The following is a 57671-nucleotide window of genomic DNA, read 5'->3' as shown; positions in this document are numbered from 1 at the left end:
TCTTTACCTATTTTACTATTCTTTGGCGAAGAAGAATTACTCCTTCTCTTTCAACAGTTATATAGTATATCCCTTGCGATAGGCTATTGACCTGAATGGTCTCTGTGCCTTGTATTGTTTTACACAGCTGAACTCTGCCGGTAACATCTGTAATGCTAACCATTGTCGCCTCATCCATATCGGGAATATCAACCACCAATATATCGCCACCAATATATCGTTTACGGGGTTGGGGTAAATTGAAACTTGAGTTGAATGAGGGGTAGTAACTCCCATTGACAGGCAAACCTTAATGCTATCACAAGCAGTATCTGCACATATTTGATTATTGCCGTAAATGTTAAAAACAACTAAACAGACATTATATGTACCTGCTGAATCATAAGTGTGTTTTGTAACTTGCACAGCACTATCCACATCTCCATCACCATAAAACCAATAATAATAATGTCCGATTGAGTTAGTAGCAAAAGAGATTTTATAACAGCTATCTGGGTCAACAGCACGAATAATATCTGCAACCGGAGTTACACAGGAGTCAAACCGCACAGTAATCTGTTTGCAAGTGGTATCCCTGCAAGTGGTATCGCCGTTCTGTTTTAGGTTATAGGCCAATAAACATACGTTATAAGTACCTTGCTTAAAGTAACTGTGATTGGGAACCTTGGTGTACACAGTGTCCCCGTCTCCAAAACTCCAACGGTATTGTGTAGTACTGTCCGTCCATGTAGAAGTATTAGTAAATAACGTTTTTCCAAATAAATCGGCGGTATCATCCCCAAACTCAAAATCAGCAGCAAAACCAATACAGCCCGGCTGGGCAAAGGCGTTGAAAGAAATCAGCAATAGCAATAGTGTTACACAAGCATATTGTGCTTTTTGTATCATAGTGTTGTTTTGTTATCACAAATATAAGTAAACTAAGTATTTACTTATATTTTATTCAACAATTGCAGTAGTAATATAAAAGTCAGGGTCAACCTCAATTACGTCTGAAACTGTTTTATCAGTAGTCCATTTTGTGGTTGGGTATATCCACTTCTCAACCCCGCCAATACTCACTTTCAGTGGCATATCAAATGTTTCAATACAGTTTGCCCAACGGTATTTAAATGAGTTCCCTTCTACCTTATATTCAAATGCGGGCACCCTTTTATCCCTTAAATATTGGTTAAAAAATGCTGTAAGATTTTTACCGGTTTTTTCAGCTATAAATCCTTCAATCTGCTGGGTAGTAACCGTTTGATGGTAAAATGTGGTATTAATATCTCGCAGTAAATTTATCCATACTTTGTCGTCATTAACCCACTGGCGCAGTGTGTGCAGCATATTTGCACCTTTAAAATACATATCGCTTGAGCCTTGGTTATTCACTCCGTAAGCGCCAATAATAGGACGGTCGTTAGCGATATTACCGCGCAATCCGCGCAGGTATTCATAAGCCGCTTCCAAACCGTGATGGTATTCAAGGTACACCGATTCTGAATAACAGGTAAACCCTTCGTGTATCCACATATCAGCAATATCCTTGCAGGTAATGCTGTTTGCAAACCACTCGTGTCCCGATTCGTGTATGATAATAAAATCAAACAAATCCCCCTGCCCCGTGCCGCTCAAATCCTTGCCCAAATAACCGTTTTGATAGCCGTTTCCATAGGTAACACTGCTTTGGTGTTCCATACCTAAATAAGGCACTTCAACCAATTTATAACCATCCGCATAAAACGGATAAGGGCCAAAGCGGTCTTCAAAAGCATCCAGCATCAGTTTCACCTGGGCAAACTGCTTTTTGGCTTTGGCTAGGTTATAAGGCAATACATAATAATCACAATCCAATGTTCCGTTTTTGCCTGCATACTTTTCTGAAATATGAACATAGCTGGCAATGTTCATATTTACCCCGTAGTTATTTATCGGGTTCGATACAAACCAAGTATAAGTGGCTGTTGTATCCGTTTTGGTTGTAGCCCTCAATCTGCCGTTTGCAACCGCCGTTAATGCTTTTGATGTAGTAATACTTATTTGCATACTGTCGGGTTCGTCGTAAGCGTGGTCTTTACAAGGCCACCAAAGACTGGCTCCATCGCCCTGACAACTGGTAGCTACAAAGGGTAAGCCGTTAGCGTCTTTTTTCCAAGTAAGCCCTCCACTCCACGGTGGGTTAGGGCTAACCCGAGGTTTTCCGCTAAAGTAAACGGTAACGGCGTTTGTGCTTTTAGAACTATTGGTTACTGTGATTAAATACACATTTCCATCGCGGGTAAAAGATAGCTCCTTACCTTCCTGTAACACCTTATCCACCTGCATGGGCGGTTGCAAGTCTATCTGCATCACATTCCCGTCAGCTATGGGTTTGTACACAATGGTGTTTTGCCCTTTTAATGTTTTCTCACGTATATCGGGTATCAATTGCAAATCGTAATACACCAAGTCCCACCAAGCCCTCTCGGCTGTGATAGTACCGCGCAATGTATCTTGCCTTGAAAAGAATTTCTTTTGCGACCACGCAGGTTGTGATGCCACTACAATAGCCAACAAGGCAATATATTTTGTCAGGTTACTTTTCATTTTTATGAGCAATGTATAATTATGAACCCACACGCAAAATAACGGTTTATTTGGAAGGCTTTGCATGAAGCCGACGAACGGCTGCATGATACCTGATAAAATGAAAAAGGCTTCCCAATGGGAAGCCTTTTGTATAAAGTTAAACGGAGGATTAACCACCGAAATCGTCAAACGAAACATTTTCTTTAGGCACACCCCACTCGTCGCACATTTTTAATACGGCGGCGTTCATCATCGGAGGTCCGCAGAAATAGTATTCAATATCTTCGGGTGAGCTATGTTTGCTCAAGTATTGGTCTATCAATGCTTGGTGCACAAAACCAACAAATCCGTCACCTTCACGGTCGTCTACACCTTTCTTCACCACCCAGTTATCTTCGGGCAATGGTTCAGAAAGAACTACGTAAAAACGGAAGTTTGGAAACTCTTTTTCTATTTGTTTGAAATCGTCCATGTAGAACAATTCACGTTTTGAGCGACCCCCGTACCAAAAAGTAACTTTACGGTTAGTATTGCGAAGGGTATGGAATAAATGGAATAAGTGTGAACGCAAAGGCGCCATACCTGCACCACCACCGATATAAATCATTTCGGCACCTGTTTCTTTGATGAAGAACTCACCGTAAGGACCTGAAATGGTTACTTTATCACCGGGTTTACAGTTAAACACATACGAAGAACAAATACCGGGATTTACATCCATCCATTTATTTGCAGCCCTGTCCCAAGGTGGGGTAGCTATACGTATGTTCAACATAATGATGTTTCCTTCGGCAGGATGGTTAGCCATCGAGTATGCGCGGAAAATCGGCTCAGGGTTCTTCATTTTCAAATCCCACAGCTTAAATTTATCCCACTCGCCTTGGAACTCATTGGCGGGTTTACCCATACGCGGATGCGAAGTAATATCAATGTTTTTGAAATCTACTTCACACTCGGGTACATCCACCTGTATATAACCGCCTGCCTCAAAGTGCATGTTCTCACCTTCGGGCAGTTTTACTACAAACTCTTTAATAAACGAGGCTACGTTGTAGTTACTCACCACTTCGCACTCCCATTTTTTGATACCAAATACCTCTTCGGGTACTTTTATCTTCATGTCGCTTTTCACCTTCACCTGGCAAGCCAAACGCCAGTGCTCTTTTTGCATACGGCGGTTTAGGTGACCGGTTTCGGTGGGCAACACATCTCCCCCGCCTTCAAACACCTGGCATTTGCACATGGCACAAGTACCACCGCCGCCACAAGCTGAAGGAAGGAATAATTTCTCGTTTGATAAGGCAGATAACAACGAACCTCCCGCAGGAATGTTTATGGTTTTTTCGCCATTAATTTCAATTTTTACATCGCCTTGTTGTACCAGCTTTTTAGCTGCTACCTGTAGCACTACTACCAATAGTATAATTACCAAAGTAAATACTACTGCACTTGCAACTATTACAGTGGGGTCAATAGCTAATAACATAACTAAACTCTTTTTGCATTAAAGTGAAAAACCCATAAAACTTAGGAAACCAAACGACATTAACCCTACAATAATAAAGGTGATACCCAACCCTTTTAGCGGTTTGGGAACGTCTGAATATTTTAGTTTCTCTCTAACGGCAGCAAGCGCTACAATAGCAAGAAGCCAGCCTAAACCTGAGCCAAACCCGAAGGTGGTGGCTTCAATAAAGTTATAAGGGCGTTGTAGCATAAATAGCGCACCTCCTAATATTGAACAGTTTACCGCAATCAAAGGAAGGAAAATACCCAATGAGTTGTAAAGTGAGGGGGAGAGCTTTTCAACTGCCATCTCAGTAAGCTGTACAAAGGCCGCAATTACTGATATAAACACGATAAAACTCAAAAAGCTAAGGTCTACCGTTGCAAATTTGGGGCTTATCCAAGCCATGGCTCCTTCGTTCAAAAAGTAGTTCTGAACCAGCCAGTTAATTGGAATAGTGAAACCCAATACAAATATTACGGCCATTCCCAAACCAAAAGCGGTTGTTACTTTTTTAGATACGGCCAAGTAAGAGCACATACCCAAAAAGTAGGCAAAAATCATATTGTCAATAAATACTGACTTTACAAACAGGTTTGCTAAATCCATTTCTTTTTCTTTTTAATTTGGGTGATTAATCAGCTTCTGAATATCCGTTACGTGCGCGTTGTGCCCATATAAGCACCCCGATTAATATACAAGCTCCGGCGGGCATCATCAATACACCGTTTCCGATGAAAGGAATACCTGCGGTTTCAAATATTTTGTAGCCCCATAGCGAACCTGAGCCTAAAAGTTCCCTTACAAACGCCAATGTTAATAATATGGCCGAGTATCCGATACCGTTACCAATACCATCTAAAAACGAAGGCCAAGGCTTATTAGCCATTGCATACGCTTCTAGGCGACCCATTACAATACAGTTGGTAATTATCAGCCCCACAAACACAGAAAGTTTTTGTGAAATGCTGAATACGTACGCTTTTAAGGTTTCATCTACCAAAATAACAAACAGCGATACTACTGCTAATTGAACGATGATACGGATACGAGAAGGTATTGTGTTACGCAGCAACGATATGAACAGGTTTGAAAACGCAGTTACAAACATCAAACCCAAGCACATAAAAAATGCGGGCTCCATTTGTACGGTTACTGCAAGTGATGAACATATACCTAACACCTGCACGGTTACAGGGTTATTATTATCCAACGGGTCTGTAAGTAGTTTTCGGTTTTTCTTAGAGAAAAGCCCTTCTTTTTTCTCAGCAGGCTTTTGTACGGTTAGTGTTTCAGTACTCATACAATTATTTGGTTGCTGTGGATTGTTGTTGTTTACTTAATAAGAATTTAGAATATGCTTCAGTATATTCTTTAACCATAGCATTCACGCCTTTTCCGGTAAGGGTTGCACCATACCGTCAATTTTGTGAGGTTGGTCATCATATTTATTGCCTTCGCCTTTTTGCATCTCAACGCCTACAGGCTTATCACCCTCAAAAAGTGATTTTCCTTTGTAACGGCTATAAACAGCCTCATCGTCCTTGATACGGGCACCCAAACCGGGCGTTTCAGCTTTGTGGTTAAAACTAACCCCGTTAATGGTTTTACCGTCACTTTTTATTGAGATGTAAGATGATATCACATCCCACAAGCCTTTACCAAATGTGGGTATTACATAGTATTCCACTTTAGTTGGGTCTCCTTCGGCTGATATTTCATACACAGGTAACTTTCTTTCAGCAACCGGTTTCTTGCTTTCTTTCTCAATGCTAATGGTGGCAGCACTTTCATTCTCAAGCTTATTACCATTAATATCAATTACGAATGCTTTTACCCTTGCTTCATATATTTTTTCAGGGTTATCCCCTTCTTTCAAAGTCATAAAGGTTGAAAGAATGTTTCTTTTCCTTTCAAGCTCAATTTGGGTTTCCTGTGCAGGCTTTAATGCCATTTTTGCAAGTGCCAAGGCAACACCGCACACAACGGTTAGTGCAATGGTATATAACAGGATGTAAGTATTAGATCGTTGCACGGGCTAATCTCCTTTTTTTGTTTGCGTTTACTACAAAATAATCAATAAGCGGGGCAAAAATGTTCATTAGCAATATTGCCAACATCATGCCCTCGGGGTATGCAGGGTTAAACACCCTGATAAGTACACAGAATACACCTATTAAGAAACCGTATATCAGTTTTCCGCGGTCGGTTTGTGCTGCCGATACAGGGTCGGTAGCCATATAAATAGCACCAAAAGCAAACCCGCCTATTAATAAATGGTAATAGAATGGCATAGCCATAAAGTGAGTTGGTGATGGAGTCAACTCATTTAGTAACAAGCCCATTGCAGCACCGCCAGCAAAGGTTGCAAGCATAATACGCCAGCTGCCTACACCGGTAATGATAAGTATAGCTGCTCCTATTAAACACGCTAATGTAGAGGTTTCGCCCACTGAACCGGGTATTGCGCCGATAAAGGCTTCCCAAGCACTGTAGCCATACGCTTTACCTTCGGCAGCGCGTGCTAATATGGTAGCACCGCTAAAACCATCGGCAACTTCGGCACGGTTGGCCGTAAACCAAATATATTCTTGGTCGGCACGGTATTCACCGGCCATGTATGCAGGGTAAGCAAAAAACAAAAACACACGGGCAGTTAAGGCTGGGTTCAACAAGTTCATCCCTGTACCGCCAAATACTTCTTTACCAATTATTACGGCAAATGCAGTGCCTACGGCCACCATCCACAAGGGTATTGTGGGAGGAAGGCATAAAGGTATCAACATACCCGTAACCAAAAAGCCCTCGTTTACTTTGTGACCTTTTATCTGGCAAAAGAAAAACTCTATACCCAAACCCACTCCGTATGAAACGATAACAATGGGTAGTACCTGTATCAAGCCAAAACCAAAGCAGTCAAGTAAAGATGCCGTATCTGCTTTGCCTAATGCCACAAAGTGCTGATAGCCGGTGTTCCACAAACCAAACAGCAATACTGGTAACATAGCTATTACCACGGTAAACATGGTACGTTTCAAATCAACGCCATCGCGTATGTGTGCCCCATTGTGGGTAGTTTCGCCGGGTACAAAAAGGAAGGTTTCGGTAGCATCAAAGGTTGAGTGCAACCAATAAAACTTACCCCCTTTTTGAAAATTGGGCCTTATTTTATCTAATTGTTTTTGAAGAAACTTCATTGCGTGATATAACTTACTTCAAACTAATAATTAACCTTCTTTTTCTAATACTGCTAACCCTTCGCGGATTAACTTTTGAATGGGCATTTTTGAGGTGCAAACAAATTCGCACAATGCCATATCTTCCTCATCCAACTCAAGCAAACCAAGAGCTTCCATTGCCTCAAGGTCGTTTGCTAAAATAGCTTTCAGCAAGTACTGGGGCAAAATATCCATTGGCAATACTTTTTCGTATTCACCGGTAACAACCAATGCGCGTTCTTCGCCGTGCATGTTGGTGTTTACTTTAAATTTCTTGTTGGGAGTAAGGTATGAAAGGAAGGTTTTTGAAATACTTGGGCGTGAATACGTAGGTATCAACCAACCTAAAAACTCAGGGTTTTCACCTTCAGGTATTACGGTAATTTGGTGGTCGTAAAAACCTAAATATCCGTTAGCGGCTATTTTTGTACCTGTAAGCACATTACCACTAATAATACGGTTTTTGCCTGCGCTTAAATTGTTATTTAACAACGTTTCAACACAAGCACCGGCTTTAACTTTATAGTATTTACGGGCACTTTCGTTCGCTTCTGAGCCTGTAAGAGCTACAGTGCGGTCGGCCTCGTATTTACCTTCTTTGAAAAGCTTACCTATGTTAGCCACATCTTCGGGGTTCACCGTCCAAACAATATCTCCTTTGCTTATGGGTGAAATGTGATGTATTTGCACGCCTACGTTACCAGCTGGGTGAGGGCCGCTAAAGCTGTTGATTTCAACACCTTTGGCGTTTGCAAAAGCACTGCATGCCTTTACTCCGTCCTTCAGGTTAAGATATATTTTTTTGCCTGAAGTTAGCATTATAAGTGCATTAATACCCCATTGAAAATCTTCATCCCTTCCGTTAAGAATGTAGTTATAATCAGGCGCTAACGGACTACTGTCGAACCCTGAAATAAAGATACTTTTCGGGGTTTCGGCAGGATTTGCAATTTTGGTAAACGGACGCTGTTTGATGGTTGCCCAAGCACCGCTGTTTAGCAATGTTTGTTTAACAATTGCTGCATCCATGTGACCGGGGTTACCCATAGCAAATTGCTCGTAAGCCATTTTGCTGTCGGCTAGGATTTTTATCTCCAAAATAGCCCTTTTTGCACCGCGGTTGATTTCAATTACTTCACCACTAACAGGTGATGTAATCATAATTTCAGGCATTTCTTTGATAAAAAACAAGGGAGTACCTGCTTTTACTTCAGCGCCGATTTCAACTTTAAGTTTAGGGGATAGACCAACAAAATCAGTTGGTTTAACTGAATAGGTTTTGGGTGTATCAAAACTGCCCGTGTTGGCGGATACGTCACCAACCAGTTTAATGTCGTACCCTTTTTTGAGTTTTATTGTTTTACTCATGAGCGTATTACCAAGTGATTGCCTTTGAGGCTAACCGATGATAAAATAAATGTTTGCGGTTAGTTTAAACCGAGACAAATCTAATAAAATTTTAATACGAACAACTTTTTTTGCTACTAAACATTGAAGGTTTTTAGCATATTTTGAGCAATTAATTTCAAGTTGTTAAAAAAGAGAAAGTTATGATTTGCTATTAGTGTTCTATCACCACTTTGGTGCCCACTTTTACCAAGCTGTAAATCTCATTTATATCAGCTGTTTTAAGCGATACGCAGCCCAACGTCCAGTTAATTTTTTGGTCTATAATTCGGTCATCCTTATCAGGCACACCATGTATCCCTACTTCCCCACCAATACGGGCATCCTTAGGTATTTCGCCCTTCTTTTTGCGGGCTTCAAATTTTTTTCTGCTCTCGTCATTCGGATAATCAAACCAAATGAACTTGCTCCAGCTTTTGTGCGGGTATTTGCTTTGAATTTTAAACGTTCCTTCGGGTGTACAACCATCTCCCTCTTGTCTCTTGTCGTTTATCGGGTCAAAGCCCAATACCACGGGATACCCTTTAATTACCACCTCTCCTATTTTAAGCTGCAACAAGTAGCTACTCTTACTCACCTCAATATAAATCTTCTCCTTGTCAAGCTTTAATGAGTCTATCACCCGCTGGGCTTTACGATGATAGTTGGTATAAGAACTATCGGTTTGTGCAATCCTTGAGGCCTCAGTTTTTGAATTTGTACCGGCATTGGTAGAACATCCTGTTGCATATAGCGCAAGTGCGATTAGAGTTACCCTGATAATCATGTTGTTTGATAAACGTACTAAACGCATAAAGATTGTGAATATCAAATTATTAAGCTACGCACAACAAAACAATATGAAACAACGTCTGTTTATACAAATGATCATAGGCTTAATATTTTGTTAAACCGGGAGTGTCGGGATGATAGTCCCGGTTTATTTTTATTACACTTCGTGAATCAAAAGCCCCGTACGAAGCTTAGGCTCAAACCAAGTTGATTTTGGGGGCATCACCAATCCTTTATCGGCTACAGCAATCACCTCTTCAATTTTTGTAGGATACAATGAAAATGCCAGGGCATAATCCCCATTATCCACCAACTCTTGCAAGCGACTTATACCCTTTGTTCCATCAATAAATGATAAACGGTCGTCGGTTTTACTATCCTGTATGCCTAAGATGGGTTTCAACACATGGTTCTCAAGTATCGATACATCAAGATTGCCTAATACATCGCCGGATTCGGCCTCTTGCTTGTAATCAAGTCCGTACCATTTGCCTTCCATATACATCCCAAACTGAAAGTTTTTCTTTTTCACTCTTAGTTTGGCGCGGCCTATTTCATACACATCAAAATCAACTTTCAGTTTTTCAAAAAACTCTTCTTTGCTTTGTGCGCCAAGGTTTTTCACCAATCGGTTAAATTCAAACACCTTTATCTTATCCGCCGGTATCATGTAAGCCAAAAAGTAACAACAAGCATCGTTGGTGTTTGCGCCTTTTTCGCGCTGCATCTCGCAATACCTTGCCGCTGATGCAGTGCGGTGGTGTCCGTCGGCAATGTACAAATCGCCTGCGGTTTCCATGTTTTGGCTAATACTGCGCACAGCATCAGCATTATTTATTACCCACAAACGGTGTTGCAGGCCATCATCACTGGTAAAGTCGTATTCGGGTTTAAAAGCGGTTGTTTCAACTACCAAGTGGTCGTACCAATCTCCGGCTTCAAACGTAAGCAGCACTGGCTCTCCCACCGCTTTCACATATTCAACATGGTGCACCAATCCCATTTCCTTTTTGGTAAGGGTGTGTTCGTGTTTTTTAATATGATTGTTCAGATAATCTTCTACAGATGCCAGTCCCACAATACCGTTGTACACAATGTGGCGGATGTTGTCGGTAATCTGGTGTAAGTAAAATGCAGGATTGTCGTCTTTCCTCAGCACCCCTTCTTCCATCAAAATTTCCAGCTTTTTGCGGGCAATAGGGAAATGTTTTTCGGGGATACGTTCTGCGTCGCTAAAATTTAAATGGGGCTTCACAACGTGCAGGTACGAGTATTCGTTCCTTGCCATTATTTCGCGGCTGATGTGATTGTGATTAGTATCGTAGCTGCGGCTGCTTACAACCTGCGCCAAATCAGGGCGCGGACGTAAGGCTTTAAAGGGTATAACTTTTGCCAAATCTGTAATCGGTTTTCGGGGTGCTAATTTATACCTTGTCGGGCAATTTTTTATGCCAATTATCAATCGTTAATAAATCCCGGTGCTATTGATAAATTGTAAAATGGTAGGAAATAAATTAGAAGACCGTTCATCGGTATAATGAGGCAACCCGCTGTATCTGTATATCGAAAATAAATCCTAGTGATATTACGTTGCTCCCATCGGGAATAAATCCCGATGCTATTGATAGATACCGCAAACTAATCCCTAACCACTAACAACCTATTTAATTCCGCTTTCTTTTTTACTCAGCTCTTCAAGCACTCTGTCAATAATTGCTTCAAACTCTTTGGGGTTTGCTTGGTAGTAGTTGTATGATTTGATAAACTCTTCGCGTGATACTTGATGGGTACGATACACTTCGTCGTACAATACAGGAGCCATCAGCTTTGCCGAATCGGCAAAAATACCCACAGTACGCAGCCTTCCTTCTGCTATATGGATATCGGTATAAACAGCCACCATTTTTTCTTTATCCAAAATACCTTCGGGTGTATTTTTGCACCCAAATAAAACAATGGAGAAAACTAATATTGCGGCAATGTGTTTAACCATGATGCAATATTAGCAACTATAATTCCAAAATGAGTATCGAGCAAAATTTAACCCGCATAAAAAATCAATTACCCCAAGGGGTAAAGTTGGTGGCTGTTTCTAAATTTAAACCCGTAGCCGACATACAGGAAGCCTACAATGCAGGCCAGCGGGCTTTTGGCGAAAACCGTGTGCAGGAACTTGCCGATAAGCAACCACAATTACCTGCCGATATTGAGTGGCACATGATTGGCCACTTGCAAAGCAATAAAATAAAGTACATGGCCTCGTTTGTGCGCTTGATACACGGGGTAGACAGCTTTAAACTCCTTCAAGAGATTGATAAACAAGCACAAAAAGCAGGGCGGGTACTGAACTGTTTACTGCAAATACACATTGCCCAAGAGGAAACAAAGTTTGGCTTTGACCGTAACGAGGTATTTGAAATGCTTAACAGTGATGCATTTAAAGCACTAACCCACGTACAAATTTGCGGGGTAATGGGCATGGCAACATTAACCGATAACGAAAACCAAGTGCGTGCCGAGTTTAAGGGGCTTAAACAGCTTTTTGATGAGCTAAAAACACGTTACTTCAATCATAATCAATATTTTAAAGAGATAAGTATGGGTATGAGCGGCGATTACCACATTGCCGTTGAAGAAGGTAGTACTATTGTACGCATTGGCTCATCAATTTTTGGAGGGAGGTAGCAAACTATCGTTTACCATTTTTTAGGCCGTACTACATAAGAAAACTGTTAACTCATATAAAACTTGTCTTTGTAATTTTAAAAACCGTTTTATCTTTACCCGCATTATTTTGCCGTTGAGCATTATAAGAGAGTGCTATTTATATTTATTTCCGTCAACACACAAAAAATATAAACTCTTATGAGCCAACAGGTTATTGGTTTTGAAATTTAGACCTGCATATATCGTTTTATTGTTTGGGCTATTCTGCATGAGCGGAGTGGTAAGGGCTCAGTATTACAATACTAAAAAATATACTATTGATAATAGCGCCGCCGAAGGAAACATTCTGCAAGTACAGCAAGATGTTAACGGTGCTATGTGGTGGGTGAACGACGAAAGTTTTACCCGCTTTAACGGTGTTACCTACCAAAGTGTTCCCTACGGCAAACTAGCCGCTCCATACCAACACGTACTACCCTACACCGACGAAGAAGGCCGCCTTTGGCTTTGTCTTTCTACGGATAAGAAGATGGATGTGTATGAGTGGAAGAACAATGCTTGGGAAAAAATCACCTCATTGGTAATGGATATGGGAGAATATCCCAACCATTTTTTCGGTTCATACCAAGGCAGTGCCCCTTATATTACCATTGCTACGCGCAACCGTGTTTTATCTTGGGCTAACAATAATTGGGAAGAACTGCCACTGGATACTGAGGAAGATATAAAGCAAATAACCGCAACCGGTCAGACGGCTTATTTACGGACTTCCAGTGCTATTTATAAACTATCTTTCAGCAAACCACCTTATAAACTTGAACTTGACCCAAGTATTGTTTCGCAGGTAACAGATTTTAACCTGTATGCAAACCCATGGAAGCAAAATACTGAACCTGAGCTCTGGATTCTTACGGGTAACCTTATAGGTGCTATTAGTAGCAATACCCTTAGGGTATCAAAACTATTCGATAATAAGTATCACCATTTTACACAACTGCGCAGTAACAGTTCAGGGAAAGTGTATCTGCTGGATACCAGCAATACGGTATGGCAATTAGACGGGCCTGAAAGTAATTTTACAGTTGTTGAAGGAATCGGGCTACGCTCTAATGAAAATATTAACCAACTGTTTACCGACCGTGAAAATAACCTTTGGCTTGCCACTGAAGACGGTTTGATTAAAACCACCAGCCAAAGCATTAACTTTTTGGGTAAACAAAAGGGACTTGGAAGCCTGCCCGTACAAGCAGTAGCTGCATGGGGCAATAAAATACTTGCTGCCGGACCCAAAGGTATCAGTATTGTTGAAAACAGTAAGGTCATTGCCTACTACCCGTTTGACGGAGGGCTAAAAAACTCACGCCAACGTATTACCCAATTATGGGCTGATAGTGCCGGAAATACTTGGTTGCTTAGCAGCACGCAAGGGCTATGGTACGGCATTGGGGGTAAAAACTTTACCAAAGTACAAGGCAATGCCCGCCTGCTTACGTTTGCTGTATTACCCGATTATAAAATTATTGCTGCCAGCGAAGCCGGCTTGTTTGAAGCCTCACCTTCGGGGTTAAAGCTTATTAATTCTTTTCAAGACAGAATAACCCCCAAACGAATTGTTTGGCACAACGATGAAGTTGTAGTGCTTAGTGATAAAGGGCTTTACCGTTTGACTAAAAACAAATGGAAGAAGATAAACACTGAAAAAGGTACTAATTTCTCTTACACGGCCTACTCATTCTATCCTGTATATCAAAACTTGGGAATTGTGGGAACTGAAAACGGTATTTATTACCTGAAAGAGTTTGACATTGTTCCCTACGATACTACCAGCCTTTGGAGTAATAAACCCTACTACGGTATTGCGGTAGATAAAAACGGAGCCGTTTGGTTGGCATCGGATACAGGTGTAGTGGTGATGGACAGGAAATCGGACCCCAAACTATTTACTTACCGCGGCTTACAGTTTAAAGAAAGTACGGCCAGCCCTATTATTACAGGCGGCGACGGCGATATTTGGGTAGCTATGCGCACGGGGCTTATGGTGTATCAGCCCGACTATGATAATCAAGTAATTAAAAAACCTGTTATCCGTATCAGCAAATTAGAGTCGCGCGAGCTTTCAACATCAGCGTTACCGGCCTCGCTTTCTATAAAACTTGCCAGCGACGATAATGATATTACGTTTTACTTTGATGCCAACAGTTTTATAGACGAAGACAAGAACAAAATACTATACAAACTGGAAGGGTTGATGGACAAATGGGAAGAGATTTCCCGCATTACTACCGATGCCATTAACTTTAAAAACCTGCCTCCGGGTAAATATGTTCTTAAAATACAGCTTATCAATGCAGGCGGTATTGCCAGTGATGTGGCTGTTAGTCCTGTAATACACATCAGTAAGCCGTTCTACAATCAATGGTGGTTCTACGCATCGGTAATTGCCGCGTTTTTTGCCATTTCGTTTGCCATATTCTATCTATACAGTCAAAAGAAATTTGAAAGTGACCTTATTCTTGAGGTAGATAAACGCAGTAGAGAATTACGCTCATCTGAAGAACGTTTCCGCTCGTTGTGGGAAAACACTTCTGATGCGCTTGCATTGTACACCCTGCGCGGAGATATCATCTTATACAACGATACGCTGCTGCAGTTTTTAGGCCGTACTGACGATGTTGCAGGCCGCAAAATTTTTGATGTACTGGATATTGGCGATAGCGGTTTTGATAAGGCCAGTTTCAGGCAACAACTTGAGTTGCAACAATTGAAACCCCAGTTTGAGCTTCACACCTTTAAAAATGATGAAGAAACGGTGCTTGAATTCTCTAACAGCTACATACAACTGCCCAACGAAAAATCGTGGGTAATGCTGTCACTAATCAGAAACGTAACCCAACGCAAGCAAACCGAAGAGAATCTTATAAAAGCCAAGAACGAAGCCGAGCAGGCCTCGCGCATTAAGAGTGCGTTTTTGGCTACCATGAGCCACGAGATACGCACCCCACTGAATGCTATTATTGGTATGAGCTCGGTAATGAGCACTACCAGCCTTAATGAGGAGCAACAAAACTATGTGAATGCAATACAAACAAGTAGCGATTCATTATTATCTTTGGTGAACAACATCCTGGATTTTTCTAAAATAGAAGCCGGTATGATGATGATTGAAAAAGGAGAAGTTTCGCCCGAAGAAATCATTACTGAAACCATTGAGATATTGGGTCAGCTTGCCCATCAAAAAGGCATTTACCTGTATAGCCGTATTCACCCCGATACCCCTGTTAAAATAGAATCAGATAAAACCCGTTTGCGCCAAGTACTGATAAACCTTGTGGGCAATGCTATTAAGTTTACTGAAAAGGGGTTTATCGAAATTTCGATACGACCCGATGAGGATAATAAACTAAAACTAATTGTTACCGACACAGGTATTGGTATTCCTCGAGACAAGATAAATGACCTGTTTAAAGTGTTTACCCAAGTAGATAACTCTACTACCCGCAAGTATGGAGGAACAGGTTTGGGACTTGCCATTACAGATAAGTTGGTGAGTTTATTGGGAGGTACCATAAAGGTTGCTTCACAAGAAGGTAAAGGCTCACAGTTTTCGTTTACCATTCAAGATTTTTCAAACGGCAGAAGTACTGTAAAACGCGGCAGCTTACTCAGAAAATATCACGGTACTAAAATGGTACTGGTTTCGCCTGAAAAGATTGTGGCTTCTATTATCCGTTCGCTAAACGATGAGCGGGGAATAAAAACCACTGTCGTTGAACAACTTGCCGATGTGCCGGGAGTAATGGATGGGGCTACTGCAATTTTTGCTGATGCAACTTCCATCAGCGATTATACCCTTCCAGAGTCGCTTAAAAACAGTGAGATTATCATTGTAAAACACCAACTGAAAGAGTTGCCTGCTGAGCTGGCAAAAGAGTGGGACGCCCCCAACCGTAAGGTTCTGAACTTGCCTGCAAACTCAGCTACCTACCAAAAATTGCTGGATAAACTGATAAAGGTAAAAGATAATCGCCCCCGTCCTATAGATGTTGCAGAAACAGCCAAAGCCAAAAACGAAGAATTACCCGACTTGAAAATGCTTGTTGTAGATGACAACAAAGTGAATTTGATGATGATGGAGGTAATTATGAAAAACATCGGGTACAAGGTTGATTTTGCCAACAACGGACGAGAAGCGGTTGACAAGTGCCTTGCGGGTAATTATAATTTGGTGTTTATGGATGTGCAAATGCCTGAAATGGACGGTATTGAAGCTACCTCTATAATTACCAAAGAACTTAAAGAGAAAAGCCCTGCCATTGTAGCACTAACGGCCAATGCCTTCCCCGAGGATAAGCAAGCCTGTATTGATGCCGGTATGATAGACTTTTTGCCTAAACCGGTTACAATGGATACTATTAAAGCGCTTTTATCACGTTTGTTTACCGATATACCTGTTATCAGTAAAGGAAAAAATAACCTTTCATAACTATATTTGGCATTTTTGTACCCCATACTACATGCACCGTTTTATATTGCTTAGTGTTGTTGTTGCCATAGCAGCATCGTGCCGCAGCATACAACCAGAAACTCCAACGTTAGCACCTGAAACATACGTAGCCCCTGCCCCACCCCCGTCACAAATAGATATTCCGGTACTGGTAGATTTAAAAAGCCTGTACGACCAAATAGAGAAAAACGTCCCTGCCAAACTTAATTCAACAGGTTACCCCGGTTGGCAACAAGATGCCAATTGCAACTTGCACTACCGTTGGAATTTTTGGCGTGAAAAACTCTCATTCGTCCCTAATAACAACACATTGGCTATTAACTGCCTAGGGTACTACCAAGGCGAGGGCGAAGCCCGCCCCTGTTGCTGGGATTGGTGCCCCTATGTAGGCACGGGTTGCGGTATGAATGAGCCTCCCCGCCAGCTACAATTAAGCATACTATCGGTAGTAAATATCAGCCCAACCTATCAGATACAATCTAATACTGCCGTTACCAAACTGATACCCATTAACCGTTGTAAAGTAACCACGCTAAATTTTGATATTACCGACAATATAATGGCGCAAACACGCGCGCCGCTGGATAAGGCGTGCAAAGATTTTGATGCCGGTATGGCTAAATTTAATTTACGCGGACAAGTAGAGCAAGTTTGGAAAACACTGCATACCCCAATGGCCATTGATACATTCGGCTTTTTGGTGTTCAATCCTTCGTCGCTGCGCATCAGCCCCATTACTACCAAGGGTGATGAATTGAGGTTTAGTTTAGGTGCCACAGCCAACCCTGCTTTCTTGCTGAATACCGCTAATCATCCGGCTCCGCCTAAATTGCCCGATTTAAGCAAAAACCCTAAGCAATCAGGCGGGTTTAGTGTGTATTTAGATACCCGGTTGCATTATGCGGAACTAACCAAACTGGTAAATGCCCAAATGAAAGGTATGAAGTTTGATTATGGCAAAAAGCACATCGAAGTGCTTGAGGTACAGTTGAGCGGTACGGGCAATCAAAAATTACTGATTAAAGTAAACTTTAACGGAAGTGTAAAAGGTTGGATGTATATGACCGGAACACCACAATTTGACAGTGTAACAAAAGAACTCATCCTACCCGATTTAGACTTTGATATAAAAACACGCAACGTGTTGCTAAAATCGGCCAAGTGGTTGTTTAACAACACCCTTACTAACTCTATGCGCCAAAATGCAAAGTTTTATGTGGGTGATATGCTTACCACTATACAACAACAAGTACAGCAAAACCTAACCAAAAACTGGGGTAATGGCATAAATACTACAGGTAAGGTTGAGGCAATTACCATTCGTAATTTATTTCCTGCCCCCGATTATTTACAGGTGAGTTGTTTCATCAAAGGCGACCTTGATGCTCAACTGAAAGAATTAAAGTGATTATTTGTTGTTAAGAGATTGTTGAATGTCTTTCCAATCCATTACGAAAGGTTTTTCTTTAAAACCTGCCGCAGGTTGATGGCCTAATATGTCTTTAATACGACTATCGTTGTGGGGATGAGTCATCATAAACTCCAAATCATCGTCGTAAGCCAGTCCCGCCTCGTTTAACTTTCTGAAAAATGACGCCAGTTTATAGGGGCTTATTCCTGCCTTTTCAAGTAAATCAATTGCAAAATGGTCGGCCTGTTTTTCATATTCTCGGTCAAACCTTTTTGAAAGCACCAGTTTCCCTGCTTCTTTAATCACGTTATCATCCCCTCCTCCTAAAATTGTACCCACGGCTTCAATACCCAGTTCTTTTGCCAGCTTCTTGGTAATATGTTTCTTTTCAGCGTGGCCGATTTCATGTGCCAAAACAGCCGCCAACTCTTCGGGAGATTCACAAAACTTAATCAGGCCTTCAAACACAAAAATGTGCCCTCCTGCAATGGTAAACGCATTAATTGTGGTATCGCGCAGGATGTAAAAGCGATAGTTATACGCTGGTAAAGGTACTTGATTCAACAGTCTACCGTATATAATGCGGTATGCTGAATCAACTTTGGGATACTGTGCGGTAATGTTTTCCCATTCCGTAAGTACCACCTTTTTAGCCATAATATCACCCAGCTTTTGCTCCTGCTCGCGACTTATTTCAATACTCGGAGCTTTCCAGTCTTTTGAAAAATAGGCAAACCCTGCCCAAATGGCCCCGAAGATGAGTACCAGTATTACAATATCTCTTACTAATTTCTCTCCCATAACTACATCGGCGGACGATTGGTATAAACAGTTTCTTCGCCTATGGTACTTTGTTTTGAGTACGCATAGTGATAAGCTAGTCTTCCGAAAAACAGCATGTAATAAAACCTGCCATTGTATGCCCTAACGGCTGCAATAAGGCTAAAAATTATATACACAAGGTTGGCAATAACCACCATTATTATATAACCGAAATACAAATCGGTAAAATTAAAAACGGGGTCAAAATCCTCCCCTACATTTTCAGTAACGCCTGAAGAAGTAAGGATTGAAAAAGTCCAAAACACAGCACCTGCATTCAGCAAACTTGTAGGCAGCTGAGATATCAGCGACTGCAAAGTGTGGAAGTGAATAAACCTTGATTTTTTTCGGTTTACAAAATAGTATATAACCGCTGCCAATAAATTGATAAGCGGTAAAGGCAACCCAACGCCTAACGAGGCAAACATCATTAAATAAGCACCCATCGCGTCTTGTCGCTCACGGGTGCTTATTTCTTCGGGTTGCGGAATGGGATGGTATCTTTCGTCCATTCTGGCAATTTAAATTATTGTCCTGAAAAAGGAGGGTATTCGTCGGTTAAGTAACTCATGTATAATGCAACACGGGTAGACCAACGCAGTGTACCTACGTTAAACTCGTGCCAGCTTTGAGGGTATTTACCGGTAAACAAAACCACCCACCAAGCTAAAAACATTAAAACGTTTCCTGCTATGCTTCTGAAAAGCAGAACAAACATGTGAGGTATGTAAACATATATCACTCCGAATAGCAAACGCAACAACACAGTACCTCTATTGCTTGTTTCGGGATATTCAAGCTCAATGTTAGATAACATATCGTCGTTGTTTTTATTTACCCAAAAATCAGGGTATCCGTCAACCAAATTACTGAGCACCGCATTTAACCGCAGATTCCACTTTTGTAACCCCAAATTAAATTCCCAAAAGCTGCGGGGATAGTTTCCGGTAAACAAAATCACCCAAAACGAAATGAATGAAATGATTGAAGACCAAAAAAGGGCAAAAAACAACATAAAAACATGTGGCAGTACAATGTAAAATGCACCGAAAAATGAACGCAGCAACAAATCGCCGCGTGAGTAATTTTCTTGATAAGTAACAGAGATTTTCATAGGCTAATGTGTATGATTAATAAATACAATATGTGCGTTTTTTTTTAAATTATTAATATGCTTGGTGTTAAATTTTAGCCCCTTATCTCTATTGTAGTGATAAGATTACATAGTAATCGCCCGCCTGCTTAGCTAAAAAACCTATTTTTGCCGCATGTACTTTGATATCAAAAAACGGGTTAAACTTTTATTGCACAGCTATGTCGATTGGCAATCGAAGTACCTTAACCACCGTAATTTTCTTATCATTCTATGCATACTTATTGGCATCGTTGCAGGGCTTTCAGCAGTTGCACTTAAACGTACCGCCAACTTCTTTGAGCACCTGCTCTCAAACTCTCTTCAGGGTTCATTTTTGCAAAACTCGTTTTTTATCTACCCGCTTATTGGTATTACGCTTACCGTAATAATTGTACGCTGGCTGCTAAAAGGCAACCTGCAACCGGGGGTAGCCCAAATAATATACAGCATTGCAAAACGCCAAAGCTATCTGGATAAAAACAATATATGGTCTCACCTGCTCACCAGCGCTATTACGGTTAGTATGGGCGGTTCCGTTGGGCTTGAGGCTCCTATTGTAAACAGTGGTTCGGCTACGGGCAGTTCCATCGCAAAAAACTTCCGTATTGGTTATAAAGACCGCACACTGCTACTTGCAAGCGGAGCAGCAGCGGGGTTAGCCGCCATTTTCAACTGCCCTATCACAGGGGTGATTTTTGCACTGGAAGTATTGCTGTTTGATTTCAGCATCCCGTTTATTATACCGTTGATTATTTCAACCGCCACTTCATCGGTGGTTTCACAGTTGTTATACCCTGAAAAGTTTTTCTTCCTCATCACCAACAAATGGGAATTAAACGCCATACCGTTTTACATATTATTGGGCATCGGCGTAGGATTGCTATCAGTGTACATGATACGTACATCGCTAAAAATCGAACATCACTTTTTTGCCTATCAAAATCCTGTAAAGCGCATATTATTGGCAGGTATCCCTCTTTGTGCCCTTATCTTTCTATTCCCACCTTTGTTTGGCGAGGGGTATGTAATGATTGAAAACCTACTGGAGGGCGCTGATACCAAACTGGGTGTCAACTCATTTTTCAGCCAATACATCGGCAGCGGTTGGTGGCTGCTTGCTTTTGCCGTTGGTATAATGTTTTTAAAAGTAATTGCGGCTGCACTAACGTTGGGTGCAGGTGGTAACGGCGGAATATTCGGCCCCAGTATGTTCACGGGGGCGATGGCCGGCTTTGTTTTTGCCCGTTTTATAAACCTTACGGGATTAATGACTTTGCAAGAATCAAACTTTATTGTGGCGGGTATGGCCGGTGTAGTAGCCGGTGTAGTGCATGCCCCGCTCACAGGGATATTTTTGATTGCCGAGGTAACAGGCGGGTACGCGCTGTTTGTGCCGTTGATGATTGTAGTGGCCATTTCATACTTTGTAACCCGTTCTTTCGAGCGGTATTCGATTTATCACAAACGACTGGCCGGAATGGGCATCGATTTTAAAAACCAAACGGGCGACGAAGAACTATAATTATACAATGGGTATAAAACCCGTTGCTATTCATTCTTTACGTTCAAATCCATGTTGGCATAAAAGCCTAAATCTTTATTCTTCAATAGCTTGGTTAAAAAAGCAATTTGCCCTGTATGGTATGATAGATGTTCAGCCACGTGGATGGCATTGCCCATACCCGTTAGTTTAAATCCCTGCACATTTCGCACGCGCATCAATTCCTCTGGGCTTGCAGCATTAATCACCTCAATGGATTTGGTTACTGTGTTTGAAAACTTTTTCCCTAACTGAGTCTTGGTATACCCTCCTTTTGCTGCAAACTCCTCATCCCTTGTGCGCTTATCTTCTTCCCCTCCTATTGATGATAAAATGTATTGAGTGGTGTTTCCGCAAAGGTGTAATATCAAATTGGCTACGCTGTTCAGGTTGCCGTTAGGTGTTTGCCACACTTCCTCTTCGCTCAATTCAGCAAGGCATTTCTCAACGCGCGGAATATTTTCTCCCATCCGCAGGGTTATTTGTGCTTTAAACTCGGCAAAAATCTGTTTGGTATCCATTACACAAATATAGTATTAGCAGGCATTGAACGGCTGTTTGTGCAATAACTGATTTTTATCATGCCGCTATCCAACAATTATCACAAAACAGTTGTAACAGGCTTCGGAACTTTGTACCACAATTCAGAAATAAAATAATATCGCTATGAAAATAGAACAGATATACACCGGCTGCCTTGCACAAGGTGCCTACTACATTGTTTCGGGCAACGAAGCTGCCATTATCGACCCTTTGCGCGAAATACAACCCTATATTGAACGTGCCGAAAAAGACGGCGTAACGATTAAATATGTGCTTGAAACGCACTTTCATGCCGATTTTGTCTCTGGTCATATTGATTTGGCCAAAGCCACAGGCGCAAAAATTGTGTACGGCCCCACTGCAAAACCTGCTTTTGATGCTTACGTAGCTACAGACGGCGAGGAACTTACTTTGGGCAAGGTACGTATTGAGGTGTTGCACACACCCGGACATACTATGGAATCGAGTTGTTTTTTGTTGAAAGATGAAAACGGCACTCCCAATGCATTGTTCACTGGTGATACCTTATTCATTGGCGACGTTGGTCGTCCTGATTTAGCACAAAAAGCGGCCAACTTAACAAAAGAAGAATTGGCAGGCTTGTTATACGAATCATTACGCACTAAAGTAATGAATTTGCCTGATGAAGTGATAGTTTATCCCGCACACGGCGCAGGTTCTGCCTGTGGCAAAAACATGAGCAAAGAAACGGTTTCTACCATCGGAGCACAAAAACAAACCAACTACGCACTTAGGGCTACTATGACGAAAGAGGAGTTTGTGAAAGAAGTTACCGACGGACTGTTACCCCCACCTGTTTATTTTCCGCAAAATGCCCGCATGAATAAAGAAGGGTACGAGGCCATTAACAAAGTGCTGCAACGCGGACAAAGCGCGTTATCCGTTGCCGCTTTTGAGGCTGCTGCCAACGAAACCGGTGCGTTGATTATTGATACACGTAACCCGGAGGATTTTGTAAGCGGATTTATTCCCAATAGCATAAACATTGGCATAAACGGAAACTTTGCCCCTTGGGTGGGTGCATTAATTACCGATGTGAAACAACCCTTGTTGCTGGTTTGTGAGCCGGGCAGAGAAGAAGAGGTGGTTACACGTTTGGCTCGCGTAGGGTACGACAATGTATTGGGCTACCTAAAGGGCGGCTTTGAAGCTTGGCGCGCCGAGGGCAAAGAAACAGATGAAATTGAAACCATATCAGCGTTTGAGTTTGCTCACCGCCAAAGCCTGCAACCTATGCCGATTGTGGACGTACGCAAAACAGGTGAATACGAAGCCGAACACGTAATAAACGCTTTAAATATCCCTTTGGATTATATCAGCGAAAACATGGCCGGTTTCCCTCAAAACGAAACTTTTTACCTGCACTGTGCAGGAGGGTACCGCTCGGTGATTGCAGCATCAATACTTAAGGCACGCGGATATGCCAACATGATAAATGTTGAAGGCGGTTTTACGGCCATTAAAGAAACACCGATTGCCCGTACTGCATACGTTTGCCCCACTGCTTCAAAATAATGATAAAACGATTTTTAATCCGTCACAAACTACCGTTGACAGGATTAGTAACGGGCGCAGGTGCCGGTTGGCTATACTGGAACCAAATTGGGTGTATTACCGGCACCTGTGCTATTACATCAAACCCTTTTAATAGCACCGTGTACGGCGCATTAGTAGGCTGGCTGTTGTTTAGCAGCTTTAAAAAAGAAACAAAAAAGAATACTTATTAATAAATCTGAAATAACATGGAAAACGTGATTTCTAAAATTAAAGGCAGCGAGGTTACCATTATTGATGTTCGCACTCCTGCCGAGTTTATGGGCGGTAATGTTGCCGGAAGTGTAAATATTCCCCTAAACGAAGTTCCTCATCGCTTGGATGAATTTAAAACCATGCAAAACATTGTACTTTGCTGTGCATCGGGTAACCGTAGCGGGCAAGCTACTATGTTTTTAAAACAAAACGGAATTGAGTGCGTAAACGGCGGCTCGTGGCTGGATGTTAATTATATAATTAGTAAACTGTAAGCATCAACTTAATACCCTACTTGGTAGGTTTGTAATTATCCCGAAAAACAAAATTGAAATGATACAACTGATTAAAAATATTTTAGGAATTGGCCCAAAAGTAGATTTGGGAGAATTGATTAACAATGGTGCGGTTATAGTGGATGTGCGCACCAAAGGCGAATATGCAGGCGGCCACGTGGCAGGCTCAATAAATATCCCTCTTGACCAGCTTAGAAACAACCTTAAAAAGTTTAAGAGTAAAGACCAACCCATCATTACCTGTTGTGCATCGGGTATGCGCAGTGCATCGGCTAAAGTAACACTCAAAAGTGCCGGTTTTACCAATGTACACAATGGCGGCAGTTGGAGTAGTGTAAACCGTTTTGTAAAATAAACATGCTCAATTTCATAAAATCACAAGTGTTGAGCCAATGGGGGTTTACACGCATTATACGTTTGGTACTGGGTGTTGTAGTGTTAATACAAGGCATACAAGCCGCCAGCATAATGCTTGCTATTTTTGGAGGACTTTTTATACTACAAGGCTTGCTAAATGCAAGTGGCTGCGGACCTAACGGTTGCGGTGTACCCCGCTATAAAGAGGACTTGAAAAGTAATAACACATCCAAGGAAACTACTTACGAAGAAATCAAATAAGTTGTTGAAGCTTTAACTACATTGGTTCAGTTTTAAGCTGAATGGTAGTGTGTCTTAACCCCTCTAAAACAAATTATTAAACAAAACGTTTAGCTTTAATGTGTATGAATAAATACGTTTTTAATCCACTGCTATTTGTAGCCGTGCTGTTTATCAGTATTAGTGCTGCATCGTGCCAAAATACAAAGCAAAAAGACAGTACCATAGCTGCCAAGGGCGGTAAAGTTGCTGTTGAGGAGTTTGAAAAGCTGCTTACACAAACAACAGATGCCCAGCTGATTGATGTGAGAACTCCCGATGAGTATACTGGCGGGCATATTGCTAACGCCGTAAACATAAATGTAAACGGTGACGATTTTGAACAAGCGGTAGGCGCACTTGATAAAACCAAGCCCGTTTTTGTGTATTGCTTGGCCGGCAGCCGCAGTGAAAGCGCTGCCGACTATATGCGTGCGCAAGGGTTTGCAACTGTGTATGAATTAAAGGGCGGTGTTTTAAAATGGCAGGCGGCAGGCAAAAACCTTGAAACAGGGAGTGCTACTCCTAAAAAACAAGGCATGACGCAAGAGGAGTTTTTGAAAAAGGTTACCACTGAAAACTATGTGTTGGTTGATTACCATGCTACCTGGTGCAAGCCTTGTATCCAGATGGCTCCTATGCTGGATAAGGTTGCTGCCGATAAAAAGGATAAGCTGACCCTTTTGAAAGTGGATGCCGATGAAAACCCCTTGTTAATGCAGCAAAAGGGATTTAGTGAAATACCCGTGCTTGAATTGTACCACAAAGGTAAACTGGTATGGAGCCACAAGGGGCTTATTGATGAAGCTGCTTTATTAAGCGGTACAAAACTATAGTTCTGCCACGTTAGTTATAAATAGTGAAGGCTGCCACATAATAGGCAGCCTTCTTTGTTTTCATAGTTTGCAATTCGTTTATTTTATTCCGCCGGCTATTAATTCATCAAGGCGCATGTAGCTTTCGTTAATTCCTTGTTCCATGCCCGACTGTAAAGCTGCGTCACGGTCTTCAACCGACTGAAATACATCTTGTATCACCAAACGGGTGCGATCGTTTGGTAACTCCTCAAACCGAATGGTCTCTAAACACACATGGCCTTTCTCGGGTAACCCTTCAAACTCAAATGTCTGAATGATTCTCTCAGGAGCAACACATTCATGAAACACCCCTTTAAAACCGTATTCGGCTTCGGGTTTACGGTAATGTACATACCTGTACTCACCACCGTTGCGGGCATCAAACTTATCAACCCGCATATTTAAATCCCGCGGTCCTAACCATTTAACAATTAAATCAGCATCGGTGTGTGCTTTGTACACCAATTCACGCGGAGCATCAAATTCACGAGTAATAAAAAACTCCTGTTTTCCTGCTTCAGCAGTAATTTTTGTTTCGTAGTTTGTAGTAGCTGCCATAATTTTTATTCGTTATTGTTTTTAAGTGCTTCCAAAACTTCATCAAGGGTATTGTGTGCCATAGCAAACCCTTCTTTAAAGCCCATTTGAACAGTCATTTCCATTGCCTCTGTCGATGCAAAAGTTATCATCACGTCCACCTTTGTTAACTCTGCTTCGCCATCAAAGCGCACCTCCCAATTACTACCCGGCAACTCCAAATTTTCATTCCCTTCCTCATCACAAAAAGCATCAACCGCATCGTACCCCTTGTGTGTTATTATGTTATCATACTTCATTTTAGCCCAATGCTTTTCTCCCGCAGGCCCCTCCATACTGTACAACCAGTTACCCCCATTGCTAAAATTCATGCTCTTAGTTTCATTTTTCCACGGTCTTGGTGCCCACCATTTATCCAAATGTTGTGGTTCTGTCCATGCTTTCCATACCATAGGTACTTCGGCATTAAACTCACGTTTCACAAGAATTTGCTTCTTGTCATCATACTTGGTATAAGTTGTCTTTTCCATGCGTTTATTTTTTTTGCTTTTTCATTTCGTTAAGTAATTCCTCCAATCTGTCAAAGCGTTCTTCCCACATTTTTTTAAACGGCTCTAACCAATCGTTCACTTCCTTCAGCTTGTCGGCTTGTATATAACAAAACCGTTCTCTTCCAAGGGGTTTAATCACCACAAGGCCGCACTCGGTTAGTATTTTAATATGCTGTGAAATAGCAGGCCTACTCACGTCAAACTTTTCAGCTATAGTATTAAGGTTCATGGGTTGTTGTGCTACCATGCTGATAATGTTACGTCGTGTAGGATCTGCGATTGCCTGAAACGTATCCCTGCGTGCTGCTACTGCCATGATTACGTAAGTATTTGCTTACAAATTAAAATGTAAGCGTTTACTTACGCAAATTTTTACAACAAATTATCTGTCGATAGAATGTAAAACACTACAAATAAGATAATTAAAATTAATCAACTATCGTTCTGAAAGTGAGGTTGATGCGGGGCTTATGCACTGATGTTGTAGGAGGCAACCGATGTAGCCAGTGGGTTTGTGTAGTTCCTTTCATTACCAGCAAACTGCCGTGTTCTAAAAGTACTGAAACGGTTTCTTTGGTATGTTTATGCTTGAATGAAAACTTACGCTCAGCACCAAAACTTAATGAGGCTATGGCTCCGTTCCGTTTCAAGTCTTTTTCGGCATCGCTGTGCCAGGCCATACCTTCTTGACCGTTGTGGTATAAATTGAGCAGGCAAGAGTTATAGGTTTCGCCTGTTTTATCCTCTGCCAAGGCTTTTAGGGCTAATAACTCGGGTGTCCATGGCAATGCACGTTTAGTAGTGTTAGAGTAGCTGTATTCATAATCTTTATCACCATACCACGCCACTTTGCGTTTGGTAACAATGTGTTTGCCGTATATTACAGCTTCATCATTACGCCATTCAATACGTTCTGATAAATATGCCAAAAACTCATTTGCAGCAGTAAAAGGCATTACCTTACCATAGTAGTTCACCTCCCCGTCTTTGGGTAGCAGGTTCTCCATTTCGGCATTTATATCAGTAAACAAGTTCATTCTTATATTTCAGATACCCATAAAGTCTGCACGCAACGTACAATTCCTTTCTTTTAATAACAAAAAACCGACGGTTTTGCTTTTGTAACGGATTGCAAAACTTGCAATTTGACAACGCAAAACCGAAAACCATTGTAGAACATTTATAAACCGTAAAAAGTATCCATACTTCCCTATAAAGTATAATTTAAGCATCTAAAAGTGACTGACTTTTGTTAAAAATTTAAACATACTACAAATGAACAAAACAGTCTTAATTACGGGAGCTTCTCAGGGTATCGGAAAACTGGCCGCCCTAAAATTCAGAGGACAGGGATACAATGTAATAGCGGTCTCAAGATCAATTTCCAAATCCCAAGAACTAAAGTCAAAAGGAATTGACCTTTTTGACATGGACATTTCTAATGACGAAAGTATAAACTCGGCTTTTGAAAAGATTTATGCGAAGTATCCAAAAATTGATATTCTAGTTAACAATGCAGGGTTTTCGCAAAATGGCTTTGTTGAAGAACTCACATCGGAGCAACTTCGTTATCAATTTGCCGTTAATGTTTTTGGGTTGATAAAAGTTACACAAATGGTTTTGCCTTCAATGCGCAAAGCAAAAACAGGTAAAATCATCAATATTGGTTCAGTAGGCGGAGATTTTACTTCACCCGGAGCAAGTGCATACCATGCTTCAAAGTATGCGGTTGAGAGTTTTTCGGATGGGATGCGACAAGAGTTGAAATTCTTTGGAATTGATGTTGTTCTTATTAAACCCGGAGGTGTATCAACGGATTTTACAGCGAATGCCAGATCCAACTATCCTGAAGCCATAGAAGGTAATCCTTATGGAACCTTAAGACACAAGTTCAATGATATGTTGGATACAATTTTAGATCCGGATAAAAGCAGTGTGTCGCTTCTATCCCCGGATAAAGTAGTAAGTGTTATTCTGACTGCTGCAACAACCGAAAAACCAAAACCACGTTACAAGGTTGGTGCTCTGGCAAAGATGGTTCCTTTGATGAAAAGGTTAATGTCAGACAAATCATTCGATAATATGCTCTTGAAACAATTGAAACTAACCTAACCGATTTCATCCTTGGACTACAAATTTGCATCATAACACAATTCATGTCCTAACATCCCTTGATTTATGTTTTTATCAAACGCTTAGATACAAACTTTTTTAGATATCTTGACTCATAGTGTTTAACAAATAGATTCATCAATAAGAAACTTGTCTCACCAAAACAAATAAGATGAATACTTTACTATGAGATAGCGTTTGATAAAAAATGGGGGGCTAACGAAAAGCCTCCGCATTAAAGTTCATAATCAAAATTACAAACTATAACTATTGGGGCAGAGGTAATCGTAACACCATAGCCAAGGGTTTAAAAGCTAAAGAAAACATTACGACGCATTACTCTTGCTTATATGCTTAACTGAGGGTGGAGCAGAAAGGACGACCAATTATTCTACGTATTGAAATGAAAAAAGACACTTTTATAAGACTAAAATCGATTGCGGATTTACACCGGTTTATTGGGTTTGAAAGCCCGAGGCATCCGCTTATCTCAATTATTGATTATTCTACAGTAAAACCAATTGAAGGATTAACAAAGTCTAATATTGTAAACGAACTCTACCTAATCAGTATCAAAGATGTCGGGCCAAAGGATGTAAGGTACGGTAGAAGTCACTATGATTTTCAAGACGGCTGTTTGATTTTTATGGCTCCGAATCAAGTTTTTTCTATTTCTGACTCCGACTTAAAAACCAATTTTTCAGGTATTGGTATTTACTTTCACCCTGATATACTTTTGGGGTCATCTCTTTCAAAAAACATTTCAAACTATTCATTCTTTGAATACCGAACCAACGAAGCTTTGCACCTTTCAAATGCGGAAAAAGAAACCGTTAAACATATTTTCTCAAACATAGAAGCCGAAATCGGAGACCTCATAGATAAGCACACACAAGAAGTTTTGGTTTATAACATTGAACTTTTGCTGAAATACTCAAATAGATTTTATGAACGACAACATATCAGTAGAAAGAGCATCTTTACTCTTTTGCCATGTAGCAGCATTGACACCTTTGGCAGCAGCTTGTTGTTGTGTACCATAAGCCCATTTTAATTTTGAAGCCATTTTACCCAAGTTGAGTTTCATAGCAAGTAAGAAGCCGCCACGAGCTGCAATACTTAATGGGTTATACTTTACAACCGCCTTGACAGCTACTTTAGCAGCTTGACCAACTTTCTGACCAACAGTTTTTACGGTGTTCTTTACATTGGTAAAAAAGCCTTTGACATTGATTCCACTCAGAGCCAATTCGTCCGGGTCGTAATCAATACCATTCATAGCAGTTATGCCATTGCGCATATTAAGTTGAGATTCATTCTTTGCTAGAATGTCCAATGCTTCGTCACGCTTGTCGGTGTACCAATACTGAATAGCATAGTCCAACATTTTAAGGAGTGCCTGTGGATCATCCACAGTTGAAACCATATTCGGATTTTGTGCTACCGCATTACGAGTAGCTACAATATTTTGATAGAGTTTATCCAGGTCTGATTGATTGGTGACTGCACCTAAACCAATACCGGACAGTGATGTTGCCATAACTGCATCATAGTGGTCATTGCCTGACACACCACTGAGCACGGCTACGTTTATGCCTTTTAAGTTCATTGTATAATCCATTTTATCGGTGTATTTTTTCTCATAGTTGAATTCAGAAACCACTCCGTCAATCACACAGTAGTTGGTTCCGTCCATTGGCACAATCACGTACACGTGTTGCCATGAATCCTGGCTATACTTAGTGATTCTGAACTTGTGAGGAATTTGCAGATTGGTTAAGATGCTTGAAGCGAAAATGCTCATGCAGTCACAGTCAACCCCGGTGGCTCTTTCAGCCCAACTTCTTGCAGGTCTGCGAAGCTGCTCAAGTCCTCGTTTATCCAACTTGTATTGGATATAGGAGTACATGAATTCCCAAATGGCTTTACAAGTATCAAGGGTGGAAGACCGCCTGAGTAATGGAGCGATTCGCTTGGTGTCGTCAAGGTATTTCCAAACGACTTTCTCCATTAACTCAACCGTATCGGTTACCTCACCATCATTAATGATGACACGGTCACGCTCATCAGGTGGTGGGAAATACGGATTATAGCGGCTTCCATCTTTGATGCTGCGATAACCACTGGTTACAATTTTGCTTGGTATGTGAGATAGTGCCTGCATTAAATCAATTTTTCAGAGGGCGACTGATAAAACAGTCCGTTTACATAGGTGGTGAAATACATTTCCATGGGCACACCCAACTGAGCAACCAGGTTCTTTTTATTCCCCGATTTCCAGGCAGTTATTACAGCAGGTATTTTTGTGACGATGTTCTTGATAAGTCCGGCAAGGATTGACCAGGACAATTCAAGTTCGATCGTATCAATCTTAGTTACGGCAAGTGGCTGAATGACGATTTCTTTATTCTCGGCATCAGATTGCGTTAAGAACTTGTTTTTAGATGTTAGTGTTACCACTGGCTTTGTGATGCGGATGCTATCACGAGAGGGATTATTGACTTCTACTTCTGTTCTGAAGGTCAAACCTCCTAGGTTGATTGAGTGAATGCGAGGGTTGACCATCTTCATGGTAGAAACGTCAGATACATTCTGCATTTTCAGCAGTCTGACCATACCATAAAAAAGGCCTGCACCTATCGCTATACCCAATACTTTATTCATCGTCTCCGAAGTTTTTGAAATACTTATTGAGCTTTGCTGAAATATTGTCGAGTGCCTTTTTTACCACATAACCGGCAGCAGCGGATGCAGCAGCATATAAAACAACAGTAGTGAGACCAGGAAGGGTAATAGCCATTAAAAGAGGCTTCGCTGTTACAGCTTTTCCTACGCCTCCAACGACACCTGAAACGGTGGTAAATATCGAAGTGTGTGAGTGATGTGGCATGAAGTCTTGCATCGTTTAGGATACAAACTTCTAAAATGAATAATTGGGAAAAAGGCGTTTTAGGGCGTGTGAATCTCTATAATGGCCAGTGTTAAATTATGAGGGTGAATTGTTATCTTAAAGGGTAATTAATGAAATTTATAAAGTTCGTATTTAGTGCTAAACAAAAGAGATTTGTATATTTTTTAGCCAAAATTTAGTATCGATTAGAAAAGCTATAACCACACACATAGGCATACAAAATCTATTTTTCGTGAAGTTTGTATTAAAGTAATTGCTTAAATAAACAAATTGACTAATTTTGCCCTATGGAAACAATTTCTTGTATAAGACTACAGGCGGACATTAAGCAAATCAACCGTTGTAAAGGTCGAGTTTCAGAACTGAATAATTCATTTGACTATCTATCGAATGGACTTGAATTGGCGGCTAATAATGTGAGACTGAAAATCCTGTTTCTACTTTATGAAGAAAAAAAACTTTGTGTTTGCGACATAAGTGACATACTCGGCATGACCATTTCGGCAATTTCACAACATCTGCGAAAACTCAAAGATAGAGGACTAATTGAAACGGTAAGGCAAGCACAAACTATTTTCTACTCTTTGACAAAAGAGTATGCTAAAATGCTCCAACCATTTTTCAAAATACTTGACGAAAACAGAATTTTGGAAACAATATGAAACCAGAAAATAAATTAATCGGTGCAGGACTTTTTACTGCAATTGCCGCTTCTATGTGTTGTATCACACCCGTATTGGCTCTTGTTGCTGGCACAAGCGGACTTGCTTCAACTTTCAATTGGCTTGAACCGTTCCGACCATATTTTATCTTTCTGACAATTTTGGTTCTTGGCTTTGCTTGGTATCAAAAGTTAAAACCTAAAAAGCAAATTGAGTGTAATTGTGAAACAGAAGAAAAACCAAAGTTTATTCAATCAAAAATATTTTTAGGAATTGTAACAGCATTTGCAATCATAATGCTAGCTTTTCCATATTACTCAATCATTTTCTACCCAAAAACAGAAAAGCAAATCATAATGGTTGACAAATCCAATATACAAAAAGTAGAATTTACGATTAATGGAATGACTTGTGCAAGCTGTGGCGAAATTGTAAATCACGAAGTAAATAAATTGAAAGGAATAATAAATTCAATCGCTTCATATGAAAATGGAAATGCAATTGTAGAATTTGACAACTCGAAAACAAATATTTCTGAAATCGAGAAAGCAATAAACTCAACAGGATATACTGTAACTGACAAAAAAGAAAATTAAAATGGAAATCATATTAGAATCAACAATAACTTGTCCCAACTGCGGACACAAGAAAGAAGAAACTATGCCGACAGACGCTTGTCAATATTTTTACGAATGTGAAAAATGCAAACAAGTTCTAAAACCAAAACAAGGCGACTGTTGTGTTTATTGTAGTTACGGAAGTGTGAAATGTCCCCCAATTCAGCAAGACAAGAAATGTTGCTAACAAAAGTCAAAAAAGCCAAGCTAGTAGAGATTTGACGCATTAACTGGCGCATTACTTCGTATGACAGTTTTACTGTAGGCTCAATTGTATTTCTTGCATTTAACATCTGTACTAAATAATAGCCTTAATGCCAAATTGCATTTTTTTGGAAATATACTATGGTTCTCCAAATTCATCCACAATAACTTTTACATGAGCAGGTGTTAATAAACGATTACCAGGCTTGTAACCTAAACTTTGAAGTATTGGCAACACCTTGTCATTTAATTTAATCCATCTGCGCAACTGTGCACTAGCACTTTTTTTTGATATGCTTGGGAAATACAATTGTGCGAGCTCCCCAAAGCCATAAGATTTGATTTTAAATTTGTCTTCCATATTCTAAAACAGTCTAAAGATTTATTAAAAAAGCCCTGGGATTTCCAGGGCTTTAAGTTTACATTGCCAATGTTAATCGCTGTCCAATCTTCTGCGATAATCGTAACATATCGTCACCGACTTTTTGGTCAACAATTCGAGCGTAATGTTGTGTACTCATAATGTTCTTGTGTCCAAGCATTCTACTTACACTCTCAATCGGCACACCATTCGTAAGTGTTACAGTAGTTGCAAAAGTGTGACGAGCTACGTGAAAGGATAAATTCTTTGTGATTCCACAGAGGTCTGCAAGCTCTTTTAAATATGCATTCATTTTTTGATTGCTTATGATTGGCAAAACATGGTCATCATCTTTCAAAGCATCGAGTAATACATACTTATTAATAATCTGCATGGCAACTTCTAACATCAATACACTTGTTCTTCCTCCGGTTTTTTGCCTTCTAGTTTTAATCCAATATCCCTGAGTATTTTTCTCAATCTCTTTTTTGCGTAGCTTATAAATATCAATATAGGCAAGTCCTGTGTAGCAAGAGAACACAAAGAAATCTCTAACTCGAATTAATCGTTCAATGTCGGAGGTAAATTCCATGAGTGTTCTTAATTCATCTTCGGTAAGATAGGGACGGTCTACTTCTTTCATCATAAGACTTATTCCAACGAAAGGGTCTTTAAGCAACCAACCATGACGAAGACAGATGTAGGTGATACGTTTTAGGTTCTGCAAAAATTTAGTTGCAGTGTTGTAGTTGCATCCTTTTTCTGTTTTCAGATACATAGCGAACTGTGTAATCATGAAATGGTCTACTGACTTAATTGGAACATCACTAGTCTTGTAATACTGTTTGAGGTAGTTGGCGAAATGATTTTTTGCTGCATTGTATTTCTGACAAGTAGCAACGGTACTTTCTTTACCGATTAACTTACGAAGCCCTTCGATATGTTCTTCCCATATCTCAATAATCATTTTAGGCTTGGCTGTGTTTACTCCGAGAACTGCATCTCTTACCATGGGCGGAGTAACGACATCGTGCATAGTAATTAAATCGGAATACCGCTGACGAGTACGAGTGAGAACAGCATCGATGTATTCATTGAATTCACGAGCTTCTACAGTTCTCCCTTTGAGACGAGAACGTTTGGCATCCCAATCATCGGGCTGCACACTACGTTGAAGTTGCATCACGAGGCGTTCCCCGTTGATGTTGATTTTCATAAGAACAGGAACTTCTCCGTTCTTCTTTGCTTTTGTTCTGCTGATGTAAACGACCAGCGAGAAATTGGCTTTTTGGTTTGACGACATTTGGCACAAAAATTAAGTTGTGCCCCCCTTTAAATGTTTTACAAAAATACGGAAACCAAGCGAAAAAACAATATCTAATTAATTGATTTTCAGTCTATAATAGTCTAAATCAGTCTACTTGCTTGGTTTCTTTTTTGGCCTCTAAAAAAAAGAAACCCCCTTAGAAACCAAACCCATAGACTTTTATAGACTTTTTTAGAAAATGAAGAACAAAAAAAAGCGTGTAAAACCTTGATTTTACACGCTTTTAGACTGTTTTAGACAATCTTTTGGCGGAGAGAGAGGGATTCGAACCCCCGGAGGTGTAACCCTCAACGGTTTTCAAGACCGCCGCATTCGACCACTCTGCCATCTCTCCGTAGTGGTTGCGTAAAAGGACTGCAAAAATATACTTTTTACCTTTCATGTCAAGCCCTCAGCAAAAATATTTTTAGCTATACCGCTTGTCTTTAAACGTATTCTCCAAATTCTTGGGGGTAAGTTGCTCCGTGGTTAGCTTATGTTCCAACGCCCTATCAATACTCACATTTAACTCAAAACCAATTAGTAACACCATCGAATTGAAGAAAATAAGCAGCATAATTACTATCAAAGTCCCTATAGAACCATACAGTTTATTGTATGAATTAAAATTGTTAACATAGAACATAAATCCATAGGTTGTGACTAATGATAGCACTGTTGCAAGGGTAGAACCTACGTTAAAAAACTTCCATTTGCGTTTTTTTGCAGGGCCGTAATAAAACAAACCCGATATAAGACAATACAAAAACAATATGGTTAAGAACCATTTTACAAACAACAACAAGTAGTACTCCAGCGAATCGCCGAACAAATTCTTATCGTTTAAGAAATCTAGTACTACTGTGCCCACCGTGGTAAGGATAATACTTATTATCACCAATAAGGCTGTGTAAACGGTAAGCCACAATGCTGCCAATTTTTGCCTCCATGCACTGCGGGTTTCAATGGCATCCGTATAGGTATTAAAGGCTTCAATCAGCGAGTTTACACCGTTGGTGCTAAAGTACAATGCCAACACAAAACCCAGTGACAACAGCCCCCCTTGACGCTTTTGCAAAATATCGCTAAGGGTGCTTTTTATGGCCTCAAAAGCATTGTATGGGGTAATGTTTTGTATAAACTTGAAAATCTCGTCTTCAAAGTCTTTTAATGGCAAATACGCTATCAAGGTAAAGAAGAAGATAGCAGCGGGAAACAATGCCAAAAAGAAGTTGAAGGCTATGGCCGAAGCACGGGTGTTGATGTCTGAATTACTAAGCCCCTTAATAAAAAAGGATAGTACGGTATAAATGCGCAAGCCTTGTAACCCCGGAAAAGTTAATTTTTTCAGCAGGTCCATCAGTGCTTTGTAGGGCGGCACTTTGCTCAACAACCATAAGTGAATTTTTTCCATCAGTCACTAAAATAAGGCAACAACCCATTCATAATTTCTTGCGGACAACGTACCGGCCTGCGGGTGGCCAAGTTCATAAATACTAATATAATGCTTGCTTTTGTTATCAGCTCGGTATCATTATATACTTCGTATTCTGTTATAAACTTACTGGTAGGCAGTTGACGTATTATTGTTTTAACAGTAAGGGTTTCATCAAAAAAAGCAGGACGTTTAAAATCAATGCTCATATGGGCTACAGGCATTGCAATACCGCTTGCCTCAAGTCCTTTGTATGTAATTCCAATCTTTTCAATCGCATCCACACGGGCCAACTCAAAATACATGGCATAGTTGCCATGATGCACATATCCCATTTGGTCGGTTTCGGCATACCGTACCCGTATTTTAGTCTCAGCTACAAACATTCACTGCAATAATACTTAATTAACGGCATTGACTCCCTAACCTGTATATAACAAAAACGCCCCATATAGGGGCGTTTGTAAACTATCGTTAGTATAAGATTACTTCACTACAAAGAACTGAACACGGCGGTTTGCTTGCAAGTGCATAGCACCGGTTCCTTTGGTAATAGGCTGACGCTCACCATTGGTTTTGGTTATCAACCTTGATGGGTCTACACCAAAATCAACCAATAGTTTTTTAACATTATCAGCGCGGCGTTGTGCCAAACGAAGGTTGTACTCGTCGCTGCTGCGCATATCGGCATTACCAATCACTTCTAATTTAATGTTAGGGTTGTTTTTCATTGCCAACGCCACGTTTTGCAAATCAGGAAGGTGGGTTGGATAAGGCTCATCCACGTTGGTGGCAAAGAAGATAGCAGGTAAGAAACTTACACCGCCACCGCCGCCCATACCGGCTGAAATGTTATCACCTTGGTTGTTTACGATTTGGTCGGCCAATGCCTTGTTCATAATGGGTATACCTTGGTGGTTTACCAAAAATTCTGAAGGTGTGCTTGGAGACAAATCTAAAATATCGGGAACACCGTCGCTATCTTCGTCTTCGGCAATACCTGTATTGGCATCTACCTTAGCACCCGGAGGTGTGTTAGGCTCTTGGTCGTTTACATCGGGTACACCGTCAGCATCTAAGTCAACAGCTTCACCACTACCCCATACTTTAGCGCCGGCAGGTGTGTTTTCTTCTTTGTCAAAGCGGTCAGCAACACCGTCGCCATCGCTATCTTTATCAAGTTTATCCAGTTTATCTTCTAACTTAGATATCTCTTCATAAACACTGGTAATAGGGTTAATCCAATCCAAGTGTTCTTGGCCTTTTTTACCTATTTTAATGTTTAATACTATTTGAGGGAATGAGTATGAATCGAAACGACGGTTAGGGTGAATAGGAGCGTTCAAAATATCCATTGAGTCTGTACGTACCCAACGCATACCATATTCAATACCTAAATCAATTGATTTTGTGATGTTACGCTTAACACCTAAACCATAGGTGAAACAAATATGGGTACGGTCGTATTGTAAACTAGAGGTTTGTCCGGCAGGAGCTGAAGTATATTCAAACTCTGATTTGCTGCTCATTATTACTTGCCCGATACCGGCAGCTGTGTATATGTTCCAATTCCATTTTTTGCGGAAAAATGAAATGTTACCAAGGGTTAGCACACCTTGCAATTGGTATTCAAGTATGCGTGAATTTAAATCGTAATAGCGGAAATTAAACTGGGTTGGTTTTTCAACTTCTGAGCGTACGCTGGCATAGTTTGCCAAAAGGCGAATGCCTAATACGTGAGAGAAGTTATACCTTAGGTTACCACCTACTGAAATACCGGGTTTCAGTTTGTCGGCATCGCCGTGAAAAAATGAAGTACCTGCTTGAAAACCCACCACAAAATTCTTGGCATCTTTGTTTTGTAAAAAACGTAACGATGTTTTTTGTTTAGAGTTTTGGCTTGAGCTCTTCTTGCTTTGTGCATTCGCAACAGTTGCACCCAGCAGCAAAAGACCGGAAACCAACGTTACTTTAAAGATTGTTTTCATACAACGATTTAAAAAACTTTTTACCAATACTACCATTATTAATGTATTAAACCTGCTTAACTTATTAACCAACAATGATACACAAAGTACCCGTTTTGCTTTTAGGCACCCGTTTTAAAGTGTATAAAGTTAAGTATTATTTTTATAAAACCAATATTAGCAAGGGTTTTGTAAAACAATTTGCCCAAAGTTTATAAAAAGTAATGGTTATTTATGATCTGTATATTTTTTTAAACAGCCCTTGTGCAATTGTTTAAAACCTGTACGAAAGCGAGATTCCCAATAATAAATACCAATCTTTATTCTCGGGTTTACCTCTTCTGGCCCCCTCTGTAAATCTGCCTCCCGAAGGGTCTATAAGGTGTGATACTGCATCAGGGTCGGTACCCGAATTGGCGGCTTGTACTTTAGCTATGTTGGGAAACTTACCGCTCACATCGTCTAAGTAATCGGTAAAGGTTTTTACAAAGTTTACTTCCAGCTCTGCAATAAAGTTGTAGCCCAACATGGTTTTAAAGCTGAAACCAACGGGCAAGGCCAACTGTGTAAGTCTGTATTTTTTTCCATTGCCGCTGGTTTGTCCCTCGGTGCCTATATCTCGCAAACTGTACCATTTGCCTTGGTATTGTGCCTTGGGATTAAAGTGAAATACGGTAATACCTGTAGATAAACTTGGAATAAACCTGTTTTTATCACTAAAGATATAATGGCTTAAATGATATTCAGCCTGTATGGTAAAATCATACAACGGCGACCTGAAACTAAGGTTACGTTCGCGGCGCAGTTCGCTGGGCGAGTAACGGTCGTTGCCACTCAACGCCCCGTAATTAAACATTGCCCTGAATGATATTCTGCGCGAATAGTTATACCTGAACCTGATACCATAGGCATCGTTTATCTCGTCACGGTTAAAATCGTTGGTACTTAAATCTCCAAAATAATTGGTTACGCCCAGCATTAAACCCAGTTCATACGAGTGGGCTCTTTTTTCCAGCTCTTTCAGTTTAGGGTCAACTGTTTCAATAACACCTTCGGTGGGTGGCGGGGTTTTCCATTTAAATGCATTGGCATAAAACACCTCCAAATCAATTTTCCGGTTCATTTTATACAACCCGAAAATCCTGTTCAAGTAAAACTTACCAAAGCTTGCAGCAGGCAACTCAAAACCTTCTTGGTCTTTAAGCCCGCTAAACACTAAATAAAACCCATGCTCAATGCCTGCAACTTTCTTCACCAATAGTTTGGCTTCTGTTGCACCAGCACTGTAAGTAAAGTCGAAATCATACAAGGGTTGTGTAAATATCTTGCCCAACGAAGTATCTAAATAGGCCGCAAACAACACCGGTTTTTGGTTTTTTGCAATAGGCTTAGACAGTTGCAATGTGATTGTTTTACCAATAAAATCTACTACCGGTTTATTCGGGTCGTTCTTGCCTGAATCTAATGTAATTTGTGTGATGAATGCTTTTACCTCTGCTGCGGGCTTTATAAGGTAGGGCGTATGTTTTAACTCAGGTGCGAATTTATCTTTATGAAACCCGTAAGTGTTTTTATTCACCCACTCGCTATTAGCCTCTTTTCCCCAATAGTTTTGGGTAATATCAATCTCTTTCGCAGTACCGTCAAACCCTGTTCCCGCCATGTCCAATACGGTATCGCTGTGTTCATGGAAAATATAATTTCCCGTAAACACATTGTTTTTAATTGAAATCGGCTTTTTCTCAGCATCAGCGTCCATTTCCCCGTTCAGCGGATTGTCTTTTGCGCGGGGTTTAAAATCGTACACCGTATTGTTAGCAATAAGGTTGTTGATAAAGTTGTATTGAACGTTATAGGCTGATAATGCTTTGAAAGTGATGCAGCTTAGGTTATCGGCAAATATGTTACCCTCAAAATCAAACTGTATGGTGGCTGTGTTTTTTAAATGCTCTGCATTACCCACCAATACTCCTGCATCGTTGTTATTGATGTTTTTAAACTGGCAATTCTTAATCAATACTGATGACCTGTACCAGTTATTATCAAACGTTAAAGGGCGTATCAGCCCGCTAAACTCAGCATACTCAATGTGGACAGCAGCCACAGGATTGGGCCCCGCAAAGCTAATCCCCATGCCTTCATCAGTGCTATTAAGGCTGTAAAAACTTACAAATTCGTTAGGGCGACCTATTACTTTTAACCCGCCTAATACTACAATTTCGGAACCGGGGTTAAACACCAATTCACTACCGGCCTCAATGGTAAGCGTAGCATCTTTTGCTACGCGCAAATTGTTTTGTATCAGGTAACGGCCTGCCGATAGGGTTTTATCTGAGAATATATTTCCCGAAAGGGTAATAAATGCCGAGCTATCGTTTTGTGCTCCCACGGCAAACAGCGCAGGGGCAAAAAACAACAATAAAACGGTATATTTTATTACCTTATTCATACATTTATTTTACACTAAATACTACAGGGGCAACATCTTTGGTAGTACCATCTGTGGCCTCTATACGCACATTATCAATAATTAATAAATCGCCAGCTTTTAAATCGCGCACCAATCTGCGGCTTTCTGACGAAAAATCTCTGCCTTTATTAACTACTGACTCTTTGCCGTAGTTGTTCACCTTCACTACCTCGTAACTCAAAATATTATATACATCTTCTTCACCGGGTAAAGCTATTGAGGCAGCAGTAAGTTTATCCTGTACCTGTAATATTTTACGCGAGATATTACCCCCTGCCCTGCCATCAAGCATTACTTGCGGCGAGGGTAGTTTTTTTACTTCGTAAGTACGTTGGGTTACTAAATATCTCCCCTCTTCATTCAAGGCATATATTTTTAAATGAGCCAACCCTTCTTTGGTAAATCGTAAGTAGTATTTACCACCGAAAGGAATTACCTCACCCATGTCAATTTCAAGCTCTAAGTCTTTGTTTTCAAATTCTGTAGCCTGCACTTTAATGGGGTTATCAACGCCCATGTACAAAATCTCAGGGCTGTTTTTTTCTGAAAACGCTGTACGAAGGTTGGTAACCGCAAAATCTTGTGATGCAGTATTAATGCTATCTACCACTAAAAACTCATACTTGCCTGCTTTGTTGGGTGTGTAGCGTACCACTCCATCTTGACTGATGCTTAGCTCTTTTACTACCTTTCCTTGGTATTTAACATAGCTTTTAACACCTGTGTACCCCCTTGCACTATCCAGCAAAATAACTCTGAAAGCAATTTTATCGCCTACAATAAAGTTTTTGGTGGCCAACACCTCAACCGCAATTGAATTGGTTGATAATATGCTGATACTCCTGCCGCTTTTGTTTTGGCTTTGGTTGCCCGCAAGGTATTTTATCAGCTTGTGTTTGGTAAACAATAAGTCGGTACGGATTTTATGCAAATTGGCAATAGCCACGGCCAATGGCGTTTTGCTAAAGAAAAAACTTTCCCAACTGCGCTCTTTACCCGATGCACCTTTTAATATCATACCGGTTGGTAAAACAGAATCCAGTCCCGCGGTTAACGCTGACAGGTTGTAGGTGTGTATTTTTTGTTTAATGGTTTCTATCTTTTCTTTTAGCTGAATAGCCTGAGTGCTTTTAACCAAAATACGGTTTGACACCATAAAGTTTTTAGAACTGTTAAGGTATTGGTTGGCATTATAACCACCTACGCTATTTTGCAACAGCAAAGTCATTGTATCTATTTGGTCTATGGCTTGGTCTATGGCTGCCGAAACATCCATAACGTTATAAAAATCTTGTGCTAAGGGTGTATTTAAAAACAACTGCTCATCTAAACGAGCCATGTCCTCATCAATCTTGCTTTGGTAGTCATTACCGGCTTGCTCAAATGATAAAGCGGTGTATTTACTTGAGTCTACAAACTCCGAGGGTAAATAGATAAATGCAAGCGTTATAAACACAATGTACATCAGGTTTATAAGCTTTTGCCTTACCTGGTTATTTGTATTCCCAAACATCCGCCCCGCAGTTATTTACTATCAACCCTCTTATTGCGCATTACCATTACCTCATTAAAATCGTTGTAAAACTCATTAATGCTGCCAAGGTTGCGTTTCAGTTCTTTCATTTGCAGTTCGTACCCGTTGTTGGCATCTTCCAGTTTTTTTATGCTGGTGTTCATGCCTTCAACTGAACGCGTTAACTGGGTGAATATGTCGCTCAATTTGTCGATGTTTTGCTCCATCTGCTCCAACTTCGTTTCAAGATAAGCCGAGTTGCGCTTCACCATCTCGTTATTCAATCCCACTTGGTCGTATATCTGAACATCTTCTTCGGTTTCATCCAAGATGCCCGGAAAAACCTTTTCCCATTTGTATTTATTGGGTTTGCTGGTAAACCTGAATGATGATATTAAAAACACCAATACTTCGGTTCCCAACCCGATAATAAATATCTCATCGGCGTAGTTCCAATCCATAAACTTGGCCATTGCGCCAAGTATTACAATGGCTGCTCCAACGCCATAAACAAAATTCAGAAAATCAAACTTTGGCTTAACTCTTTCCATCGTACACACCTTATCCTGTGTACAAACAAATTTATAAGATAGAATGTGCCTTAGGGTGTGGTATTATACCAGTGGTGGCAAAAGTATGATGAGTGGTTTATTTTCGTGATTAAAGGTTTTTATCAGGTTTCCGATAACCTTTTCATCACTTAATTGAGGAACAGAAAGTATAGTATCGACGCGCTCTGACAACGCGCCGGGTTTAAAAAATTTAGTTTTAACAGTTTCTATTACTTTCAACTGCCCTTCTACCGAGCGTTTGCTCACTTTTTCAAGTTTATTATCCAGCTTTTCAAACGTTTCGGTAATACGTTTAAATTCACCTTCGATAAAAGGTTTCAGGTTAGCATCCATGCCCAAAGCGGCACTTTTAATAGTTTCTAATTCAGTTGCAATTGTTTTGTAATGTGCTGACAAGTCAAGACTTTCAACTGTATTGTCGGCTAAAAATGCGGCTTCCAATTCCTTTTCGTCCGACATGAAATCAACGGGAGCAAAACCGATGGAGGCAATTTTTTCCACAGTCTTCTCATTTAACACTATCAACGACTTGCGAAGTTCTAAAATGGGAAATTGCACCCCGTTAATCCCGAACATTTCTTTCAACTGAAACCAATAATTTACTTCGGCTGGCCCGCCTACATACGCCAAGTTGGGAAGAATCACCTCCTGATACAGAGGTCGCATGATAACGTTGGGGCTGAATTTTTCGGGATTAGTGACAATTTCATTCCTCAATACCGCTTCATCAAATACAACATCACTGTCTAATACCTTAAAGGTATTCTCTTCTTTCACTATGCGTGTACGGCTGTTATCGGTAAGGTAAAAGAAATTTATATCGCGGGGATGTATTTGTGTTTTGTAGTTCTGTCCCAGTTGTTCGCTGGTTTTGCTAACTACCCCCACGTTTTGACCTTTAAAAATATCGTCTTTTATGTAAGGAATGAATTGTTGCTTAAGCTCTTTATCATCGGCATCAATCACCACCAAACCTGTGTGACCGAATAATTGGTGCGTTACTGCGCGGGTTGCATCGGCAAGTGTAGGGTATTTTGCATACGCATCGGTAAACATTGCCAGCAGCTTTTTAGCTTCTTCATCGTTTTGTACCAATGCTGCAATATCAGCTTCAAGGTTGTTAATAGTTGCAGGTGATAATCTGCCAACTGCGCCTGCAAATCCTTCGGTTTGCGGCCATTTAAACTCCCTGTTGTATAAATTTAGGTGGCTTATCTCTTCAAAATCATGGTCTTCAGTAGCCATCCAAAATACGGGCACAAATTTGTGGCCTTTAAAATTCTCTTCCAGCCAACAACATCGGGCAATGGTAGTAAGTATCTTGTACGCTACGTAAAGCGGGCCTAAGTAAATGTGTATCTGCTGCCCTGTGGTTATTGTAAATGTATTATCGTCAAGCAGGGCATCTATGTTCTTTTGCACTGCCGCTCCGTTGGGCTGTTGCAATAAATCACCGTATTGGGTAGTAAGTACCTTATGCAACACCTTTCGGTTTTCAAATGAAAACCTGCGGTTTTTTATTATTTCACCATACCCCTCAAGGTTGGGATAAGTTTCATAAAAAGGTTTTAGTTCGGCTGCGTTTTGTAAATAATCAAAAACAGCTTTAGGGTAGTATTGGCCCAGTTTTTCTTCGTGGGCGGCTATGTATTGCATGGGTGCTTATATTATGGTTATTGTACGATAGTACCGTACAAATCAAATTCTTCGGCAGTGTTAATGGTAACATTGGCAAAATCACCCACACGGGCATAGTTTGCTTTTTTATCTACCAACACTTCGTTGTCAACTTCAGGAGAATCGAACTCGGTACGACCTACAAAATACCCGCCTTCCACACGGTCAAACAGTACTTTATAAGTGTTCCCTACTTTTTCTTTGTTCTTTTCTAATGAAATTTCTTGCTGGATGGCCATCAACTCCTCTGCCCTTTCGTCTTTTACCTCTTGGGGTATATCATCGGTAAGGCTGTGAGCATGGGTGTTCTCTTCGTGTGAGTAGGTAAATACCCCCATACGGTCAAACTTCATTTGCTGCACAAAATCGGTAAGCTGGTTAAACTCCGCTTCGGTTTCTCCGGGATGCCCCACCAACAATGTAGTACGGATAGCAATACCGGGTACTTTTTGGCGGATGGTGTCTATCACCTCTTCTGTGCGGCGACGGGTAATGCCTCGACGCATTATTTTCAACATATTATCCGTTGCGTGTTGCAAAGGGATATCTATGTATTTGCAAATATTGTCGCGTTCGGCCATCACATCCAGCGCGTCTAAAGGAAACTGCGAAGGAAACGCATAGTGTAATCGTATCCATTCCAATCCTTCAACGTCGCTTAGGTTACGCAATAAATCTGCCAATTTTCGCTCGCCGTATAAATCAAGTCCGTAATAAGTACTGTCTTGGGCAATCAGCATCAACTCTTTGGTGCCTGCCTTTACAAGGTTTTTAGCCTCAGTAACCAGTTGCTCAATGGGTTTTGAAACGTGCTGGCCGCGCATTAGCGGTATGGCACAAAACGAGCACGGACGGTTACACCCTTCTGATATTTTTAAATATGCGTAGTGCTGAGGTGTGGTGATAAGGCGTTCGCCAATTAAATCGTGTTTATAATCGGCCCCTAATGTTTTAAGAATATTGGGCAGTTCTAATGTACCGAAATAGGCATCTACTTGAGGAATTTCGCGCTCCAAATCGTCTTTGTAACGGTGCGAAAGGCAACCCGTAACGTACAATTTATCAATGTTGCCGGCTTCTTTTTCATCAACGTATCGCAATATGGTATCAATACTTTCTTGCTTAGCGTTTTCAATAAAACCGCAAGTGTTTACGATGATAATATTAGAGTCGTCTTTTTTCGATTCATGCTCAACCTCAAACTGATTGGCTTTTAGCTGGCTATATAAAACTTCGCTATCCACAAGGTTTTTGCTACAACCCAGTGTTACGATGTTAATCTTGTTTTGCTTGTGTGATTTAGTGCGCATTATTAAACTGCAAAAGTAGCAAATGCCTGCTGCACTTTATACAAATATTAGCAGGCATCTTACCGCACCATTGTTTACTGTTTAGAAACGCACAATGGCAAAGAAGCACCGACACTGAATGTATAGGGATATAGGTTTAAAGCAGGGTATTGTTTATCAATGTAATCCGTCAGCGCATAATCAAACGCCGCTTTCCATGTTATGTTGTATTTGAGTACAGGAAGTATGTAACCTGCCTCTACATGAGCATTTACCAACCACTTGGCATAACCTTCGTTATCAAATGTTTTTTTATTGAAGTTGTTTTTGGGGTTCCACTGCGTTGCGTAATAATATTTAGAATAACCATAACCGCTCAACATTCTCAACACTTTAACACCCGCCGAAACTGATAACCGCTTATTTACCGCGTATTGCACCCCGATGGGAATACTAATGTAGTTATAGGAGTAATTACGTTTTACGGCTATAGGTAAACGACCTTTATAGGAAGGTAATTCATATCCATTCTTGGGAACAATTTGATCGGAGTAATGTACATCGTATTTACCCGATGTGTAATTGTACTTAGTAAACCCTATCCCTATATAGTAGGCATACTTTTCTTTGGGGGTATAGTAATACCGAACTTCTGCTTCGCCGCCCAACCTGCCTTTTAAATCACGAGAGGGTAACGGGGGCAATGACGTAGAAAAATTGTACACTGAATAATTAGAAAACAACTCCACGCTCAACTTCCTTTTTTGGGCAAAGGTGGAAAATGAAATCAGCAACAAAAAGAAGGTAATTATTTGATTACGCATAGCCAAGCCAAAGATAGAGATCGCAATCTATGACTTAAACAACGAATCGATAAACTCGTGTTTGTTAAATACCTGTAAGTCTTCCATGCCTTCACCTACACCGATGTATTTAACGGGTACCGAAAACTCATCGCTGATACCTATTACAACACCGCCTTTGGCTGTGCCATCCAATTTGGTAAGTGCAAGGGCATTTACTTCGGTAACAGCAGTAAACTGGCGGGCTTGTTCAAACGCATTCTGGCCGGTACTTGCATCCAATACCAACAATACCTCGTGGGGTGCATCAGGAATATGTTTTTGTACCACACGGCGAATTTTTGAAAGCTCGTTCATCAAATTCACTTTGTTGTGCAAGCGGCCTGCGGTATCAATAATAGCTACGTCATAACCTCCTTCTGCAGCTGCTTTGGCAGTTTCAAAAGCTACGGCGGCAGGGTCGGCATTCATACCTTTATCTACAATATCCACACCTACCCTTTTGCTCCAAATGGTAAGCTGGTCTACAGCGGCAGCCCTAAAGGTGTCGCCTGCCCCTAATAAAACTTTCTTGCCTTGTTTCTTAAACTGAAAAGCCAACTTTCCGATGGTAGTGGTTTTGCCTACACCATTCACACCCACCACCATAATTATATATGGTTTTTTGCCTGCGGGTATCTGCAATTCGCCCGTGGTGTTATCGCCTTCGGGTAGCAGGTTGGCCATTTCTTCTTTTAGCAGGGTGTTTAGTTCACCCGTTCCTACGTATTTATCTTTGGCAACGCGCTTTTGTATGCGGTCGATTATTTTGAGCGTGGTATTAATACCCACGTCAGAACTCACCAAAATTTCTTCAAGGTCGTCCAAAAAGTCATCGCCAATGGTAGACCTACCCACCAAGGCTTTGCTTATTTTGTCAAAAAGTCCGGTTTTGGTTTTCTCAAGACCTTCATCCAGCTTTTGTTTTTTGTCCTTGCTGAAGAAACTGAATATTCCCATAGGTTTATATATAAAAAAAGCCCCCTAAGTTATAGGAAGCTTCGTTAACTTATACTTTTGAACAAAAATTTCTTATTTAAAGTAAGTTTTTACCTGATCAGAAGGGATAATCTCTTCTTTAAAGGTATAAGAGCCGGTTTTAGGTGAGCGAACAGTTTTAATAACTTTTGCCCATTGTTTACCTTCTCCTGTTTTCAGCGTAGCAACAACCTTCTTAGCCATGTTTTACTATTATTTAATAAGTGGTTACTTAATTTCTTTATGTACGGTGTACTTCTTAAGGATAGGATTGAATTTTTTCAACTCCAACCTTTCAGTAGTGTTTTTCTTGTTCTTGGTAGTAATATACCTAGAAGTGCCGGGCATACCGCTCTCTTTGTGCTCGGTACACTCCATTATTACTTGTATGCGGTTACCTCTTTTTGCCATCTTCGTAAACTAATTAAATCTTACCAGTTTTCATGTACTTGTTAAGGCAGGCAGTAATCCCGTTTTTGCTAATTGTACGCATGGCTGAGGTAGATACTTTCAAAGTAATCCACTCATCCTCTTCGGGGATATAAAATTTCTTTACCTGCAAGTTGGGCCTAAACCTCTTGATAGTCTTTTTGTTTGAGTGAGAAACATTGTGTCCTACAAGGGTTCTTTTGCCAGTTAAATCACAAACGCGTGCCATTTTCTTTTCGTTAAAAGGATTGCAAAGGTAGAACTTTATCTGATAACAAACAAGTCACCCTTATATTTTTTACAAATATTACTATTCATACAACAAGTATTTTTTGCGGACGCTTTTATACGTCTCTAGTGCAGGCTGCCAACTTTCCACTATTTCATCGGCGGTTTTGCCCGCTATTACTTGCTTTCGCAATTGGTCGGTACCGGCAAGCTTATCAAAAAAGTCATTAAAAAATTTCTCTTTGTCGGCAGACTCTTTATAAAAATCAACCAACCACGATAAATACAGCCCGTTGTGCAGCGGCATAAACGATTTACCAAACTCAGTAAGCAATATGCCTGTACATTTTTGCCCCATATAGGGGGGGGTCTCAGCCACACCGGGTATGCGTACGGGGGTAAACTCATAACTGCCTTTTGTGAAACCGGGTTTCCCCACAGATTCAAACGGTTTGTTGGTGCCCCTGCCTACGCTTACATCGGTACCTTCAAAAAAGCACAACGAGGGGTATAAATACACCGACTCTATGGTGGGCAAGTTAGGCGATGGTTTTATCGGCAGTTTATACATCACCTGATGAGTGTAGTTTTTACATTTAATAACGGTTAGTTGGCATTGTGCGCCCTTGGGCAGCCACTTTTCGCCGTTTATCATCTTAGCATATTCGCCCACCGTCATACCGTGTACAACGGGCACGGGGTGCATTCCTACAAAGCTTTTAAAATTGGTGTCCAACACAGGGCCATCAACATAATGCCCGTTAGGGTTAGGACGGTCGAACACCAACAGCGGCAGCTTGTTTTCTGCACACGACTCCATAATGTAGTGCAACGTAGAAATGTAGGTATAGAACCTCGCTCCTACATCTTGTATGTCAAATATTATGTATTGCACGTCTTTTAAATCGGCAGCAGAAGGTTTCTTCTTACTTCCATACAGTGATATAACAGGTAATTTGGTGGCACTGTCTATTCCGCTCTTAATGTACGCTCCGGCCTCTTGGTCGCCCCTAAAGCCGTGTTCAGGAGCAAAAATGGTTTTTATCTTCACCCCTAAAGCCAACAGGCTATCCACCAAATGGCGTTGTTTGATGTGTGAAGTTGGGTTTACCACAACAGCCACATTTTTACCTTTTAGCAGCGGCAAATACTCGGCGGTTTGCTCAGCACCTACGCTTACTTGGGCGTTTAGTTTTACTACCGTTAGTACTAAAATTAACAGGGTATAATATTTATACATACTTGGGGACGAAATTAGGCTTAAAAATTAAATACAAAGAGTAGGCCAGCGTTTGATTTGTTGCTTTTATGAGCTTTAACCCCAAAAGTACCGTCGCAGAAAACGGATTAATTGTTTTTCTTAAACCATAAGTTGCGACACAGGATAATCCCCCCCAGCCACATACCTCCTTGCCCAACGGCGTCACCTTTAGTTACCACATTAATCTCTTGCCCCACTCCTCCGTAAACAGTTAGTAACCATTTTTGGTTGAGTGTAAATAACAACCCGATATCAAACGTGGGTTGTAGCACATTGATGATTGTTTTACCGCTTGCAGGTACGTTGTCCCAATCTTTCCAAAAAATGTCCATTTTCCAGAAATCAACCCGTGTACCGACTACAAGGTGTGCATCGGTTTTATCGTTAATTGCAAAACCTAAATCATACGCGTGATAACGAATACCCACAGACGCTCCATAACCGCCGCCCTGTTCATCGTCATTAAGGCCGCTAAAATTTTTTCTGAAAGCCCGATTGTACCCTATTCTAAAATTAAGTTCCCAGCCCGATTTGTTTACAAACTCAGCCCGTAAGCCATAAATCTGTCCCGCAGGATAAGCGCTAAACTCAACGCCAAACCGTTTTCTAAACGGTTTAGTATTAAATCGTTCAAACTCATTTGCAGAGGCTTGACAATAAAAAAGAAGCAGTAAAAGAGAAATACAAAGGTGTTTGCAACCAGCCATACGGCAAGTTACTAGAAACTAATGTTAAAGCCTAAGCTGGGTAATATGGGCAACTGGTTCACGCGGATGTAATTCACACGGTCGAAGTAAAAAATATTCTCCCTGTCGTAAACGTTTATACAGCTTGCTATCATATTCAACTCGCTGTATTTACCCAATTTCACTTTTTTCTTTAATGATAAGTCTAAGCGGTGGAATGTTGGCAAACGTCCGGTGTTTATATCGCCGTACAAAATGCCTAAATCACCGTTAGAAGAGGTATAGTCTTGGCCTATGCCGCCTTGTAGTGGCAATTGCTCGTAAAAGCCTTGAGTAAGTGTAAAAGGAAATCCTGAGCCAAACGACCAACGGGTGTTAAGTTCCCAACTGCCGTTTTTACCAAACGCATAAGAACCTACAAAGTTGATATTGTGCCTGCGGTCGAAATTGGGAAAATAGGTACGGATACCATCGTTACGGCTAACGTAGGTAAGTGAGTACACCATCCACAAATACAGGTTTTTGTACTCGTATTTAAGGCGTACATCCACCCCACTTGCATTGCCCGATTCAACTACATAATCTTTACGTTGGTATTCAGGGCGGTCATAAAATTCGGGGCTATCGTCAAACAGCTTATCCCTGTTTACGTTGGTTATTTGGTTAAATTGTTTCACATACCCTTCAACCATCAATTCCCATTTTTTATTCAAATCGTATTCAACCCCCAACACGATGTGACGTGATTTTTGCAGGCGGGTGTTTACGCTTTTGCCGTTGAATGAAGAAGGAAGATTATCAGGGCTAGCCAAAAAGCCGTAAAACAAATTCACCACATCACGGTCGCTGGTGGCAGCCATCAGGTTTTGTGAGTACATACCCGCTGCTGAACTTATCCTTAAACGTGAAGTAATGTTATACTTTGCACTTAAACGAGGCTCAGGCGATTGTTCAGCCAACGATGCGTAGTATTGCAAACGGAAACCGGGTTCAATTACCCAACGCTTTTTCACAATGCGGTGGCGTATAAAAAAGGCAATCTCGGTGTTGTTATCCAACTGCTCCAGTTTACGGCCTGCTGCGTTATACGTAGAAAAATCAGTAGCAAAACCATTCAGCTCCAACCCGTATTTAATATCGCTCAAACCCATTAAGTAGGTAAAGTTCAAGCCCACATTAAACCCGTTGATACCGCTTTTGCGGGGTAGGTTGTCTTGTTCTTGCTGCTCCATGCTATAATTAGAGAACGACAAGAAACCATCCACTACTGTTTTTGTAGCATCAGGGATGGCAACAAAACGGGTACCGAAACCTCTTGATTTCCAATTGTATTTGGTACTGCTTTTAAAATCTACTTTATCATTAAAATCAAACCCAAACACCTCGAACTTGCTACCGTTACGGGCGTTAATAGAGAATTTACCGTACAAATCAGAGAAGCTGTAAGGCAAACGGTCTTTATCAATATGGGGGTAAAAAATCTGTGAGCTCTTGTTTAAGTATGAGTTTTTATACGATATGATGAACGATGAACTGCCGCCGCCCTCTTTAAACTTTTTCAAAGGTCCTTCAAACAATAATTTTGAAGTGAAGGGGTTAGCGGCCACTTTGCCCGCAAAACGGTTTTTGCTACCTTCACGGGTGGTTACATCTACTATCGCTGATACACGACCGCCGTATTGGGCTCCGAAACCTGCCGAATACACATCGGCATTACGGATAATATCGGCATCAAATACCGAAAACATACCGATAGAGTGGAAAGGGTTGTAAATAGTCATCCCGTCCAACATTATTTTGTTCATTACCGGCGAACCTCCACGTATAAACAATTGTCCGCCTTGGTCGCCCGTAGTAACAACACCCGGTAATATTTGCAGGCTTTGCACCAAATCAGGTTCTCCACCTACAGTAACTAATTGTTGTAAATTCTTTTGGGTAAGCTTTGTAGTAGCCACATTGGTTTTAGTGGTCTTTTCCTGCTGCTCGGCAGTTACTACAACTTCTTCAACATTCAACACCGATTCGTTTAAATACAGTGTTCTGCTCAATACATCATTGTTGCTGGTAACCTTCATCACAATGGTATCGTAGCCTGTATAAGTTGCTACTAGCGTATAAGTACCGGGGGCAACTTTATTAATGGTAAAAAAACCGTTAATATCAGTTGCAGCACCTTGCAAAGGTTCTTTTAGCACCACACTCACCCCTATCAAAGGTTCTCCTGTGGTTTTATCAAATACAACCCCGCGTATCTCGCCTTTTTGACTAAAGGCTAAAACAGCTGAAAATATAAGGATAATGAGCGCTACGGATTTCTTCATGGCAAAAAACGGGCGCAAGCTAAACAATTTTTGCATTACGGTGTATATTAACGATAAAACCAACCCAAAGGTTGATACCTTGCAAACAAAATGTTGAAAGAGAACGAAGATTACTATTACGAGAAGGGTTTGATGGTGCTTACCGAGAAGTTTCACCGCAAACGCGGGTATTGCTGCGGTAACGGATGCCGACATTGCCCGTATGAATATAGCAGTGTGCCCGAACCAAGACGAACTCTGCTACTAAAAAACAAGAAAAAGTAACCCGCCGTAGGGGTAAACGCTGCTTACATTGTATAATGTATGTGCTACGTTGTAAATGATGTTTAATTTAACATTACTTTTTGCATAGAAACACAGTAAACTTGCACTACCCATTTTTTTGGAACGGAAATTGAATTTACCCTTATAAACATATACGGACTATGAAAAAAGCATACATTATTGCCCCCGCTATCGCTCTTATGCTAGTAACTTCTGCCTGCCAAACCCGCAAAGTTGAACGCATAGACCCTAACCAAGTAACCGATTTGAGCGGCCGCTGGAACGACACCGACAGCAAACTGGTTGCCGATGAAATGATTACCGATGCACTGGGTCGCCCCTGGTTAAAAGAATTTAACGAGAAAATGGGCCGCAAACCTGTGGTTATTGTGGGTCGCATACGCAACAATACTACCGAGCCTGATATCCAACCCGAAACCTTTATTAAGGATATTGAAAAAGAGTTTATCAATACCGCTACTGTAACCGTAGTTCAATCAAAAGAAGGTCGCGATGATTTGCGTGCTGAACGTGAAGACCAACAAACTTTTTCTACCGAAGAAAGCCGCAAAAAATGGGGCAAAGAAAAAGGTGCCGACTTTATGATGATGGGCGTTATTAACAGCAACGTTGATGCCTACAAAAACGAAAAAGTGGTGACTTATAAGATTAACCTTGAGTTGATTGACCTTGAAAGCAATATTAAGGTTTGGATTGGCGACAAGGAAATTAAGAAATACATCAAAAACTAAGGGCAGCCCCCTACCCTTTTTGTCCCACTTTAGTTTTAATATCCATCACCTTACCTTATGATAGGAATAGATAAGGCAAAACGGCTATTGCTGGCAGCAGGCTTGCTGTTGCTATACCCTGCTTGCTCGTATTACACCCGCAACTCGTACGAACTGAACCAACACCTTGCCAACGGCAATGTGAAACAGGCGTACGAAATGGTGAGTACGAAAGAGGACAAGTGGGACAAGGGTAAAGACAAGGTATTGTATTACCTGAACAGGGGCGCACTGGCCTGGATGGTTGGTAATAATACCGAGAGCTATAAATACCTTTTAAAAGCTGATTATTACTGGGAAGACCTGAATACCAATTACGGTCGAGAAGCATTATCGTACCTGATTAACCCCCGTGTGAAAGAGTACGGCGGCGAAGATTTTGAGGCGGTAATGATTAGCTATTACCAGATTTTGAACTTTGTACAAATGAACGACCTTGAGCGTGCCCGTGTGCAGGCCCGACGGTTGAGCCTTCAATTGCAACGAATTGATGACAAGTACAAAGACTGGGTATTGGGCGATAAATCATTTAAACTGCAACACAATGCCTTTGCACACACCCTGCTGGGAATAGTGTACGAGCTTACGTTGGATTATAACGCTTCTTTTATTTCGTACCGAAACGCAATCGGATACTATGAAAGCGAGTACAGCCAGTTCTTCGGGCTGAATGCACCGCTTCAACTTAAAAAAGACTTGATACGTGCTGCATACCTTTCAGGTTTTAGCAATGAGGTAGAATTTTACACCAAAAAGTATAGTTTGACTTTTGACCCTAAAACCGATGCGAAAGCAGGTAACCTTATTTTCTTTTGGAACAACGGACTAGGCCCTGTAAAAAGCCAAGTAACTGCTGATTTCACAATTGTAAAAGGCGTGGGTGGCTGGTACACATTTACCAACCCGCAATACGGCTATTCAATCCCTGTGTATTATGGTTCTAACGACCCAAACCAAAGTAGCGGCTTTAGTGATGTTGAACTAATAAGAGCTGCTTTCCCCGCCTATGTGGAGCGGAAGCCGTTTTACCAAAGTGCTACTTTAACAGCCAACGGGCAGAGTTTTGCTTTTGAAACACTGGAAGATATTAATGCTACTGCATTTAAAACCCTTAACGACCGTATGCTGCACGAGTTTGGCAAAACCTTGTTGCGCTTAACGCTTAAAAAGGTAGCTGAACATCAGGCAAAAAAAGAGAACAAAGACGCAGGTGCAGCCATCGGTTTGATTAATTATCTAACAGAACAGGCCGACACTCGCGGCTGGAACTCACTGCCGCACACCATCAACTATACACGGGTTACACTACCTACCGGTCCGCAAGAAGTGAAACTTACTTTGCAAGGACTAAATAACCGTGTGGATACCGCTACATTTAAGTTTGATATAAAACCGGGACGTACTTATGTGCAACCTTATCAAACCATACAATCAATAAACAGTTATTTTTGAGGCCATTTATGAAGCCTGATTTATCCCATCTCATTACGCAAAACCCTGATTTTGCTGATACCATACGCCAAAAACTTACCGCACAGCATTTTATGCACCACATTGGTGCCAACCTTACTGTAATTGAAAAGGGATATATGGAGTGTGAGCTTACTATGCAGCAACAGCACTTGCAACAAGCCGGGTTTACACACGGCGGAGTAACTGCTACCTTGTGCGATTTGGTTACGGGCTTTGCCGCATTTTCGTTGGTGGCAGAGGGTGAAGCTGTGGTTACTGCCGACTTAAAAGTAAGTTACCTGAACCCCGGCGACGGTGAACGTTTAATTGCCAAGGGTTGGGTGATGAAACCCGGACAAATGCTGCACTTTTGTGAGGGAGAAGTTTGGACTGAGAAAAACGGAAAACTTACCCAAATAGCCCACTGCACCGCCCTAATGGCCGTTGTGAAAAACCTTGCTAAGAGGGATTAGCTTTCCACCCGCATACTTCGATAAACTCAGTATTCAATAGGCTTAATACTACAGCCGCGCTCTGATTTATTAATTATAAAAGTTATTGTGATGAAATACCGAAACAAGTTCGGTATGACTGGCAAAGGTTGCCTCCCGTCATCCTGAACTAGTTTCAGGATCGCGTAATCAGCTCCTCTTGTGTTAAAGAAGTTATACTACTTCTGAAAGAATTGTATTAATAGTTGCCACCTTATTACCCGAATAAGATTTCTCTCCAATTTTACCAATCCACTTAACCCCCAACGCATTGGTAATAAATACCTCATCAGCTAGGTGCAAATCAGTAATTTCAACGGGCTGTTCTTTTACGTTAAATCCTTTGTTGGGCAATGTAGCCAGCAAATGGCGGCGCATCACTCCGTCTAAACAGCCCTCGCTAAGCGGTGGGGTGATTATCTCACTTCCACGCACTATAAAAACATTGCTGCTGGTGCATTCGGCAATACGCCCGTGACTATTAAGCAATACGGCATCATCCACCCCGTTTTCGCGCACCCACATACTGGCCAGTGTATAAGTAAGGCAACCGATGGTTTTAAGATTGGCCAAAAAATCGGTGTTTTTGTAGGTTTCTTTATAAACACCCAATACCAACCCCTTTTCATTCAGTACAAACGGTTTATTGGTAATAGGAGCCGCTTCAACCAAATACGATACTGTGTTTACGTGTGGTAAATAAGTACCGTGCCCGTTTCGCCAAAAACTAATACGCACTTTGGCGGTGGGGTGTTCTTCATCCCTTAAAAAATCATACAACAACGGTGACAGCCCTTCAAACGAAAAGTCGTCGGGTGTTTGCATCTTAAGCTGCTTTAGTGTTTTGGCAGCGCGCTCAAAATGAAGACGTAATAACGGAATGCTTCCATCATGAAACAACATGGTCTCAAAAAAAGCATCTCCATACCTAAAGGCTCTGTTATACAATTCAATAGCCGGTTCGGGGGTTATTTGTCCGTTGTATAAATACATGTGTGTGCGTTTTTGTCAAATATAATCAGTCAAACCACCTATTCGACAAAAAGCAATACTAAAGTTTTTTTACCCGCGTTAATCTTCATTGTAAACCAATTGTATAACTAACTAATGAATACTAAGCTATTGTTATCAACTGCTATTGCAGGGCTAATTGTTTTGTCATCATGTAAAAAAGATAAAAACGACCCCGTGCCACAACCTAATCCTGTACCTGATTATGCCGTACTGAAAGTGGGCAGTTATTGGGTGTACGACACTTATTATAGCGACTCAAACGGGGTTGAAACCCTTACAGGTCAAAGAGATAGTGTGTTTGTTGAAAAAGACACTGTAATAAACGGTAAAACCTATTACAAAAAGGTAGTTGTATCAATGGTTAACCCTTCCATATCCTATTGGAGGGAAGAGGGCGGCAAACTCGTAAATCATTTAGGTAATTTCCTTCCTGATAAAGAAGGTGTTTTGGGTTCCAGAACGGAGTTGATGAATAACGACACTCTTTTTACTGCCACTTCTACACTATTAGCAAATGAAACTCCGGTAACAACTCCTGCCGGTACCTTTACCGTTAAAACAATTGAGCACGTTTATAAAATTTATGATAAGCAACAAGCCGGCTATAGCTATCGTTATAAAAACACATATAGTAAATACCACCCTACGTTGGGTGATATAGAACGCACCTACTTTTATATGTCTCCAACAAGTTTCCAATACAATTACATAGTTCGGTTAACCAAATACCATATAAACTAAAAGAAACTCATCTCCGCTATATTTTGTCGCTGCCCGTTACCTGTTGCAGGTGCGGGCAGTTGTTTTTGGTTTCACATATAAAATAACCCTGTACACATTATCAGGGTGTACGTTCACATATTTCGCTTGCTTAGATGTGCAAAAAGCCGTTGATTTGTCTGTAATACGAACCGAAGATATTGATGGCGACTAAAATTAAAGTGCTGCATACTATTAGGCAAGGGAAAATTGGAGGGGGAGAAAGCCATGTATTAACATTGGTACAAGAGTTAGACAAAACACGTTTTGAGCCGGTAGTACTATCTTTTACACCCGGCCCTATGGTGGACGAGTTGAACAAAATGGGCATTGA

The 57671-nt window shown here is 40.9% G+C and carries 60 protein-coding genes and 1 tRNA gene (1 of these 61 running past the window's edge); 19 read left to right on the top strand and 42 right to left on the bottom strand.

Translation table 11 applies throughout. The features are described from left to right. Nucleotides 1–7: 7 nt before the first annotated feature. From F9K23_10460 to F9K23_10410, 11 genes are all read right to left on the bottom strand, one after another. Nucleotides 8–286 carry a T9SS type A sorting domain-containing protein gene (locus F9K23_10460; GenBank protein KAB2915672.1) on the bottom strand — a complete coding sequence of 93 codons (279 nt, stop codon included), beginning with the start codon at nucleotides 284–286 and terminating at the stop codon, nucleotides 8–10. Between the two features lie 653 nt (nucleotides 287–939). After that, entirely contained in the window at nucleotides 940–2568 is a 1629-nt protein-coding gene (locus F9K23_10455; protein KAB2915671.1) for a M1 family metallopeptidase, read from the bottom strand. 151 nt (nucleotides 2569–2719) lie between these two features. Next, complete coding sequence (locus F9K23_10450; protein KAB2915670.1) at nucleotides 2720–4036, bottom strand: NADH:ubiquinone reductase (Na(+)-transporting) subunit F; 1317 nt, start codon at nucleotides 4034–4036, stop codon at nucleotides 2720–2722. An 18-nt stretch (nucleotides 4037–4054) separates the two neighbouring features. Further along, a complete protein-coding gene (gene nqrE, locus F9K23_10445) occupies nucleotides 4055–4666 on the bottom strand; it encodes an NADH:ubiquinone reductase (Na(+)-transporting) subunit E (GenBank protein KAB2915669.1) in 612 nt (203 codons plus the stop codon). 25 nt (nucleotides 4667–4691) lie between these two features. Continuing rightward, nucleotides 4692–5360 carry an NADH:ubiquinone reductase (Na(+)-transporting) subunit D gene (locus tag F9K23_10440; protein KAB2915668.1) on the bottom strand — a complete coding sequence of 223 codons (669 nt, stop codon included), beginning with the start codon at nucleotides 5358–5360 and terminating at the stop codon, nucleotides 4692–4694. 84 nt (nucleotides 5361–5444) lie between these two features. Next, complete coding sequence (locus F9K23_10435) at nucleotides 5445–6092, bottom strand: FMN-binding protein (protein KAB2915667.1); 648 nt, start codon at nucleotides 6090–6092, stop codon at nucleotides 5445–5447. Continuing rightward, the gene (locus F9K23_10430; GenBank protein ID KAB2915666.1) at nucleotides 6079–7254 is read right to left on the bottom strand and encodes an NADH:ubiquinone reductase (Na(+)-transporting) subunit B; all 1176 of its coding nucleotides are present in this window, start codon (nucleotides 7252–7254) and stop codon (nucleotides 6079–6081) included. Before F9K23_10430 ends, F9K23_10435 begins: the two co-directional genes overlap by 14 nt. Nucleotides 7255–7284: 30 nt before the next feature. Then, nucleotides 7285–8643 (bottom strand): Na(+)-translocating NADH-quinone reductase subunit A, encoded by a 1359-nt coding sequence (locus F9K23_10425; GenBank protein KAB2915665.1) that lies wholly within the window; start codon nucleotides 8641–8643, stop codon nucleotides 7285–7287. A 193-nt stretch (nucleotides 8644–8836) separates the two neighbouring features. Then, on the bottom strand, nucleotides 8837–9475 hold the full coding sequence (locus F9K23_10420) for a L,D-transpeptidase (protein KAB2915664.1): 639 nt from the start codon (nucleotides 9473–9475) through the stop codon (nucleotides 8837–8839). A 135-nt stretch (nucleotides 9476–9610) separates the two neighbouring features. Beyond that, entirely contained in the window at nucleotides 9611–10915 is a 1305-nt protein-coding gene (locus tag F9K23_10415; protein KAB2915663.1) for a DUF1015 domain-containing protein, read from the bottom strand. Between the two features lie 198 nt (nucleotides 10916–11113). Beyond that, nucleotides 11114–11446, bottom strand: a complete 333-nt coding sequence (locus tag F9K23_10410; GenBank protein KAB2915662.1) for a DUF4296 domain-containing protein — start codon at nucleotides 11444–11446, stop codon at nucleotides 11114–11116. Nucleotides 11447–11475: 29 nt separating this feature from the next. Between F9K23_10410 and F9K23_10405 the strand changes: the two genes are divergently transcribed. The 3 genes from F9K23_10405 (at nucleotide 11476) to F9K23_10395 (ending at nucleotide 18032) form a co-directional block, all read left to right on the top strand. Beyond that, a complete protein-coding gene (locus tag F9K23_10405) occupies nucleotides 11476–12138 on the top strand; it encodes a YggS family pyridoxal phosphate-dependent enzyme (protein ID KAB2915661.1) in 663 nt (220 codons plus the stop codon). Nucleotides 12139–12388: 250 nt separating this feature from the next. Continuing rightward, nucleotides 12389–16603, top strand: coding sequence for a response regulator (locus tag F9K23_10400; protein KAB2915660.1), 4215 nt, complete (start codon nucleotides 12389–12391; stop codon nucleotides 16601–16603). A gap of 31 nt (nucleotides 16604–16634) precedes the next feature. Next, nucleotides 16635–18032, top strand: coding sequence for a DUF4403 family protein (locus F9K23_10395; GenBank protein ID KAB2915659.1), 1398 nt, complete (start codon nucleotides 16635–16637; stop codon nucleotides 18030–18032). On the opposite strand, the gene F9K23_10390 is transcribed toward F9K23_10395, so the two are convergent. The 3 genes from F9K23_10390 to F9K23_10380 are packed head-to-tail and all read right to left on the bottom strand — an operon-like array spanning nucleotide 18033 to nucleotide 19971. Continuing rightward, entirely contained in the window at nucleotides 18033–18836 is an 804-nt protein-coding gene (locus F9K23_10390) for a M48 family metallopeptidase (protein KAB2915658.1), read from the bottom strand. Nucleotides 18837–18838: 2 nt separating this feature from the next. Further along, nucleotides 18839–19369, bottom strand: a complete 531-nt coding sequence (locus tag F9K23_10385) for a DUF4870 domain-containing protein (GenBank protein KAB2915657.1) — start codon at nucleotides 19367–19369, stop codon at nucleotides 18839–18841. Nucleotides 19370–19383: 14 nt separating this feature from the next. Beyond that, nucleotides 19384–19971 carry a DUF4389 domain-containing protein gene (locus tag F9K23_10380; GenBank protein ID KAB2915656.1) on the bottom strand — a complete coding sequence of 196 codons (588 nt, stop codon included), beginning with the start codon at nucleotides 19969–19971 and terminating at the stop codon, nucleotides 19384–19386. Nucleotides 19972–20125: 154 nt separating this feature from the next. Here F9K23_10380 and F9K23_10375 point away from each other — a divergent pair, with 154 nt between their 5' ends. Further along, a complete protein-coding gene (locus F9K23_10375) occupies nucleotides 20126–21514 on the top strand; it encodes a chloride channel protein (GenBank protein ID KAB2915655.1) in 1389 nt (462 codons plus the stop codon). Nucleotides 21515–21540: 26 nt separating this feature from the next. Here the strand turns inward: F9K23_10375 and F9K23_10370 are convergent, their stop codons facing one another. Beyond that, nucleotides 21541–22053 carry a DUF1572 domain-containing protein gene (locus tag F9K23_10370; protein ID KAB2915654.1) on the bottom strand — a complete coding sequence of 171 codons (513 nt, stop codon included), beginning with the start codon at nucleotides 22051–22053 and terminating at the stop codon, nucleotides 21541–21543. A 145-nt stretch (nucleotides 22054–22198) separates the two neighbouring features. On the opposite strand from F9K23_10370, the gene F9K23_10365 reads away from it, so the two are divergent. From F9K23_10365 to F9K23_10340, 6 genes are all read left to right on the top strand, one after another. Then, nucleotides 22199–23611, top strand: coding sequence for an MBL fold metallo-hydrolase (locus F9K23_10365; GenBank protein KAB2915653.1), 1413 nt, complete (start codon nucleotides 22199–22201; stop codon nucleotides 23609–23611). A 2-nt stretch (nucleotides 23612–23613) separates the two neighbouring features. Beyond that, entirely contained in the window at nucleotides 23614–23823 is a 210-nt protein-coding gene (locus tag F9K23_10360; GenBank protein KAB2915734.1) for a hypothetical protein, read from the top strand. A gap of 15 nt (nucleotides 23824–23838) precedes the next feature. Beyond that, nucleotides 23839–24120, top strand: a complete 282-nt coding sequence (locus F9K23_10355; GenBank protein KAB2915652.1) for a rhodanese-like domain-containing protein — start codon at nucleotides 23839–23841, stop codon at nucleotides 24118–24120. 58 nt (nucleotides 24121–24178) lie between these two features. Further along, the gene (locus tag F9K23_10350) at nucleotides 24179–24496 is read left to right on the top strand and encodes a rhodanese-like domain-containing protein (GenBank protein ID KAB2915651.1); all 318 of its coding nucleotides are present in this window, start codon (nucleotides 24179–24181) and stop codon (nucleotides 24494–24496) included. A gap of 2 nt (nucleotides 24497–24498) precedes the next feature. Continuing rightward, nucleotides 24499–24759, top strand: coding sequence for a hypothetical protein (locus F9K23_10345; protein KAB2915650.1), 261 nt, complete (start codon nucleotides 24499–24501; stop codon nucleotides 24757–24759). Nucleotides 24760–24857: 98 nt separating this feature from the next. Further along, entirely contained in the window at nucleotides 24858–25613 is a 756-nt protein-coding gene (locus tag F9K23_10340; protein KAB2915649.1) for a thioredoxin, read from the top strand. 78 nt (nucleotides 25614–25691) lie between these two features. On the opposite strand, the gene F9K23_10335 is transcribed toward F9K23_10340, so the two are convergent. The 4 genes from F9K23_10335 to F9K23_10320 form a co-directional block, all read right to left on the bottom strand. Further along, entirely contained in the window at nucleotides 25692–26192 is a 501-nt protein-coding gene (locus tag F9K23_10335) for an SRPBCC family protein (GenBank protein KAB2915648.1), read from the bottom strand. Nucleotides 26193–26197: 5 nt separating this feature from the next. Next, on the bottom strand, nucleotides 26198–26701 hold the full coding sequence (locus F9K23_10330; GenBank protein KAB2915647.1) for an SRPBCC domain-containing protein: 504 nt from the start codon (nucleotides 26699–26701) through the stop codon (nucleotides 26198–26200). A 4-nt stretch (nucleotides 26702–26705) separates the two neighbouring features. Continuing rightward, the gene (locus tag F9K23_10325; GenBank protein KAB2915646.1) at nucleotides 26706–27038 is read right to left on the bottom strand and encodes a winged helix-turn-helix transcriptional regulator; all 333 of its coding nucleotides are present in this window, start codon (nucleotides 27036–27038) and stop codon (nucleotides 26706–26708) included. A gap of 112 nt (nucleotides 27039–27150) precedes the next feature. Continuing rightward, nucleotides 27151–27759, bottom strand: a complete 609-nt coding sequence (locus tag F9K23_10320; GenBank protein KAB2915645.1) for an alpha-ketoglutarate-dependent dioxygenase AlkB — start codon at nucleotides 27757–27759, stop codon at nucleotides 27151–27153. Between the two features lie 238 nt (nucleotides 27760–27997). Between F9K23_10320 and F9K23_10315 the strand changes: the two genes are divergently transcribed. Next, nucleotides 27998–28834: an SDR family NAD(P)-dependent oxidoreductase gene (locus F9K23_10315; GenBank protein ID KAB2915644.1), complete on the top strand. Its 837-nt coding sequence runs from the start codon at nucleotides 27998–28000 to the stop codon at nucleotides 28832–28834. Nucleotides 28835–29768: 934 nt separating this feature from the next. On the opposite strand, the gene F9K23_10310 is transcribed toward F9K23_10315, so the two are convergent. The 3 genes from F9K23_10310 to F9K23_10300 are packed head-to-tail and all read right to left on the bottom strand — an operon-like array spanning nucleotide 29769 to nucleotide 31736. Beyond that, nucleotides 29769–30998, bottom strand: a complete 1230-nt coding sequence (locus tag F9K23_10310) for a hypothetical protein (protein KAB2915643.1) — start codon at nucleotides 30996–30998, stop codon at nucleotides 29769–29771. Continuing rightward, entirely contained in the window at nucleotides 30998–31498 is a 501-nt protein-coding gene (locus F9K23_10305; protein ID KAB2915642.1) for a hypothetical protein, read from the bottom strand. Before F9K23_10305 ends, F9K23_10310 begins: the two co-directional genes overlap by 1 nt. Further along, the gene (locus F9K23_10300) at nucleotides 31491–31736 is read right to left on the bottom strand and encodes a hypothetical protein (protein KAB2915641.1); all 246 of its coding nucleotides are present in this window, start codon (nucleotides 31734–31736) and stop codon (nucleotides 31491–31493) included. The genes F9K23_10305 and F9K23_10300 overlap by 8 nt, the downstream gene beginning before the upstream one ends. A 296-nt stretch (nucleotides 31737–32032) precedes the next feature. On the opposite strand from F9K23_10300, the gene F9K23_10295 reads away from it, so the two are divergent. From F9K23_10295 to F9K23_10285, 3 genes are read left to right on the top strand one after another with little or no spacing between them, the layout of a single operon-like run. Continuing rightward, the gene (locus F9K23_10295; GenBank protein ID KAB2915640.1) at nucleotides 32033–32407 is read left to right on the top strand and encodes a helix-turn-helix transcriptional regulator; all 375 of its coding nucleotides are present in this window, start codon (nucleotides 32033–32035) and stop codon (nucleotides 32405–32407) included. Further along, complete coding sequence (merTP, locus tag F9K23_10290) at nucleotides 32404–33003, top strand: mercuric transport protein MerTP (GenBank protein ID KAB2915639.1); 600 nt, start codon at nucleotides 32404–32406, stop codon at nucleotides 33001–33003. Before F9K23_10295 ends, merTP begins: the two co-directional genes overlap by 4 nt. Nucleotide 33004: 1 nt before the next feature. Continuing rightward, complete coding sequence (locus F9K23_10285; protein ID KAB2915638.1) at nucleotides 33005–33211, top strand: hypothetical protein; 207 nt, start codon at nucleotides 33005–33007, stop codon at nucleotides 33209–33211. A 156-nt stretch (nucleotides 33212–33367) separates the two neighbouring features. On the opposite strand, the gene F9K23_10280 is transcribed toward F9K23_10285, so the two are convergent. From F9K23_10280 to F9K23_10190, 19 genes are all read right to left on the bottom strand, one after another. Beyond that, entirely contained in the window at nucleotides 33368–33589 is a 222-nt protein-coding gene (locus tag F9K23_10280) for a DUF4248 domain-containing protein (protein KAB2915637.1), read from the bottom strand. Nucleotides 33590–33647: 58 nt separating this feature from the next. Next, nucleotides 33648–34892 carry a site-specific integrase gene (locus F9K23_10275; protein KAB2915636.1) on the bottom strand — a complete coding sequence of 415 codons (1245 nt, stop codon included), beginning with the start codon at nucleotides 34890–34892 and terminating at the stop codon, nucleotides 33648–33650. A gap of 270 nt (nucleotides 34893–35162) precedes the next feature. Next, a tRNA-Ser gene (locus tag F9K23_10270) sits at nucleotides 35163–35250 on the bottom strand. A 72-nt stretch (nucleotides 35251–35322) separates the two neighbouring features. Continuing rightward, nucleotides 35323–36309 carry a YihY/virulence factor BrkB family protein gene (locus F9K23_10265; GenBank protein ID KAB2915635.1) on the bottom strand — a complete coding sequence of 329 codons (987 nt, stop codon included), beginning with the start codon at nucleotides 36307–36309 and terminating at the stop codon, nucleotides 35323–35325. Further along, nucleotides 36309–36716, bottom strand: a complete 408-nt coding sequence (locus tag F9K23_10260; GenBank protein ID KAB2915634.1) for an acyl-CoA thioesterase — start codon at nucleotides 36714–36716, stop codon at nucleotides 36309–36311. Before F9K23_10260 ends, F9K23_10265 begins: the two co-directional genes overlap by 1 nt. A 99-nt stretch (nucleotides 36717–36815) precedes the next feature. Further along, nucleotides 36816–38354 (bottom strand): OmpA family protein, encoded by a 1539-nt coding sequence (locus tag F9K23_10255; protein ID KAB2915633.1) that lies wholly within the window; start codon nucleotides 38352–38354, stop codon nucleotides 36816–36818. A gap of 217 nt (nucleotides 38355–38571) precedes the next feature. Then, nucleotides 38572–40746, bottom strand: a complete 2175-nt coding sequence (locus F9K23_10250) for a hypothetical protein (protein KAB2915632.1) — start codon at nucleotides 40744–40746, stop codon at nucleotides 38572–38574. Between the two features lie 4 nt (nucleotides 40747–40750). Further along, nucleotides 40751–42280 (bottom strand): hypothetical protein, encoded by a 1530-nt coding sequence (locus tag F9K23_10245; protein KAB2915631.1) that lies wholly within the window; start codon nucleotides 42278–42280, stop codon nucleotides 40751–40753. Between the two features lie 11 nt (nucleotides 42281–42291). After that, nucleotides 42292–42831: a gliding motility protein GldL gene (gene gldL, locus F9K23_10240; protein KAB2915630.1), complete on the bottom strand. Its 540-nt coding sequence runs from the start codon at nucleotides 42829–42831 to the stop codon at nucleotides 42292–42294. Nucleotides 42832–42894: 63 nt separating this feature from the next. Further along, nucleotides 42895–44508, bottom strand: coding sequence for a bacillithiol biosynthesis cysteine-adding enzyme BshC (gene bshC, locus F9K23_10235; protein ID KAB2915629.1), 1614 nt, complete (start codon nucleotides 44506–44508; stop codon nucleotides 42895–42897). 17 nt (nucleotides 44509–44525) lie between these two features. Beyond that, nucleotides 44526–45839: a 30S ribosomal protein S12 methylthiotransferase RimO gene (gene rimO / locus F9K23_10230; protein KAB2915628.1), complete on the bottom strand. Its 1314-nt coding sequence runs from the start codon at nucleotides 45837–45839 to the stop codon at nucleotides 44526–44528. A gap of 74 nt (nucleotides 45840–45913) precedes the next feature. Beyond that, nucleotides 45914–46642, bottom strand: a complete 729-nt coding sequence (locus tag F9K23_10225; GenBank protein ID KAB2915627.1) for a PorT family protein — start codon at nucleotides 46640–46642, stop codon at nucleotides 45914–45916. Between the two features lie 27 nt (nucleotides 46643–46669). Then, nucleotides 46670–47620, bottom strand: a complete 951-nt coding sequence (ftsY, locus tag F9K23_10220) for a signal recognition particle-docking protein FtsY (protein ID KAB2915626.1) — start codon at nucleotides 47618–47620, stop codon at nucleotides 46670–46672. A gap of 72 nt (nucleotides 47621–47692) precedes the next feature. Then, nucleotides 47693–47842 (bottom strand): DUF4295 domain-containing protein, encoded by a 150-nt coding sequence (locus tag F9K23_10215; GenBank protein KAB2915625.1) that lies wholly within the window; start codon nucleotides 47840–47842, stop codon nucleotides 47693–47695. A gap of 24 nt (nucleotides 47843–47866) precedes the next feature. Then, nucleotides 47867–48049, bottom strand: coding sequence for a 50S ribosomal protein L33 (gene rpmG / locus F9K23_10210; protein KAB2915624.1), 183 nt, complete (start codon nucleotides 48047–48049; stop codon nucleotides 47867–47869). A gap of 13 nt (nucleotides 48050–48062) precedes the next feature. After that, nucleotides 48063–48296, bottom strand: a complete 234-nt coding sequence (rpmB, locus tag F9K23_10205) for a 50S ribosomal protein L28 (protein KAB2915623.1) — start codon at nucleotides 48294–48296, stop codon at nucleotides 48063–48065. 81 nt (nucleotides 48297–48377) lie between these two features. Then, nucleotides 48378–49535, bottom strand: coding sequence for a DUF1343 domain-containing protein (locus F9K23_10200; GenBank protein ID KAB2915622.1), 1158 nt, complete (start codon nucleotides 49533–49535; stop codon nucleotides 48378–48380). Between the two features lie 107 nt (nucleotides 49536–49642). After that, the gene (locus F9K23_10195; GenBank protein KAB2915621.1) at nucleotides 49643–50263 is read right to left on the bottom strand and encodes a hypothetical protein; all 621 of its coding nucleotides are present in this window, start codon (nucleotides 50261–50263) and stop codon (nucleotides 49643–49645) included. A gap of 11 nt (nucleotides 50264–50274) precedes the next feature. Next, nucleotides 50275–52761, bottom strand: a complete 2487-nt coding sequence (locus tag F9K23_10190) for a TonB-dependent receptor plug domain-containing protein (protein ID KAB2915620.1) — start codon at nucleotides 52759–52761, stop codon at nucleotides 50275–50277. A gap of 230 nt (nucleotides 52762–52991) precedes the next feature. Here F9K23_10190 and F9K23_10185 point away from each other — a divergent pair, with 230 nt between their 5' ends. Genes F9K23_10185 through F9K23_10175 form a run of 3 tightly spaced genes read left to right on the top strand, consistent with a single transcriptional unit; the run spans nucleotide 52992 to nucleotide 55546 of the window. Then, nucleotides 52992–53582: a penicillin-binding protein activator LpoB gene (locus F9K23_10185; GenBank protein ID KAB2915619.1), complete on the top strand. Its 591-nt coding sequence runs from the start codon at nucleotides 52992–52994 to the stop codon at nucleotides 53580–53582. 57 nt (nucleotides 53583–53639) lie between these two features. Continuing rightward, complete coding sequence (locus F9K23_10180; GenBank protein KAB2915618.1) at nucleotides 53640–55073, top strand: hypothetical protein; 1434 nt, start codon at nucleotides 53640–53642, stop codon at nucleotides 55071–55073. Nucleotides 55074–55081: 8 nt separating this feature from the next. Beyond that, nucleotides 55082–55546 carry a PaaI family thioesterase gene (locus tag F9K23_10175; protein KAB2915617.1) on the top strand — a complete coding sequence of 155 codons (465 nt, stop codon included), beginning with the start codon at nucleotides 55082–55084 and terminating at the stop codon, nucleotides 55544–55546. Between the two features lie 192 nt (nucleotides 55547–55738). Here F9K23_10175 and F9K23_10170 read toward each other — a convergent pair whose 3' ends face one another. Continuing rightward, nucleotides 55739–56557 carry an aminotransferase class IV gene (locus F9K23_10170; protein ID KAB2915616.1) on the bottom strand — a complete coding sequence of 273 codons (819 nt, stop codon included), beginning with the start codon at nucleotides 56555–56557 and terminating at the stop codon, nucleotides 55739–55741. 114 nt (nucleotides 56558–56671) lie between these two features. Between F9K23_10170 and F9K23_10165 the strand changes: the two genes are divergently transcribed. Continuing rightward, entirely contained in the window at nucleotides 56672–57319 is a 648-nt protein-coding gene (locus tag F9K23_10165; protein ID KAB2915615.1) for a hypothetical protein, read from the top strand. 179 nt (nucleotides 57320–57498) lie between these two features. Beyond that, nucleotides 57499–57671 carry the start of a glycosyltransferase family 4 protein gene (locus F9K23_10160; GenBank protein KAB2915614.1) on the top strand. It continues 970 nt past the right edge of the window, so the window shows 173 of its 1143 coding nt (coding positions 1–173); the start codon lies at nucleotides 57499–57501; its stop codon lies off the right edge, out of view.

The organism is Bacteroidota bacterium (assembly GCA_008933805.1).
GTDB lineage: Bacteria > Bacteroidota > Bacteroidia > UBA8524 > UBA8524 > SB11.
The sequence above is the reverse complement of the archived record's forward strand: the minus strand, read 5'-3'. Positions and strand labels throughout refer to the sequence as shown.

Bases quoted from the DNA above. Each gene is read 5' to 3' on its own strand.
- F9K23_10340 (KAB2915649.1), top strand. From the start codon at position 24,858: ATGTGTATGAATAAATACGTTTTTAATCCACTGCTATTTGTAGCCGTG.
- gldL (KAB2915630.1), bottom strand. From the start codon at position 42,831: ATGGAAAGAGTTAAGCCAAAGTTTGATTTTCTGAATTTTGTTTATGGC.
- F9K23_10170 (KAB2915616.1), bottom strand. From the start codon at position 56,557: ATGTATTTATACAACGGACAAATAACCCCCGAACCGGCTATTGAATTG.
- merTP (KAB2915639.1), top strand. From the start codon at position 32,404: ATGAAACCAGAAAATAAATTAATCGGTGCAGGACTTTTTACTGCAATT.
- F9K23_10345 (KAB2915650.1), top strand. From the start codon at position 24,499: ATGCTCAATTTCATAAAATCACAAGTGTTGAGCCAATGGGGGTTTACA.
- F9K23_10165 (KAB2915615.1), top strand. From the start codon at position 56,672: ATGAATACTAAGCTATTGTTATCAACTGCTATTGCAGGGCTAATTGTT.
- F9K23_10225 (KAB2915627.1), bottom strand. From the start codon at position 46,642: ATGCGTAATCAAATAATTACCTTCTTTTTGTTGCTGATTTCATTTTCC.
- F9K23_10390 (KAB2915658.1), bottom strand. From the start codon at position 18,836: ATGGGAGAGAAATTAGTAAGAGATATTGTAATACTGGTACTCATCTTC.
- F9K23_10375 (KAB2915655.1), top strand. From the start codon at position 20,126: ATGTACTTTGATATCAAAAAACGGGTTAAACTTTTATTGCACAGCTAT.
- F9K23_10385 (KAB2915657.1), bottom strand. From the start codon at position 19,369: ATGGACGAAAGATACCATCCCATTCCGCAACCCGAAGAAATAAGCACC.
- nqrE (KAB2915669.1), bottom strand. From the start codon at position 4,666: ATGGATTTAGCAAACCTGTTTGTAAAGTCAGTATTTATTGACAATATG.
- F9K23_10245 (KAB2915631.1), bottom strand. From the start codon at position 42,280: ATGTTTGGGAATACAAATAACCAGGTAAGGCAAAAGCTTATAAACCTG.
- F9K23_10350 (KAB2915651.1), top strand. From the start codon at position 24,179: ATGATACAACTGATTAAAAATATTTTAGGAATTGGCCCAAAAGTAGAT.
- F9K23_10315 (KAB2915644.1), top strand. From the start codon at position 27,998: ATGAACAAAACAGTCTTAATTACGGGAGCTTCTCAGGGTATCGGAAAA.
- F9K23_10305 (KAB2915642.1), bottom strand. From the start codon at position 31,498: ATGAATAAAGTATTGGGTATAGCGATAGGTGCAGGCCTTTTTTATGGT.
- F9K23_10325 (KAB2915646.1), bottom strand. From the start codon at position 27,038: ATGGCAGTAGCAGCACGCAGGGATACGTTTCAGGCAATCGCAGATCCT.
- F9K23_10285 (KAB2915638.1), top strand. From the start codon at position 33,005: ATGGAAATCATATTAGAATCAACAATAACTTGTCCCAACTGCGGACAC.
- rimO (KAB2915628.1), bottom strand. From the start codon at position 45,839: ATGCGCACTAAATCACACAAGCAAAACAAGATTAACATCGTAACACTG.
- F9K23_10430 (KAB2915666.1), bottom strand. From the start codon at position 7,254: ATGAAGTTTCTTCAAAAACAATTAGATAAAATAAGGCCCAATTTTCAA.
- F9K23_10440 (KAB2915668.1), bottom strand. From the start codon at position 5,360: ATGAGTACTGAAACACTAACCGTACAAAAGCCTGCTGAGAAAAAAGAA.
- F9K23_10310 (KAB2915643.1), bottom strand. From the start codon at position 30,998: ATGCAGGCACTATCTCACATACCAAGCAAAATTGTAACCAGTGGTTAT.
- ftsY (KAB2915626.1), bottom strand. From the start codon at position 47,620: ATGGGAATATTCAGTTTCTTCAGCAAGGACAAAAAACAAAAGCTGGAT.
- rpmG (KAB2915624.1), bottom strand. From the start codon at position 48,049: ATGGCAAAAAGAGGTAACCGCATACAAGTAATAATGGAGTGTACCGAG.
- F9K23_10365 (KAB2915653.1), top strand. From the start codon at position 22,199: ATGAAAATAGAACAGATATACACCGGCTGCCTTGCACAAGGTGCCTAC.
- F9K23_10370 (KAB2915654.1), bottom strand. From the start codon at position 22,053: ATGGATACCAAACAGATTTTTGCCGAGTTTAAAGCACAAATAACCCTG.
- bshC (KAB2915629.1), bottom strand. From the start codon at position 44,508: ATGCAATACATAGCCGCCCACGAAGAAAAACTGGGCCAATACTACCCT.
- F9K23_10190 (KAB2915620.1), bottom strand. From the start codon at position 52,761: ATGTCGGCATCCGTTACCGCAGCAATACCCGCGTTTGCGGTGAAACTT.
- F9K23_10410 (KAB2915662.1), bottom strand. From the start codon at position 11,446: ATGGTTAAACACATTGCCGCAATATTAGTTTTCTCCATTGTTTTATTT.
- F9K23_10450 (KAB2915670.1), bottom strand. From the start codon at position 4,036: ATGTTATTAGCTATTGACCCCACTGTAATAGTTGCAAGTGCAGTAGTA.
- F9K23_10380 (KAB2915656.1), bottom strand. From the start codon at position 19,971: ATGAAAATCTCTGTTACTTATCAAGAAAATTACTCACGCGGCGATTTG.
- F9K23_10400 (KAB2915660.1), top strand. From the start codon at position 12,389: ATGAGCGGAGTGGTAAGGGCTCAGTATTACAATACTAAAAAATATACT.
- F9K23_10320 (KAB2915645.1), bottom strand. From the start codon at position 27,759: ATGAACTTGTTTACTGATATAAATGCCGAAATGGAGAACCTGCTACCC.
- F9K23_10425 (KAB2915665.1), bottom strand. From the start codon at position 8,643: ATGAGTAAAACAATAAAACTCAAAAAAGGGTACGACATTAAACTGGTT.
- F9K23_10335 (KAB2915648.1), bottom strand. From the start codon at position 26,192: ATGGCAGCTACTACAAACTACGAAACAAAAATTACTGCTGAAGCAGGA.
- F9K23_10265 (KAB2915635.1), bottom strand. From the start codon at position 36,309: ATGGAAAAAATTCACTTATGGTTGTTGAGCAAAGTGCCGCCCTACAAA.
- F9K23_10395 (KAB2915659.1), top strand. From the start codon at position 16,635: ATGCACCGTTTTATATTGCTTAGTGTTGTTGTTGCCATAGCAGCATCG.
- rpmB (KAB2915623.1), bottom strand. From the start codon at position 48,296: ATGGCACGCGTTTGTGATTTAACTGGCAAAAGAACCCTTGTAGGACAC.
- F9K23_10255 (KAB2915633.1), bottom strand. From the start codon at position 38,354: ATGGTAGTATTGGTAAAAAGTTTTTTAAATCGTTGTATGAAAACAATC.
- F9K23_10180 (KAB2915618.1), top strand. From the start codon at position 53,640: ATGATAGGAATAGATAAGGCAAAACGGCTATTGCTGGCAGCAGGCTTG.
- F9K23_10330 (KAB2915647.1), bottom strand. From the start codon at position 26,701: ATGGAAAAGACAACTTATACCAAGTATGATGACAAGAAGCAAATTCTT.
- F9K23_10195 (KAB2915621.1), bottom strand. From the start codon at position 50,263: ATGGCTGGTTGCAAACACCTTTGTATTTCTCTTTTACTGCTTCTTTTT.
- F9K23_10455 (KAB2915671.1), bottom strand. From the start codon at position 2,568: ATGAAAAGTAACCTGACAAAATATATTGCCTTGTTGGCTATTGTAGTG.
- F9K23_10295 (KAB2915640.1), top strand. From the start codon at position 32,033: ATGGAAACAATTTCTTGTATAAGACTACAGGCGGACATTAAGCAAATC.
- F9K23_10250 (KAB2915632.1), bottom strand. From the start codon at position 40,746: ATGAATAAGGTAATAAAATATACCGTTTTATTGTTGTTTTTTGCCCCT.
- F9K23_10260 (KAB2915634.1), bottom strand. From the start codon at position 36,716: ATGTTTGTAGCTGAGACTAAAATACGGGTACGGTATGCCGAAACCGAC.
- F9K23_10200 (KAB2915622.1), bottom strand. From the start codon at position 49,535: ATGTATAAATATTATACCCTGTTAATTTTAGTACTAACGGTAGTAAAA.
- F9K23_10185 (KAB2915619.1), top strand. From the start codon at position 52,992: ATGAAAAAAGCATACATTATTGCCCCCGCTATCGCTCTTATGCTAGTA.
- F9K23_10405 (KAB2915661.1), top strand. From the start codon at position 11,476: ATGAGTATCGAGCAAAATTTAACCCGCATAAAAAATCAATTACCCCAA.
- F9K23_10280 (KAB2915637.1), bottom strand. From the start codon at position 33,589: ATGGAAGACAAATTTAAAATCAAATCTTATGGCTTTGGGGAGCTCGCA.
- F9K23_10215 (KAB2915625.1), bottom strand. From the start codon at position 47,842: ATGGCTAAGAAGGTTGTTGCTACGCTGAAAACAGGAGAAGGTAAACAA.
- F9K23_10275 (KAB2915636.1), bottom strand. From the start codon at position 34,892: ATGTCGTCAAACCAAAAAGCCAATTTCTCGCTGGTCGTTTACATCAGC.
- F9K23_10355 (KAB2915652.1), top strand. From the start codon at position 23,839: ATGGAAAACGTGATTTCTAAAATTAAAGGCAGCGAGGTTACCATTATT.
- F9K23_10175 (KAB2915617.1), top strand. From the start codon at position 55,082: ATGAAGCCTGATTTATCCCATCTCATTACGCAAAACCCTGATTTTGCT.
- F9K23_10300 (KAB2915641.1), bottom strand. From the start codon at position 31,736: ATGCAAGACTTCATGCCACATCACTCACACACTTCGATATTTACCACC.
- F9K23_10420 (KAB2915664.1), bottom strand. From the start codon at position 9,475: ATGCGTTTAGTACGTTTATCAAACAACATGATTATCAGGGTAACTCTA.